Genomic DNA, 54,941 nt, shown 5'->3' on the forward strand with positions numbered 1-54,941 from the left:
CGATTGCGTTGCCTGGTGGACTCATATGACCAGCAAAGCCAAAGCGGCGGAAATTGATGGTCTCGTTAGTAGGTATCATGAAAATTGATATTTGTTAGCTAGCTAACTATTTTGCTTGCTGCTTGGCCCCGCCCGACGTCAGTCGACGCCGACGAAACCACCGGTCTGGTGCTGCCACAGGCGCGCATACAACCCGCCATGGGCAATCAGCTCGGCGTGGGTGCCGGTCTCGATCACCTGGCCCTTGTCGATCACCACCAGGCGATCCATGCGTGCGATGGTCGACAGGCGGTGGGCGATGGCGATCACCGTCTTGCCGTCCATCAGGCTGTCCAGGCTTTCCTGAATCGCCGCTTCGACTTCCGAATCCAGCGCCGAGGTGGCTTCGTCGAGTACCAGGATCGGTGCGTCCTTGAGCAGCACGCGGGCAATGGCGATGCGCTGGCGCTGGCCGCCTGAAAGCTTCACGCCGCGTTCGCCGACCTGGGCTTCGAAGCCCAGGCCGCCCTGGCTGTCGTCCAGGGTGGTGATGAAGCTGTCGGCGCGGGCCTTGCGGGCCGCTGCCCAGAGTTCTTCATCGCTGGCGTCGGGCTTGCCATAGCGCAGGTTGTCGCGGATCGAGCGGTGCAGCAGGGAGGTGTCCTGGGTGACCACGCCGATGTTGGCGCGCAGGGTTTCCTGGCTGACTTCAGCGATGTTCTGGCCGTCGACGAGAATCTGCCCGCTCTCCAGGTCGTAGAGGCGCAGCAGCAGGTTGACCAGGGTCGACTTGCCGGCGCCGGACGGGCCGACCAGGCCGATCTTCTCGCCGGGGCGGATTTCGAGATTCAGGCCGCTGATCACGCCGCCGCTCTTGCCGTAGTGAAAGTGCACGTCCTCGAAGCGCACGCCGCCTTGTTGCACCTGCAGCGGTTTGGCGTCCTCGCGGTCGAGTACATGGCGCGGCTGGACGATGGTCTGCATGCCGTCCTGCACGGTGCCGACGTTCTCGAAAATGCCGTTGACCACCCACATGATCCATTCGGCCATGTTGTTGATGCGGATCACCAGGCCCAGCGCCAGGGCGATGGCGCCGGTGCTGATCAGCGATTCGCTCCACAGCCACAGGGCCAGGGCGCCGGTGCCTACGATCAGCAGGCCGTTCAGGCAGGTGATCAGAAAGTCCAGAGTGGTGATGATGCGCGTCTGCTGGCGGAACTTGTCGAGCAGCTCCTGCATGGCATTGCGGGCGTAGCTTTCCTCTTCACGAGAGTGGGCGAACAGCTTGAGGGTGGCGACGTTGCTATAGCCGTCGACAACCCGGCCCATGACCTTGGAGCGCGCTGCCGAGGCCGCCGCCGAACGTTCCTTGATGCGTGGCACGAAGTACCAGAGCGCTGCGCTGTAGCCGATTATCCACAGCGTCAACGGCACGATCAGGCGTACGTCCGCCTCGGCGAACAGGTACAGCGCACTGCCGGCGTAGACCACCACGTGCCACAGCGCATCGATCACCTGCATGGCCGATTCGCGCAGCGACGGACCCGTCTGCATGACGCGCTGGGCGATACGCCCGGCGAAGTCGTTCTGGAAGAAATTCAGGCTCTGCTTGAGCACGTAGCGATGGTTCTGCCAGCGGATCAGGTTGGTCAGCCCCGGGTTGATGGTCTGGTGCACCAGCAGGTTGTGCAGACCGAATACCAGCGGGCGGATGACCAGCGCCACGACGGCCATCCACAGCAGCTCATTCTGGTGCTCGGCGAAGAAGGTGCGGGCATCGGCGGTGGCCTGGGCCATATCGATCAGCTGGCCGAGAAAGCTGAACAGCGCCACTTCGATCACCGCTGCGAAGAAGCCGACGACCAGCAGCACCAGCACCGGCGGCCAGACCTGCTTCAGGTAATGGGCGTAGAAGCGCAGCATGCCGGCAGGCGGCGCCACGTCCGGGCTGGGCTTGAAGACGTCGATCAGATTTTCGAAACGGCGAAACAACATGGCGTGCAGTCTGCTCTGGCGGAAAAGAAGGAATCAGGGCTGCTCGAGGCAGGCGCGCGGTGCGCCGGGGCGGACCCACGCGTGCTGGTGCGTGGGTTGCCTTAGAGGAGGAACGGTATTAGAGGCGCTTGGCGTCGAGAATCACCACCGGATCGACCGGCACGTTCTGCTGGCCGGCGCGGTTGGCGGTACGCACTTGGGCGATGCGGTCGACCACTTCCATACCGCGGGTGACCTTGCCGAACACCGCATAACCGAAGTCGCGCGAGCCGTGGTCGAGGAAGGCGTTGTCGGTGTGGTTGATGAAGAACTGGCTGGTGGCCGAGTCGCGGACTTGGGTACGGGCCATGGCCAGGGTGCCGCGCACGTTGTGCAGGCCGTTGTCGGCTTCGTTCTTGATCGGCGCCTGGGTCTGCTTCTGGCGCATGTTTTCATCGAAACCGCCGCCCTGCACCATGAAGCCCGGGATCACGCGGTGGAATACGGTGCCCTTGTAGAAGCCGCTGTCCACGTAGGCGAGGAAGTTCTGGGTGCTGATCGGCGCTTTCTGCTCATCGAGCTGCACTTCGATCTCGCCCAGGCTGGTGGTCAGCAGTACGGTGGGGTTCTCGGCCGCCATCAGGTGAGCGGTGAACAGCAGCGAGCAGGCGGTGAGGGCGAGTTTCTTCAGCATCGGGTCTAGTCCTTGATTGAGGTGGCGGCAGTGTTTTCGACTTCCTGCATAAAGGCAAGCAGGCTGCGGTTGAAGCGTTCGGGCTGGTCGAGCGGCGTGGCATGGCGTGAGTCGTCGATCACCAGCAGGCGTGCGTCGGGCAATTCGTCGACATAGGCCTGCTTCTGCGCGACCGGCGTGTAGTCACGGTCGGCGCTGATCACCAGAGTAGGACAGGTGATGCAGCTAAGACGTTCACGCACGCCCCAGCCGATGATGGCGTCGAGGCTGGCCAGGTAGGCGCGCTTGTCGTTGAGCGGCCAGCGTTCCTCGACCTTGCGGCGCAACTCGGCCTGCTCGGGTTTGGGAAACAGCAGGCGAGCCAGGGCCTTGGCAGTAATTTCCAGCGGCAGCAGGCGGGCCAACGTCCAGCGCTTGGCGATTTGCAGGTAGTCAGCCGGCTTTTTCGCCTTCACCTCCGGCGCGCTGTTGACGATCGTCAGGCTGCGCAGCAACTGCGGCTGATCCACGCCCAGCTGGAAGCCGATCATGCCGCCCATGGAAATGCCGACCAGGTGTACGGGGGGCAGCTGCAGATGCTCGATCAGCACCGCCACATCGCCGGCGAAGTCGGCGATACGGTAGCGCTGGCGCGGTTTGTCGGAGCGCCCGTGGCCGCGAACGTCAAGGGCGATCACCCGGTGGTGGGCGGCGAGCGCGGGAATCTGCAGCTCCCAGTCCAGGGTACTGGAGCCCAGGCCGTGCACCAGCAGCACTGGCGATCCTGCGCCGTGCTCCTCGAAGTACAGCCGGCAGCCGCGGTACTCGAAAAAGGCCATCGTCTCAGGCCGGGGTAACGGGCGCGGCGTCGAGCGGGGCGGCGTCGAAGCGCTGGATCAGGTCGGTGAGAATCTGCGTGGCCGGGCCCAGGGCCTTGTCCTTGCTGGCGTAGAGAAAGAACACCGGCTTGCGGTTACCGCCCTTGTCCAGCGGCAGTGGCTTGAGCAGGCCGTCCTTGAGTTCGCGCTCGATCATGTGCCGTGGCAGCCAGGCGAACCCCAGGCCGTTGCCCACGAAGGTCGCCGCGGTGGCCAGGCTGCCTACCGTCCAGCGCTGCTCGGCGCCCAGCCAGCCCACATCGCGAGGCTGGTGGCGCCCCGAGTCGCGGATCACCACCTGCATCTGGGTTTCCAGGTCTTGGAAGTTGAGGCCGCGCTGCAGGCGATGCAGCGGGTGATCCGGATGGGCCACGGCGATGAATTCCACCGGGCTCATCTCCGAGCCGAGAAAACCGGGAATGTTGTAGGCACTGATCGCGAGATCCGCAACGCCTTCCTTGAGTACTTCCTCGACGCCGGACAGCACCTCTTCGCGCAGGCGCACGCGGCAACCGCGGCTTTGCGGCATGAAGGCGGTCAACGCACGTACCAGGCGGGCGCTGGGGTAGGCGGCATCGACCACCAGGCGTACCTCGGCTTCCCAGCCCTGTTCCATGTGGTGGGCCAGGTCCTCGAGCTGGCTGGCCTGCTTGACCAACTGCCGGGAGCGGCGCAGCAACACGTCACCGGCCTCGGTGAGCACCGCCTTGCGGCCGTCGATACGTAGCAGCGGCACGCCCAGTTGCTCCTGCATACGCGCCACGGTGTAGCTCACCGAGGATTGCGAGCGGTGCAGCATCTCGGCGGCCTGGGCGAAGCCGCCGTTGTCGACCACCGCCTGCAAAGTGCGCCACTGATCGAGGGTTACGCGTGGAGCCTTCATTTCTTCTCCTTCACAGGCGGCTGTGCACGGGCAGGGCGCAGCCTCTAGACTGTCGGCTCACCTCGGAGGCTGGCCATGAAAAAATTCTGTTGCGCGCTGATCGTCTGCTTGCCGCTGGCAGCGCAGGCTTATCCCATCGAACTGGAAAAGCAGTTCAACGGCGCCGAAATCTCGGCGAGCACCCAGGAAATCGACCACAACATGGCGGCCGTTCTGGTGCAGAACTACGGCTCGCAGGCCGCCTCCTGCAAGGCGGTGTTTCGCAACGGCCCCGAGGCGCCGCGCACCCGCAGCACCAACCTGGCGGCGGGACAGAGCGGCAACCTCACGGTGAAGTTCGCCCGCAGCATCATTCGCCTGCGTGTGGATCTGACCTGCCAGCCTCAATAGGTCGATCAGACTAGGGTCAGCCAGCCGACAAATCAACTTCCTCGATAGATATGGGCGAATAGCCCTATCTTTTTATCGGATATCGATCACGCGCGCCTCGCTCTAGCCGCCCCGGATTGTTTGTCCATCGGTGAACCGTTATGGTGCGCCGCCCGTTCGACAGCGGCACTCGCGTATCCGCCTGCGCCGCCGCCACGGCAATCGCGCAGTTGCCTGATAGGCTAAGCGGCGCGGGCGACTTTTCCCTTCTCGAGGTGCGCGATGACGCTTTCCGGACCCGGCGTGCTGTTCTCTGTCAGCGCCTCGATCCTGTTCGCCCTGATCCCCGGCTATGTGCAGATGCTCACGCCGCTGGACGGCTTTCAGGTGTTCGCCCAGCGCGTGCTCTGGTCGATTCCGGCCGTTTTGCTGCTGCTTACGCTGCTGCGCCAGTGGCCGTTGCTGCTTACCGCCTTGCAGCGCCTGCGCTGCGAGCCGCTGCTGCTGGCCGCGCTGCCGGTGGGCGCCGCGCTGATCGGCCTGCAGTGGTTCATGTTCGTCTGGGCGCCGCTGACCGGACACATGCTTGATGTCTCCCTGGGTTACTTCCTGCTACCGCTGGCCATGGTGCTGGTCGGTCGGGTGTTTTACGGCGAGCGCCTGCGCCCGCTGCAGAAGATCGCCGTGGTCTGCGCCTTCGCCGGCGTGCTGCACGAGCTGTGGCAAGCTCAGGCATTTTCCTGGGTCACCCTGGTCACCGCCCTTGGCTATCCGCCTTACTTCATGCTGCGCCGCTGGATGCGCCTGGACGCGTTGCCGGGCCTGGTACTGGAGATGCTGGTGATGGCGCCCTTGGCCATCTGGCTGATCGTCCACTGGGCGCCGGCCGGCATGTTCGCCGAGTACCCGCGCCTGTGGTGGATGGTGCCGGGCATGGCGCTGCTCGGCACAATCGCCCTGGCGCTGATGATGGCCTCGTCGCGCCTGCTGCCGCTTGGGCTGTTCGGCATTCTCAGCTATGTGGAGCCAGTGCTGCTGTTCATGTTCAGCCTGCTGTTCTTGGGCGAGCAGTTCGACCCGGATCAGTTCATGACCTACCTGCCGATCTGGGTGGCGGTGGTGCTGGTGGGCTGGGACAGCGGCCGTTTGCTGCTCAAGCAGCGGCGCATGCAGACCGCAGCCTGAGTGCTTTGCGCTAACCATTCAGAGAAAGCATTCGGCCCCGCGGCGCGAACGCGGTAACCTATGCGGCTGATTTAGCATTTGCATCGAGGTTGCCCCGTGTTTGCCCAATTTGCCCTGCATGAACGTCTGCTCAAAGCCGTGGCCGAGCTCAACTTCACCGAGCCCACTGCGGTGCAGGCCGCTGCGATTCCTCCGGCGCTGGAAGGCAAAGACCTGCGGGTGATCGCCCAGACCGGCAGCGGCAAGACCGCTGCCTTCGTACTGCCGATGCTCAACCGCCTGCTTGGTGATGGCAGCTCCAAGGCGCGGGTCAGTGTGCGCGCACTGATCATGCTGCCGACCCGCGAGCTGGCCCAGCAGACCCTCAAGGAAGTAGAGCGCTTCGCCCAGTTCACCTTCCTCAAGGGCGGGCTGATCACCGGCGGTGAAGACTTCAAGGTGCAGGCCGCCATGCTGCGCAAGGTCGATATCGTCATCGGCACGCCAGGCCGCCTGATCGAGCATGCCAACGCCGGCAACCTGCTGTTCGATGACGTCGAGGTGCTGGTGCTCGATGAAGCCGACCGCATGCTCGACATGGGCTTCGCCGAAGACGTGCAGCGCCTGGCCGAAATGTGTAACCGCGAGCACCAGACCCTGCTGTTCTCCGCTACCAGCGGCGGCGCTGGCCTGCGCGAAGTGGTCGCCAAAGTGCTGCGCGAGCCCACGCACCTGCAGCTCAACCGCGTCAGCGAACTGGCCGAGGGCACCCGCCAGCAGATCATCACCGCCGACCACAATTACCACAAGGAACAGCTGGTCGAGTGGCTGCTGAGCAACGAGACCTACGACAAGGCGATCATCTTCACCAACACCCGGGTGCAGGCCGACCGCCTGTACGGCAAGTTGGTGGCCAAGGAATTCAAGACCTTCGTGCTGCACGGTGAGAAGGATCAGAAGGACCGCAAGCTGGCCATCGACCGCCTGCGTCAGGGCGCCGTCAAGGTGCTGGTCGCCACCGACGTGGCGGCGCGCGGCCTGGATGTCGAGGGCCTGGATCTGGTGATTAACTTCGACATGCCGCGCTCCGGTGACGAATATGTACACCGCGTCGGCCGTACCGGCCGTGCCGGCAGCGAAGGTCTGGCTATCTCGCTGATCACCCACAGCGACTGGAACCTGATGTCGAGCATCGAGCGTTACCTCAAGCAGCGCTTCGAGAAACGCACCGTCAAGGAGCTCAAGGGCAGCTACCAGGGGCCGAAGAACCTCAAGGCATCCGGCAAGGCCGCGGGCACCAAGAAGAAAAAGGTCGACCCGAAAACCGGTAAGAAGATCGCCAAGAAGCCCGCGGCAAAGACGCCAGCCAAGCGTAATACGGTGAACAAGCCGAAAAGCGATGCCGGCCTGGTAAGCCAGGACGGCCTGGCGCCTCTCAAGCGCAAGGCGCCGTCGACTGACGCTTGATGTTTTAGCGGGTCACCGGCAGCAACTGCCGGTGACCGTTATTGAACCTGTTCTTCAACCTCGCCGCCAATTTCTTCCAATTCCTGCAAGCGCTGATCGTAAGCATCGCAGTCGGTGGCGTGCTCGCCGCTGTTCTCCGGTTGCGCCTCTTTGAGTTCCTGGCGCAGCACCGCGGCGCGCTCTGGATCGCGTTGGGTGATTTCCTCGATCTTGGCCGCCAGTTCCTGCGCCTTGCCGGCTGCCTCTTCGGTGGTGCAAGCCTGCGCCTGCCCCATGCCATAAAGGGCCAGTGCCAGGCCGAAGAGTGGTGCTATGTGCTTGATCATGCTCGAATCCTCACGCCTTGGTATCCGAGCGGTTGAGTGCCTGCCAGCGCTGATGGTTCAGGGCTTCTGCCCGGCGCCTACTACTTGTTATCCAGGCTTCTGACGGTCAGATCCAGAGCCTTCTGCATGTCCAGCCGGGCGGAGCGGCCGATGTCCTTGTCATTGAGATCGAAGCCGCGCTCCGACGGCAGGATCGGTGCGGTCAGGTCATCGGCATCGGTAGGCTCGAAGTCGAATTCTTCGCCGATGGTCATGGCGCTGCGGCGCAGCAGCATGCGCAGCTGGTCCGGGTGCAGCTGCGGGTTGATCGACATTAGCGACGCCACCACGCCGGCCACCAGCGGCGTGGCGTAGGAGGTGCCGCAATGCACGCTGCCCTGCTGGTTTTCCGCGGCGGTGGAGGCGCGTACGCAGGCCGCGGCGGTGATGTCCACCCGGGTGTCGACGTTCGATGAGCTGCGCCGTTTTACGTAGGCCGGGTCGTCCACGGCGACGTCCCGGTCGCTGCGTTGGTGGCCGCCGACCACGAACAACTGCTCGGTGACGAACGAGGAGGGCAGGCGGTAGTCATCGGCGCCGGAGAACGAGGCACCGTTGCCGGCCGAGTTGACTACCACCACGTCCGGATGCTCGCGGCGCAGCCACAGAAAGAACTCCTCCAGCAGCTCTTCATAGCCGCTCATGGCAATACCGGAGCGCACCAGCGAGTCGATCTCGTCGCCGTTGATGTCCTTTGCGCCGATGCGGTGAATGCCCCAACTCCAGTTCAGCACACGTACGCCGTCTTCGACCAGATTGACCGAGGCGGCGACGTTGGCGGTGATGCCAGCGTCCGAGTTGCGGTCGACGATCACCTCGAAGCCCGGGCCGGCGCCATCCAGGCCGCGCAGGAAGCCGGTATTGCCACCGTCGTCCCAGCGCGCGGCCAGGATGCCGGCGACGGTGGAGCCGTGGCCGTCCGGCTTGTCGGCGTCGCGGCTGTACAGGCGGGTGTGAGGCGTGTTGCCCTGACGCTCGGCGGCGCCCAGGTAGTCCTTGAAATCCGGCGCGTCGAAGTCGACGTTGCGCTCGATCAGGCCGATGCGCACCGGCTTGGTGGCGATGGGCGAGCGCTTGGAGGGAATGCGCCGCTGGTAATAGTTGACCGCATCGACGAAGCGGTTGGCGGCCCATTCCTCCTCGTTCAACTGCTCGTCCTTGCTCTCGCCCGACGGCGCTTCCTGCTCCTCGGCGGAGGATTCCTCGATCACCACGGCATCGACGCTCAGCTCGCTGCCCAGGCGCAGCACCATGGCGTCACGCTGGACCAGGTCCTCGGCCGGCAGGCGCAGCTGGTAAGTGTTTAGCGGTGCGATGGCACCGACCACTTCGGCGCCGTATTTCCTGGCCAGCGCCTTGGCGGTATCCAAGCCGTTGGCATCTTCCTCGATCACCACGCTGACAAGATCGACGTAGGTGTTCAGGCCGTCCATGTTCTTTGCCACTTCACCCGGTTTGGCGGCCACGACGTGGCTGCCGGCCATCGACAGCCACACGGGGTTACTTTCCTGCTCGCCCTGTTTCAGCCACAGCGGGCCGCTCTGGTAGTCCTTGCTGTCGAGGGTGATGCGCAAGCCGTCCTGACGCTTCACCGCGCTTTGCGGCAGGGGCTTGCCATCGAGCAGCACCTGCAACTGGCCGTCGGACACGCCACGCGCATTCAGGCAGAAGGTCTGGCGCTGGGTATCGAGCACGTCCTCGCAACGATAGAGGTGCTTGAGCCGCAGCGGCTCGGCGGCCAATACCGAAGGCGCTATGCTCGCCACGAGCAGAGCGCTGAAGATGGGGCGCAGCAGGGGCTGGCGGAGCATGGCGAGGTCCTTTGTGCGGGGGCTTGGGCCTCAGACTGGCGGGCGCAGAGCTTGGTTCAGGCGACGTTCGGCGGATAACCCGAACCCTGCGCGCGGCACTGGCGTCACAGCTCTACAGGCGCACAGGCGCCGATAAGAACGGAGACCAAGCCATGACGATTCATCAGCACACCCACAACTGGGATCTAGTCGAACGCATGCTCCACGCGGTACAGAACGGCGCCGGCCAGCCATTCGTGCCGCGCCGCTGCGCCGAAGAACTGGCCGATGCCTTGCAGCAGGCCGGCAAGCCGGTCGACAACCTCGACTCGCTCAAGGCCCAGGCCGACGATTACGAGGCCATGCTGCTCGAAGGCGGTTTCATCTCCCCACGGCCAGAAAGCGATGGTGGCAATGGCGAGAATTTCGTGCTGACTCCGCGTGGCGCGCAATTGCTGAGCATGATCGACAGCACCTTTCCGGGCGAGCAGCACCCGCGCGAAGTGCTCGACCGCCACGGCCTGACGGCGCTGACTCCGTCGGTGTTCGACGGTCTGGCGCCGCGCGAGGCGCTGGTCTGATACCCAGCGCCGCCCTGGCCGCGTAAACTGTTCGCTCACGGTCTGGCCTGCCAGGCCAAGGGAAGAGTCGGCGCGGCGAGGGCGTTTCTGGGATGAAGTGGTGGGCAATCGGACTGCTGCTGTTGGCGATCGACGCCACGGCTGAAGAGCTAAGGATCGGCTTTGGTACGCATAAACCGCCGTATATCTTCCAGGGCGAGCAACGAGGGCTGGAGTACGACATCGTGGTCGCCGCTGCCCGTGCCGGTGGCATGCAGGTCATTCCCTCCTATGCACCGCCGGAACGCTTGCACCGTGCCTATAGTCGTGGCGACCTCGATGGCATCGCCAGCACGCGCCTGCAAGGCGGAGTGAACAGCTTCTACACCCAGCCTTACATCAGCTATCAGCATGTGGCCATCGCGCTAAGCGCGCGCAATTATCGAATCGAGCGTATCGCGGACTTGGGCGATTATTCGATTCGCGCCTTCCAGCGGGCACGCATCGTGCTGGGCGATGAATTTCAGCGCATGGCCGAGGCCAACCCGCGGTATTACGAGGAGGCTCAGGAGATCGCCCGCAATCGCCTGCTGTACAGTGGCCGGGTCGACGTGGTGATTGGCGACCGGCGGGTGCTGCATTACTTCAATCGCGAGGTGTATCGCCAGGTGGATGTCAGCCAGCCGATCACCGAGTACCGGCTGTTCCCACCGACTTCGTACCAGTTGGGCATGCGTGATCAGTCGGCACGTGATCGTTTCGATCAGGGCCTGGCCGAGATTATCGCCAGCGGCGAATACGCACAGATCGAGCGCCGCTATGCGATGTACTGAGCCGCCCCGTCACTGAGTCAGTTCTTCGCTTTCCTCGTCGACCTTGGCGGCTAGCATCTCGCTCTCTATGGGGCGCGTTTCGACGCTGAAGTCGGTGATTTCGATGGAGCCCTTGCCTTCGCCCACTAGGTGGAAGGAGAACGCCTTGCGGGTGTCCAGGTTGTCGAAGGCGAAGCTCACTTCTACCGGCTTGCCCTTTTTCAGGACGGGTATCTCCGGGACGTTGATCAGCACGTCGCGGTCGAACTCCTTGGTCTTCAGGCGCAGCGTGGCGCCTGCCGCGCTCATGTTCAGCGCATTGATCTTCAGGGTCACGCGGGTTTGGGTGCCCTTGGGTAGCTCCAGATACTGGGCTCCAATCAGGTTGTCGGCCCAGTCGTCGCCAGGCGTCGGGCTCAGACGAATGCGCGCGTTGCTGGCGAACTGCAGCACCTGATTGTCCTGGCCATCGGTCAGTGAGCGATCCAGCAGCTCGGCACGCAGGCTCACCTGGCGCGCCGGCTTGCCGCTCACGCGGCCCAGATATGCGGCATCGGCAGCGATAAAGCCCGGACTGGCGTAGCGCCGGCAAACCTGCTGGAAGTTGCATTCGGTCAGCGTGCCCTGGCCGTCGTGCTCACGCAGCAGGCCGTTGGTGTAGGAGATGATCTGGCGGCCCTGGTTGTAGTCGCGCAGCACCGAGCGCCCGGCGATGTTGGCCGGCAACGGCAGGGCCAGGTAGTCGAGCACCGAGGCGGTCAGGTCGATATGCCCGTACACACCGCGCTTGAGTGACGGCAGCTGCGCCTGCTCGGGCGCCAGCATCAGATTGAAGCCCCAGGCCGAGGCTAGGCGCACGTTTTCGATGCCGTGGGATTCGTCCGAGGTGACCACCACCAGGGTGTCGTCGAGCACGCCGCGTTTTTGCAGGCCATCGAGGAAGTCACCCGCTGCATCGTCCAGATAGGCGATAGCCGCCTGTTTGGCGCTGGCATGGCGTTCCAGATAGTCAGCAGGTGCGGAGTAGGGCTGGTGGGTGCCGACGGTCAGCAGGGTCAGCATCCACGGCGCTTTCTGCTTACGCAGGCCGTCGACGTAAGTCAGCGCGCCTTCGAAGTAGGCCTTGTCGTCCATGCCCCAGGCGAAGTCCAGGTACGGCGTGTTGCGGAACCAGTCGCGGCCCAGGGTCTTGTCGAAACCCATGCGCGGCATGATCTGGTCCTTGGCCATGAAGCGCAGCCCGGCACCCTGCAGAAAATGCGTGCTGAAACCATTGTCACGCAGCTGGGCCGGCAGGCACTGGGCGGCCCGCTCGGCATTGCCCAATAGCTCGATGCCCTTGGGTGTGCCCGAATTGAGCTTGTCATAGTCGCCGCAAAGCATTGCGTACAGACCGCGAATGGTCTGATGGGCGTGTAGCACGTAGTCGCTGGTCAGCATGCCGCGCTCGGCCCAGGCGCTCAGGCGTGGCATCAGATCTTCCTGATACGGGCTGCCGATGGCCCGACGGCTGGCGCCGATATAGGCACCGGGAATGCCTTCCAGGGTGATGATCAGCACGTTGCGCGCGCGGCCTGGCTCGCTGAGCAGCGGCGTGCCGTCCATGTCCAGGAGGGTCAGGCCGCTGGCATCCGGCGGGCTGTGGGGTTGGCCGCGGGTCATCCAGTCCTCGACGCCCAGCTGGGCCAGGCTGACGCCTTCGGCCAGCCATTTATGTGGCAGATTGAATTGCACCCACTGGTCCGCTTCGCTGGGGCTGCGATATTGGTAAACGGCATGGGCGGCGAACAACGCCACGGGTGCCAGCAGCCAGACAACTGACGGTTTGCACAGCGGCGGGCGCGCGGCGAGTAAGACAAAGAACGCAAGAACCGCAAGGATCAAAGCGCCAGCCAGCCAGGGATGGGTAAGGCCACCGCCCTGGGTCGAGTGGCTGAGAAATTGGGCGTCGGCCAGGTAATGCAGGTCCGCCAGCTCGGGCATGCGGCCAACGGCGCTGACCAGCTCGATGGTGCCCAAGTTGAAGACTACCCAGGCCACTGCTAGCGGAATGCCCAGGAGCAGCCGACGACGCAGCGCCAGCCACAGCAGCAGGCTGCAAATGGCCAGGTCGGAGAGGTAACCGAACGGGTGGGACCAGCCCAGCGAGTAGCGACCGAGCAGTGGCAACGCGATGAACAGGACAACCAGTACCAGCACGGTGCTGGCCGGTCGCTGCAGCCAGGGGCTGAGAAAACGCACGTATCTTCCTTAAAACGATGATCCACAGACGACAGCACTGCGTATCGGCTCAGACGAGCGATGACCTCAATGCTGGAAAAGACGGTCATCATTTTGAAACATGCGTGTGCTCATCGCCAGCGACAAGCGCCGAAGATGGGAATTAAGTCGTTCAAATCATTGCCCGGGCGGGCGAGAGGCGGGACTGCCGACCTGGCGCCTGGGTGAAGGCGCTGCAGGTCGATACAGACGAAAATTACTTCTTGGAAATGGTGATGTGTCGGCTGGCCGGGCCATTGGTCTGGCCGCTGACGCCCTTGGCGATCTCCTGGATCTTGCCGCCGGACTTGAGGAACGCCGCTACCTGAGCGTCGATCGACTCGCTGGTTTCTACGGCAGGGGCGGGCTTGGGCTTGCTGTGGGATGCTTTGACGCGCATGACGGTCATAGGTGCCTACTCGATTCATCAAGATGGCCGCCCATTGTATCACCGCTGAGTGCTTCGCTGTTCATTCGATGACCAGTGGACGAACCGCTGGTTGCCGGTCGGGCTTCGCGGCGACGACTCGGGTACACTGCCGGCCTGAAAATGAGGGTAGGTACCATGGCTGTTATCGGACGTATGAATTCCTTGCAGGTCGTCAAGCACACCGACTTCGGTCTGTATCTGGACGGCGGGGCGGACGGCGAGATTCTGTTGCCCAAGCGCTACATCCCCAAGGATTCGCCGAGCGAGGTGGACGACTGGCTCAACGTGTTCGTCTACCTGGACAGCGAAGACAAGCTGATCGCCACCACCGACAAGCCCAAGGTGCAGGTTGGCGAGTTCGCCAGCCTCAAGGTCGTCGACATCAACCGCGTCGGCCTGTTTCTCGACTGGGGCCTGCCCAAGGACCTGCTGCTGCCGCATTCGGAAGAAAAGCGCCCGCTGCAGACCGGCGATTACTGCGTGGTGCACGTATTCGTCGACAAGCGCAGCCGCCGCATCACCGCCACCGCGCGCCTGGACCGCTACCTGGACAAAGTGCCGGCCACCTACCAGGCCGGTGAAGAGGTCGACCTGCTGGTGGTCGAGTCCACCGACATGGGTTTCAAGGCGATCATCAACGGCAAGCACTGGGGCCTGATCCACAAGAACGAAGTGATCGGCTTCATGCGCAGCGGTATCCGCCAGCCCGGCTACATCAAGGAAATGCGCAGCGACGGCAAGATCAGCCTCAGCCTGCAGCCGGTCGGCCAGCAAGTCGCCGACACCCTTGGCGAACAGATCCTGCAGCGCCTGCGCGACAACGGCGGTGTGCTGGAGCTGAGCGACAAGAGCGCGCCGGAGCGCATCAGCGCCATGTTCCGGGTCAGCAAGGGCAACTTCAAGAAGGCCATCGGCGGCCTCTACAAGCAGGGCCTGATCCACATCCATGACGAGCGCATCGAACTGGTGAAATAGCCGTCACCGGCGCCCCAGCAAAAAGCACTTGAGCGCCGCGCAGTGCATGCCAATAATGCGAGCCCACGCCGGTGTAGCTCAGTCGGTAGAGCAGCGCACTCGTAACGCGAAGGTCGTAGGTTCGATTCCTATCTCCGGCACCAGAAAATGAAAAAGGCCCGCACTTTGATGCGGGCCTTTTTCGTTCTTGGAGGTCGTCTAAGCCGATTCGGATCAGGTTGCTGCTTCGCCAAGGCTCTGATGGTGGTCGGTGATATCAGGAGCGCACGCCCAGCCGGTACGAGGTCGCTGCCAACGGGCACCCATGTGTCTGATTGCTAGATGCTGGTGAACCTCAATTGCGAATACGCACTGACCGAGCAGCTGGTGCTATCAGGTTACCTGAAGAGCCTGTTCGAAAAGCAGTAGATCACCAACAATCGCAATGACGAGATCATCCATGTCGGCCCGTAGCGCAGACTCGGGCTGGTGTTCGACTACCGGCTGTAAGGCGAGCTGTGCCTGACTGGCCCGCGCCTTTGAGGCGCTCAGACCACGTCGCTGCCGAGCAAAGCGCGCAATTCATCCAGCAAAAAACTCGGCCCCTGGTACAGCGCTTTGGTCGACAGTAAGTGAGTACGCTTATCCACCCGTACCAGCAGTTGCGGCACGCCCTGGATGCCAAAGCGGCTCATCAGTACCTGGGCGCTCTGGACACGCACATCGGTTTGCTGGGCAAGCTGATGGTCCGATGTCAGCTGCCGGGCCAGTTCCTCGCTGTCGCGCAGGTGGCCAGCTTCTGCAAGGATCTGAGTCGTCAGGCACGCGACGACCTCGGCTCTGGCGGTGTTTTCACCACGCACGTATCTGGCCAGCTGCAAATGCCTGAGCAACCGCGGCTCCATTGTCGGGTGGATCTGCCGAGCTGCCGTCAGGGCGCGGTTGATGGCAGTCGAGTCGAACGCCGTGGTGGTATCGGCCAGTATCTTGTCACGGTAGGTCGTGCTGAACACCTCTCCGGTTGCCGCTTCGATGCGCTGATCATTGCTCCAGGCATGAGCTGCCCAACCAGCCGACATGGTGCGGGCTCCAGCACCGGAGAACAGGCCGCTGGGCAGCATATCCAGCTGGTCTGGCCAGCGCTCGGCCAGGGTAGCCAGCGCCTGGGAACTGGCATAGCACCAGCCGCACAGCGGATCGAAGATGTACTGGAAATTGAACGATGCCATGGTCAGCTGTCCCGAGAAGAGTCGTCGCGGCACTCTACGGCTTAGGAGGGGCGTGATATAGGCTCCACAGGTTGCAGCTATGTTGCACAATCCGAACAGATCGGAGCGTGGCGCCATCACATCAGGTGGCGAACCAGGGCTGCAACCAGAATCCCGGTGGCAATGGCCGCCAGCGGCTTCTTGACCAGCAGCATGACGATGGCGGTGGCGAGCAGGGAGAGGCGGGCGCCGGCATCGCCTTCCAGGGCCAGGGGCGCAAGCAGAGCTACCAGCACCGAGCCGGACATGGCGCTGATGAATTGCTGGGTTCGGGTGTTGATCGGCACGAAGGACATGACGAACACGCCGCCCCAACGGGTGGCCAGGGTGACCACCGCCATGACGATCACGACGATCAGCGCGCCGGAGCCGGCGGTTTCCATCATCATGCCTTTTTCTCCATCCACAGGGCGCCCAGCAGCCCGCCGGCAATGGCGCCGACCACTACGTGGCTGTTGCTGGGCAGATACCAGTAGGCCAGCAGCGAGGCTAGGGCCGCGACGGCCCAGATGATCAGGATGCGCAGGTTCTTCTGGCCGCCGACGACCATGGCTAGCAGGAAGCAGCCCATCACCATGTCGAGACCAAAGCTCACCGGGTCGTCGATGGCGCTGCCGAAATAGATGCCCAGCCAAGTACCCAGCAGCCAGGCCAGCCACAACGCCAGGCCACCCCCGAGCAGTAGCCCGAGCCCGGGTTTGCCGGCGCCGAAGGCCTGCATCGACATCGCCCAGTTGGCGTCCGAGGCCACCAGCATCACGCCATAACGCTTGGCCGGCGGCAGGCTGCTGAGCCAGGGATACAGCGTGGCGCCCATCAGCAGGTGGCGGGCATTGATGGCGAATACCGTCAGTGCCAGGGGCACCAGCGGTACCTGGGTGCCCCACAGGTCCAGCGCGGCGAATTGTGAGGCACCGGCGAACACCAGTGCGCTCATCACCAGGCTGGTTTCGGTGCCGAGCCCGGTTTGCGTGGCGGCCAGTCCGAATGCCAGCCCGAATAGCACCACGAACGCCGAGATCGGCAGGAACTGGCGAAAGCCGCTCCAGGTGAGGGCGGCAGTGAGGACGTGCAGCTGTTTTTCGTCGTGAACGGGCATAACGATCCTGGTTGTTGCGGTAACACCGCCGTACGACGGTGTTACCGGTCCATATTTTGCGTGCTGACGACGGTTGATTGCCGGCGGGACGGGATCGGCAGTTTACCAAGCCCGTCTTCGCATTCGTGCGTTTTAGAGCGGCGGCGTGCGTGGTGGGATCTGCCGCTTGCTGCCGGTCGCCTCGAAAGCCGAGCCCAGCTGCAGCAGCGCGTTGTCGTCGTAGGCGCGGCCGGCGAAGGTCAGGCCGACCGGCATGCCGATATCGGCCATCACGCCCATGGGCACGGTCACGGTCGGCACACCGAGATGGCGGATGGCGAGGTTGCCATTGGCGACCCAAATACCATTGCTCCAGGCGATGTCCGCCGACTCGAGATTCACGTCGGCATCGGCCGGGCCCACGTCGGCGACGGTGGGGAACAGCACGGCGTCCAGCCCCAGTTCGTCCATCCACTGTTCGAGGTCGAGCTGGCGGGTTTTTTCCAGGCCGCGCAGGCCGTCCGGCACGCTAGCGATCTCGTCCCAGGCCTTGAGGCCGCGCTGGGCCATGCGCACGTACTCGTCCATGCCGGCGGCCAGGTCATCTTCACGATTGGGCAGGGTGCCGGGATCATGGGGGAAGATCTGCGGTCCATCGACATCGGCCAGGCGGTTTAGCTTGGGGTCACCATTGGCGCGCAGGAAATCATCGAACGCCCAGCCGGACAGCTCCCAGAGCTCATCATGCAGAAACTCGCGGGACATCAGGCCGCGGTTGTAAACGGTCGGCGCGCCGGGGCGGTCGCCCTCGCAGTTGGACACCAGCGGGAAATCCACTTCGACCACCGTGGCGCCGGCGCTTTCCAACGCCGCGCGGGCCTGTTCCCAGAGGTCGATCACCGAGGCGCGGGTGTGGATACGCTGGCCGGTCGGGCCGCCGATGCCGGGCTTCTCGCTGGTGCCGGCCAGCTCGTCCTTGTTGATGTACATGCGTGGCACACCAAGGCGCTTGCCTTTCAAGGCTTCGGGCTTGGCTGCCAGATCGAGATAGGACGCCGGGCGAATGTCCGAGGCTTTCGGGATTGGTACCCAGGGCTGCAGGCGCCACAGGTCGCCGCGGGTATCTGCGTCATCGGCGACCACTACGTCGAGCACTTCGAGCAGGTCGCTCATGCTGCGGGCATAGGGCACTACCACGTCCATGGTCGGCGTCAGCGGCCAGTTGCCACGCACCGAAATCACCCCGCGCGACGGCGTGTAGGCGCACAGGCCGTTGTTCGAGGCCGGCCCACGACCGCTCGACCAGGTTTCCTCGGCCAGGCCGAACGCGGAGAAGCTTGCCGCCGTTGCGGTACCGGCACCGTTGGACGAACCGGAGGCGAACGGCGCGGTGAGGTACTTGACGTTGTAAGGGCTTTCCGCACGGCCATACACGCCGCGCTGCATACCGCCATTGGCCATTGGCGGCATGTTGGTCTTGCCCAGGCAGATGGCGCCCGCGGCACGCAGGCGCTCGATGGTGAAGGCGTCGCGCTGGGCGACCAGATCCTTGAAGGCCGGGCTGCCCGATGCAGCGGTCAGGCCCTTGACCAGGTAGCTATCCTTAGCTGTGTAGGGAATGCCATCCAGCGGGCTCAGCAGCTCGCCGCAAGCGCGGCGGGCATCGGAGGCTTCGGCTTCCTTCAGGGCATCGGGGTTGCGAACCACCACGGCGTTGAGCTTGGTGGGCGTAGCGGCGCCGTCATAGGCATCGATCCGCGCCAGATAAGCCTTTACCAGCTCGACCGCGGTGGTGCGGCCGGCCTCGAGCGCTGCGCGCAGCTCGGCGATGGAGACTTCGGTTACCTCGAACATGCTGTCACCCCTTATGGCTCGCGGGCCGGCGATGTTATTTGTGTGCCAGATGCCCGGTTGGATGGCGGCTTACTTGCAGCCGATCGGAGGCCGATTCTAGTGCCCGCCGTGCAGAAGGTGCAGCCCCTGGCGTTCAATTTTCTGCACAGTGCAAGGATGCTATAAAGTGTCACCTGGTTTTCAGCGAGGTGCCGCGATGTATATTTCGATCAAGCCCGTGAACCTGGACAAGGCCTACCGCCTGCTCAACCATGGTCCGACCGTGCTGGTGTCAGCTCGCCATAACGGCGTCGACGGGGTGATGGCGGCCGCCTGGGCCTGCGCGCTGGATTTCGACCCGCCCAAGCTCACCGTGGTGCTCGACAAGGCCACCGCGACTCGCGGTCTGGTCGAGGGTAGCGGTCAGTTCGTCATCCAGATACCGACCGCCGCGCAGCTGGAGCTTACCTACCAGGTCGGCTCGCGCAGCCTTAATGAGGAGCCCGGCAAGCTGGCCGCCAGCGGTGTCGAGTTGTTCCCCCTGGGTGACGTAGATCTGCCGTTCGTGGCTGGCTGCTCGGCGTGGCTGGCCTGTCGGCTGATTCCCGAGCCCCACAACCAGCAGGCGTATGACCTGTTTATTGGCGAGGTCACCGCGGCCTGGGCCGATGAGCGGGTATTTCGTGACGGACGCTGGCACTTCGAAGACGCAGATCCCGCTTGGCGCAGCCTTCACCATGTTGCCGGCGGTCACTTTTATGGCATCGGCGAGGCGCTGACCCGCAAATGATTCGGTGCGCGTGCTGTCTCAGGCAGACATGCATTGCAGGCGCGCTGGCGCCCGAATCGGAGTTCACAATGAAGGCACTGATCGGTCTTACCCTGGCGCTAGCCGTCATGGCCGGCGCCTCTGCCGCGCTGGCTGACGAGCGAGCGCCGCAAACCATCCGCGTGATTCCCAAGTCGTACGTCAGCCCCGGGGCGAGCGGTAGCGTCGATACCTACGAGCGCCAGGAGCAATACAACCTTTATGGCGGTCAGCGCCTGCCACAAGGCATCAACACCCGCCGTTATGAAAGCGGGCAAAGCAGCTCCACCTTCGAGACCCGCGGCGGCATCCGCCAGAGCACCGAGTATCCCAATGGCTATGAAGTGCAGGGGTATCCGGGGCAGGGCAGCCATCAGTACGAACAGCGGCGTTAAGCCGCATTAGACTTTGGTCTAAAAAGCGAGGGGTTTCGACTAAGGTCGTCTGTCAGAAGTTGAATGCTGACATACAGTTATCCGTACCAGCATCCTGCTGTGGAGGATAACAATAAAATGAACGACAGCATCTACCGGCGGATCGAGCAAAATCCGCGCTTCCAGGAACTAGTAGCCAAGCGCGAGCGATTCGCCTGGATACTCTCCGCCATCATGCTCGGCATCTACGTCGGCTTCATTCTGCTCATCGCCTTCGTGCCTGGCCTGCTCGGAACCCGCATCAGTGCGGACTCGCCGATCACCTGGGGCATTCCAATTGGTGTCGGGGTAATCCTGTCTGCGTTCGTGCTGACTGGTATCTACGTGCGCCGCGCCAACAGCGAGTTCGACAACCTGAACCAGGCGATCCTGGACGAGGTGGGCAAATGATCGGCCGTATCCTTAGCGCCCTGGCCCTGATGGCCATGGCACCGGCCCTGTGGGCCGACGCGCTGACCGGTGATGTGCAGCGCCAGGCGGTCAACACGCCTGCCATCGTGATGTTCCTGGCTTTCGTCGGTGGCACCCTGTGCATCACCTACTGGGCTTCGAAACGCAGCAAGTCGACGTCGGACTTCTATACCGCGGGGGGCGGTATCACCGGCTTCCAGAACGGTCTGGCCATCGCTGGCGACTACATGTCGGCGGCGTCCTTCCTGGGTATTTCCGCCCTGGTGTTCACCTCCGGCTACGATGGCCTGATCTACTCGATCGGCTTTCTGGTCGGCTGGCCGGTGATCCTGTTTCTGATCGCCGAGCGCTTGCGCAATCTGGGCAAATATACCTTCGCTGATGTGGCGTCCTATCGCCTCAAGCAGAAGGAAATCCGCACCCTGTCGGCCAGCGGCTCGCTGGTTGTAGTGGCCTTCTACCTGATCGCGCAAATGGTTGGTGCCGGCAAGCTGATTCAGCTGCTGTTTGGCCTCGACTACCACGTTGCGGTCGTGCTGGTCGGCATCCTGATGGTGATGTACGTGCTGTTCGGCGGCATGCTGGCCACTACCTGGGTACAGATCATCAAGGCGGTGCTGCTGCTCTCCGGCGCGTCGTTCATGGCGCTGATGGTGATGAAGCACGTCGGCTTCAACTTCGCGACCCTGTTCTCCGAAGCCATCAAGGTACACGCCAACGGTGAAGCGATCATGAGCCCCGGTGGCCTGGTCAAGGACCCGATCTCGGCGATCTCTCTCGGCCTGGCGCTGATGTTCGGTACTGCTGGCCTGCCGCACATCCTGATGCGCTTCTTCACCGTGAGCGACGCCAAGGAAGCCCGCAAGTCGGTGTTCTACGCCACCGGTTTCATCGGCTACTTCTACATCCTGACCTTCATCATCGGCTTCGGCGCGATCCTGCTGGTCAGCACCAACCCGGCCTTCAAGGACGCCACCGGCGCGCTGCTGGGCGGCAACAACATGGCGGCGGTGCACCTGGCCAACGCCGTGGGCGGCAGCATCTTCCTGGGCTTCATCTCGGCGGTAGCCTTCGCCACCATCCTCGCGGTGGTTGCCGGTCTGACCCTGGCGGGCGCTTCGGCGGTTTCCCACGACCTGTATGCCAGCGTGTTCAAGAAGGGCAACGTCAACGAGAAGGACGAGCTGCGCGTTTCCAAGATCACCACCGTGTGCCTGGGTGTCCTGGCCATCGGCCTGGGCATTCTCTTCGAGAAGCAGAACATCGCGTTCATGGTGGGCCTGGCCTTCTCCATCGCGGCGAGCTGTAACTTCCCGGTGCTGTTCCTTTCCATGTATTGGAAAAACCTGACCACCCGCGGCGCGATGATCGGCGGCTGGCTGGGCCTTATCACCGCCGTGGTGTTGATGGTGCTTGGCCCAACCATCTGGGTCTCGGTACTCGGCCACGCGAAGGCCATCTTCCCGTACGAATACCCGGCGCTGTTCTCGATCGCCGTCGCCTTCATCGGTATCTGGTTCTTCTCGATTACCGACAAGTCCAAGGCTGCCGACGAAGAGCGCGCGCTGTTCCTGCCACAGTTCGTGCGTTCGCACACCGGCCTGGGAGCCAGTGGCGCTTCGGCTCACTGATCCACTGCTGGTAAACAAAAGGGGCGGCCTTCGGGCCGCCCCTTTTTTGTTTGCGTGGCGGATCGGCTTGCGCACCGCGGGATTGTGCTGGTGGATGTGATCGGCAAGTTGGCTCTTGCTGGAGGCAGCCGCTGAGCCCTGGCGGCAGGTGAGGCTCGGCTGTAAGGTCAGCCATTTTGAGGCGCAGCAGAGGCGATTAGTGGTGCCGGCGACGGGAAGGTCTGGCTCATATGCCGCGAAAGCGACTGCTGAACCTGAGAGAATCACCGCGCAGTGACAGAAGGTGCGAGTACCGCTCGCCGATAGTGCCGTAGCCGGCCTAGCTACCGTCAGGCCATTTCCACAGTCGGGTAGGTATCGATATGGATGCGGTTGCGACCGGCGCGCTTGGCTTCGTAGAGCTGCTGGTCGGCGCGTTCCAGCCAGTCCCGCCAGCTTTCGTCGGCGTACAGCACGGCACCACCCATGGACACGGTCACCGGGCCATCGGGCGTTTTCAAATGCTGGGCGATCTGTGCCTGCAACTGCAGGGCAGCCGCACGCAAGCCCTTTTCGTTGGTGTTGCTGAGTAGCAGCAGGAATTCTTCGCCACCAAAGCGGAACAGCCGGTCTTCATGGCGGAAGCAGCGGTTGGTCAGCTCGACGAATTTGATCAGCACCTGGTCACCCATCGGATGACCGAAGCGGTCGTTGACCTGCTTGAAGTGGTCCATATCGATGACCAGCACAGCGCTGCTGATGCCGTGCCGGCGTTTATTGGCCACGGCGATCTTCAATTCCTGATCCATTATCCGGCGGTTGCGGGCGCCTGTCAGCGCGTCGCGAGTTGCCCAGGATTGTAGCTGCCTGCGCTGATAGGCGGCACGCTGGGCGAAAATGAAGCTCATGATGCCGGCGACCATCGCGGTGACGAGGAACGATAGCATTTGGTAGTGACTATCGAATACCGAGCCCGGCACCAGGGTCGCGTACGTTACCAGCACCGATAGCACCGCGCCCGTTGCCAGTAGCGCGATCAAGGGCACTACCATGAAGAAGTTCAGCAGGATCAGCGGATAGATCCAGAAAAGGCCGTTGACGCCCAGCTTGACTGCAATCAGCGTTGCGCAAAGGGAATCGACCGCTACCAGCCATAATCCGGCTTTGCGAGTATCGCCGGTTCGCCAGGCATAAGACATCGCCGCGATGGTCGACAGGACGATAACGGTGTCGGCGATGCCGACCGGGTAGTTGCCCTGGGAAAGGCGGTAGACCGCGTAGGGCGTAATGCCGAGCACACCGAAGAAGCCCATCAGGGTAATGATGCACAGCTGAAAATCCTTGCGCAGTCGCGCAAGGACACGGTTGAAACGTCTGCCCATGGCCTATTGTTCTCATAGATCGCGTGCTCGTCTGGCAGCCGATCTCGCACCTGTCTATAGCGCTTGGATCCATGGACAGCATCCATGGCGGGCAGTTGCGGCTATCGAGAAGCTTAGTGGCGGAAATGCCAGTGTCACGCTGGCTATGAGATATCAGAGTGCCATTGCGTTCAATATTTTTTTCAATCTGTAACGCTGCAGGCGTTCGGCCAGCGTTTCGGGCAGTGACGGGCAGGGTTCGAATCCCAGGCGGCTATAGAACGATTCGAGATCCGGGTGACAGAACAGCCACACCGGTGTGTCGACCTTTTGCAGGGCGCAGGTGATCAGTGCGCTGGCCACGCCTCGATGGCGTTGGTCGGCATCGACCAGCAGACTGGTCAGCCATTGCCCGTGGGCCATGGGCTGCAGGCACAGGGCGGCGATGATCTGCTTGTCTTCAGCCACCCACACCTGGTGGGCCGCCCGGGTGCGCATAGCCGAATGCTGGCTACGGTAGAACTTGTCGGCCAGGGGGCGCAGGTGGTCGGGCAGGCAGCGAAACGTTGGCATCGATCTGGCAGTTCATGAGAGTGCGCCAGTCTACGTTTCCGCTGCCCGGGCGACCAGTATCAGGCACTGCGTTTGAGAAGGCGCACGGCGCTGATTTCTGGTAGATCATCGCGGCGCAGGTAGACGCGCAGTGGTTCGCTGATAGCCAGGCGCTCGTCGATGCGCAGCTCGGCCAACAGGCGCAGGCGGTCGCGCTTGAGCGTCATCAGGTCGGCGCCGTCCGCGGCTTGCCAGACGAATTCGCTGGTTGGAGTGATGCTATCTTCGGCCACATCCAGACCGAAGGAATCTTCGCTGAAGCGCATGATGTGCTGGCCGGTCTTGAGGTTGAAACCCACGAACCCTTGCAACTGGTCGGCCGCGGCGCAGATGCCGGCAGAAGTGATAGCCATTGTGAGCCCTCGCGTAAGTGGATCGGCTCAGGCTAAGGGCTGGATGCGCGGGTGCCTTGTCGTGGATCAATGAATCGCCGGCCTGCATGCTGTGTCATTGCCGCAGCATGCAGGCCGATCAGCCTTCCGGCAGCGAGCGCGGCTGCGGGCCGATATCGCGGATGGAGTTCGACACGCGGTATTTGGGCGCCTGCAGGGCGCTGCGGATCTTCTCGTAATCCTCGTACGGCAGGCCGCTGCGGCTGAGCATTTCCAGGGCGAACTGCTTGATCTCGGCGTCGGTGTAGGGGCGTTCGGCAGCCGACTGCGGGGTGGCGCAGCCGGCAAGCGAGAGGGTAAGAAGGGTGAGCAGAATGAGCAGTGAACGTTGCATGGTGGGCACCTGTGAGCGAGATCTTTGATAGCGCGTAGGCTATTGGCTGGCTCGCTGGCGCAGAAATCATTCACCTCGATAGTGGCTATCGGCACCTGAGGGCCTGTTCATGATCTTTCAGCCCAGACTAGGTGAGTTTGGCAATAAAGTGCTGGTAGCAGCCATCGTCGAGCGGGCCATGCCCGCGATTTTTCGCGCGCATGGCGCGCTCCCACAGTGGATCGGCTAGCGGCCGCTTCTGCCTTGTACCTACCGCTTCAGGCACATAAAGATCGTAAACAGGTTCTAAGAGGCTAAGTTGCGATCAACCCTTGGGCCAGATCAGCGGCAGTACATGCAGGCGCAGCAGCGGTGCCAGGTCGTCGCCATGCGGATCGTCAGGATGCAGCCAGCGCAGCTCTTCGAGCTCGGCTGCCGGTGCGACAGGATGGGAGAGGGCGGCGCGAAAGATATCGGCTTCAACGCGGGTATCGGCTTCGTTGGCGGCCGCTTCATTGAAACGGCCCAGCGGCGTGAAGGCCGTTTCAGGTAGCGTCAGATTCAGCTCTTCGTCGAGCTCGCGGGCCAGGGTCCGCAGGGCGCTTTCACCGGCTTCACGTTTGCCGCCTGGCAGCATGAACATGCGTGTGCCGTGTTTGCGCACCAGTAGCAGCCGGCCTGCGTCGTCGAGCAGGCAGGCGGCTGCGATGTTCAGGGTGCGTGGTGGCATGCTCAGCGCAGGTGGCTGTGCGGGGTTTCCAGCAGGCCGACCTTCACCGCCATCAGCGGCGAGTTGTTGATCCACACGTCGTCGATGACGATGGTGCGGCCAACATCTTCCTTGTCGGCGGCGACCAGCAGGTAGTAGGTGCCATCTTCCGGCGCTTCACCATCCCAGCCCATGCTGGTCATGCCGATTACCGTGGAAGGACGGGCAGGCTTGTTGGGGATGACCGTGCCGTAGGCGTCCATCAGCACGGCGCGGGGCTTCAGGGCAAACTTGTTGATGCCCATGCAGGTGTGGTCGCAGAACGAGTTGACGTTCAGGCGATAGCGCTCGCCCTGCTTGAGCTTCAGCGAATAGACGCGGTAGTTGGACAGTGAGCTGCCGAACTGCATGCTGGCATCGCCGGCGATGCCGTGGGGCACGCTGCTCTGCGGATCCAGTGGCAGCGGCACGACCTGGGCGTTGTGAATCGCCTCCAGGTTGCTGCGTACGATGCTGTCCTGATCGGCCGAGGCGGGTGCCTGCGCCGAGTGAGGGACGCCGCTGCAAGCTCCGAGCATAAAGCAGGCGGCAAGAATGAGGGATTTGTGCACGATGAAGCTCCTGTAAGGCGTATTCCACTGCGCCCCTGATGGGCGCGGAAGGAAGCCGGACAGTATACCGGGTTATTGCGGCAAAACCGTGATGGATTGCCGCAATTTGCCGCTTCGGCTCAATTAGCCGGCCAGACCTACATAAACGTTCTGCACGTCGTCGTGGTTGTCGATGGCCTCCAGGAAGGCTTCGACTTCTTCGAGCTGCTCGGGTGTCAGGCTGGTGACCGGGTTCTTCGGGCGGTAGCCGAGCTTGGCCGAGTTGACGGTGAAACCTTGCTCCGGCAAGGCGCGGCTGACCAGATCCAGGTCGGTCGGCTCGGTGATGAACAGGGTGTTGCCTTCGTCGGCCTCGTCGAAATCCTGCGCGCCGGCTTCGATAGCGGCCAGCTCAGGGTCGGCGTCGCTGTCGCTGGAGGCCTCGATCAGCCCGACATGGTCGAAATCCCAGGTTACCGAGCCGCTGCTACCCATCTGACCCTTGCGGAACAGCACACGGATCTCGGCCACGGTGCGATTGACGTTGTCGGTCAGGCACTCGACGATCAGTGGCACCTGATGGGGGGCGAAACCTTCATAGGTGGTGCGCTCGAAGTTCACCGTCTCGCCGCTCAGACCAGCGCCTTTCTTGATCGCGCGGTCCAGGGTGTCCTTGGGCATCGAGGCTTTCTTGGCCTGGTGGATGGCTAGGCGCAGCTTGGGGTTCATATCCGGGTCGGCACCATTGCGCGCGGCGACCATGATTTCCTTGACCAGGCGGCCGAAGATCTTGCCCCTGGCGTTGGCGGCGGCTTCTTTAGGTTTGGCTTTCCACTGGGCGCCCATGTCTGTTCTCTCGACTATGCGGATAATGGCGTGGCGCAGCCTTCAGGTTACCGGACAGGCTGTGCGACGAATTGCGGTGGCAGATTTTAATCGCTTGGCGTCGGCCTGGCACCCGGCAAATCGCATTTAAGCGGCAGGCATCGCTGCGAATTGCCCGGAGGAACCGGGCAATCGGGCGTTGCGAAGGGGGATCAGGGCGACTGGGTCAGCTTGTCGACCAGTTCGAGCGCCTTCTCGAAGGAGGGGTAGCCGCTCTTGGCAACGTCCAGTTCGGCGTAGTCGGCGCGGTATTCTTCGGCGCGGATCGGGTCGGCTTCATCGACCAGGTATGGCTGCGACCAGATGCGATACAGCAGCGCCACGGCGTAGGGCTGCTGCTTCTCGGCAGCGGCTTCCAGCTTGGCCAGCACTTCGTCGGTCTGAGGGCCTTCGCGGATCATCAGAATCGCCTGGTAGAACTCCACTTCGCCGCGCTCGTCCTCGCTCGCCGCGCGGCGCAGCAGGGCATTGGCCAGCTCGTGGCTTTCCATATCGCCGGACATCACCAGCATCTTGGCCTGCAGCATGTCGTTCTGATAGAGCAGTTGACGATCGCGGCAGCTGTCGCCCGTCATCGGTTCATCGCAGGTGGTTGATGAAGTGGCGCAGCCCGCGAGCAGCAGGCTCAGCAGCAGGCAGGCAACGCCATGTCGGCGGTCAATCATAAAAAATCCCCAGGCAAATCTGATGTATCGACCCGCGCGCCGTCTTCAGGTTCGCCGCGTCGTTGTTTTCCAGGCATGTTTTGTTAGCTCAGCGCAGCGCTTCGACCGCCGCGCCAATAAAGGAATAGGTTTCCATCTCTCGTTCATCCATCTCCGGCTTCGGCCAGGTGCTCCAGATTACCGCCACGACCTTCTCTTTGGGATTGATATACAGGAACTGGCCAAAGATACCCTGAGCCTCGAAGACACCGCCGTCATGATTGGGCAGCGCTGCGGCTCCTGTCGGGAACAGCCACCACTGGTAGCCATAGCCCAGGGCGTAGTCGCCGTCGTACAGTTTGCCAGGCTCCAGATGCGAGCCGGTGGGCGCGCGCGTGGCGCGTTGCAGCCAGCCGGCCGGCAGGATGCGTTCGCCGTTGATCACCCCGTCATCGAGGATGAACTGGCCGAAGCGGCCATAATCACGCAGCGTCGCCGACAGGCCGCTGCTGCCGATTTCCTGGCCGGCACGGCTGTCGAGCTGCCAGAACGCATCGCGTTCCATGCCCAGGCGCGCCCAGATGCGCTCTGACAGATAATCGCTGGCCGTCATGCCGGTCGCCGCATGAACCAGTTCGCTCTGCAGGTGCGATTCACCCGTGCTGTAGTTGAAGGTGGTGCCGGGTGCCTGCGCCTTCTTCAGTGCGGACATCTGCTTGAGCAGCGCGCCGGGGTCGTTGGCCAGTTGCAGCTCGAACATGCGGCGCCGGTCCGATTGCGGGTCGCGATAGGTTTCGTCCCAGGCTACGCCGGAGCTCATCTGCAGTACCTGCTCGACGCTGACGCCGTCGTAGGCGCCGCCCTTGAGCTGTGGCAGATAGCGGGTGATCGGGTCGTTCACGCTGGCGATCTTGCCCTGCTGCACCGCAGCGCCTACCAGAGTCGAGGAAATCGACTTGACCACACTGAAGGACGTCCAGCGGGTGCTGGCGTCGTTGCCCATGGCGTAGCGCTCCAGGGCCACCTTGCCGTCCTTCAAAATCAGCAGGCCGCTGACCTGATTACGCTGCATGAACGCTTCTACACCCAGGCGCTGCCCATCTGCGGTGTATTGCACCGGCACCTCGCTACGCCTTGGCAGCGGCAGCACTTGGGCGCCGCGGTGCACGGTACGGGTGTAAAACAGCTCGTCCATGTTCCGGTAGGTTCCGGCCTGATACGCCGGCGGCAGCTCGTAGAGATCCTGGGCGCGGCCGATGCGCTCCGGCTTGTCGGCAGGCGTCGATGGGCTGGCACAGGCGCCTAGCAACAGGGCGATGGCGGCTGGGAGAAGGGCAGTGCTGCAACGCTGCAAAGTGGTCACGAGGCGTCCCCGGTGCGTGGTCGATGGCTCAACCATAGCCGATAACTGCGGCCGATAGCGCACTTGCAGCACAGCCGAGATGTTGAACTGTCGTTTGTGGGCGCGGCTCTACACAGCACCTAGCACGCTGAAGGAGAGCTTCATGGAACTGCCCAACAAAGACCTCGGTACCCTGTTCGAGCAACTGGGCCTGCCGTCCGACCCCGCCAGCATCGACGCCTTTATCGCCAAGCACTATCCGCTGCCCGATGACGTGAAAGTCTCCGAGGCGCCTTTCTGGAATCAGGCCCAGGCCGCTTTTCTCAAGGACGAATTGCTGGAGGACGCCGAATGGGCGCCGGTGGTCGATGAACTCAATGTGCGTCTGCACGAGAACAAACTGGCGTAAGGCCTTAGGCCTTTTATTCGGTTGAGCTCAGGCGCTGCAACTCGCGCCTGACCATCGCCGCATATTCCGGCGGCGAGAGCTGGTAAAGCTCGCTGGGCACCCAGGTCAGCCAGCCGGCGCCGCGGCTGGCGCGCTGCTCCAGCAGGCGCTGGGCATCGGCGATGGCTTGCTCGGCACGTTGCTGGTGGAAGTCGGCACGGCTCATGATGGTCTCCTGCCTCGCGGAGCAAAGCGCTTATTGTCCCTGCCGCCAGGTGCTTGGTAAACCGAGCGCTGCGCGTTAGGCTCGCGGCTTGTATGCCTGATCGAGAGCCCGAGGATGCCAGCAGCGGTGAACTTCAAACAGCGAATTTGCGCGTTGCGCCCTGGCGATCAGGCTGGCGGCGATGTCGATCTGCTCTATGCCTTCGAAAGCGACCGCGGGCGGATCATCAACTCCGCGGCCATTCGCCGTCTGCAGCAACGCACCCAGGTGTTTCCCCTCGAGCGCAACGCGGCGGTGCGCAGCCGCCTGACCCATTCCATGGAAGTCCAGCAGACCGGGCGCTTCATCGTCCGCACGCTGTACGCCCAGCTCGGCGAGCGGGCTGCGGACTACGGCCTGGACGACTTGCAAGGCGCCCTGGAAAGCCTGGTGGAAATGACCTGCCTGATGCACGACATCGGCAACCCGCCATTCGGGCATTTCGGTGAGTTCGCCATTGGCGAGTGGTTCGAGCGGGCTCTGGATGGGCTGTTCGCCGTGGCCGTGCCGCAGCACCAGGCCAATCCTGATCTGCAAGCCCGCATGCGCGCCGACCTGCGCAATTTCGAAGGCAACGCCCAGGCGGTGCGACTGGTGGTCAATCTGCAGCGCCTACGCCTGACCTACACCCAGACCGCCGGCTTGCTTAAATACTTGCGCCCGGCCTACCAGCCCAGGCCCGGCAAGGGCACGGCCGGTGCCTACCTGAACAAGAAGCCCGGCTTCTATCTGTCCGAAGAATATTTTGTCGCCGAACTGCAGCAGGCGTTGGGTCAGGCGCCGGGGACCCGTCATCCGGTGGCGTACATCATGGAGGCCGCCGACGACATCTCCTATTGCCTGGCCGATATCGAGGATTCGGTGGAGAAGGGCATCCTCACCGTGACCGAACTGGCGCCGCTGCTGGTGTCCACGTTCGAGAAGCTGAAATCCACGGACATTCCGATTCCCGGCTCCAAGCAGTCATTCCGGGGGCTGGTCGAGCAAGCTCTCGAGCGCTATCACCAGGAAGAGATCAACAAGGCCGGCGAATTCTTCGTCAAGTTGCGCGTCAGCATGATCCACCCGCTGGTGCAGCACGCGGCGCGGCAGTTCATCGACAATATCGACGCGGTTCACGCCGGCACCCTGGACCGCGCGCTGATCGAAGACGACAGCCTGCCTCACGCCATCGTGCAGACCTTCAAGGACGTGGCCATGGCGCGGGTGTTCTGTCACCGCGAGGTGGAAACCCTGCAGTTGCAGGGGCACCGGATCATTCAGGGCCTTCTGGACAGCTACGGCGCGCTGCTACGGGTGGATGCGCAGACCTTTGTCGAGCTGACCGAAGGCAACTGCCGCCGCGAGGCCTATCTGCAGATGCTGGTGCGCCGCCTGCCAAGCCAACTGATCAAGGCCTATCGCCAGGCAGTGCGTGAGTGCGGCGAAATGGATCGCGCCGCCTGGGAGTTCTACCACCGGTGCCGATTGGTGCAGGATTTCATCAGCGGCATGACCGATCAGCATGCCCATGATGAGTACCGCACGCTGTTCGCGCTTTAAGTGCGTCAGATGTTCTTCCAGACCAACTGCAGTCCGGCCAGCAGCATGCCCAGCCGGGCGATGCGGTAGAACCAGGTGTGGTTGATCCGCGACTGTAGCCACAGGCCCGTCCATACACCGAGCGGCACGATGGGGGCGAGCATCAGGCTGAGCAGCAGGTTCTCCCGGCTGAACTGGCCAAGCCAGGTGTAGGGGATCAGCTTCATGGCGTTGGTAAGCAGGAAGAACATATTGATGGTGGCCACGTAGCGCAGTTTTTCCAGCTGCTGGGGCAGCAGGTGCATCATCACTGGCGGTCCGCCGGCGTGGGCGACGAAGCTGGTGAAACCTGCCACCGAGGACAGCGCCAGGCCGCGCCTGGGTTGCAGCGGTCGCGGCGCCGGGTCGCTCTTGAGCAGCCCCAGCAGCACGAAGGAAATGGCGATCAGGCCGATCAACAGACCAATCAGACTCTCGTTGAGCAGCCCGAAGGTCAGCGAACCGATGATGATGCCGATCACCGCGCCGGGCAGCATGACCTTGAGGTTGGCCACGTCCCAATTGCCCCAGTAGGCCTTGAGCCCGACTACGTCGGCCAGGCAGAGGATCGGCAGCATCACTGCCACCGCCTGCATCGGCGAGGTGGCCAGGGCCAGCAGGGGCACGGCGATGCCGCCCAGCGCACCGCCGAAGCCGCCCTTGGACAGGCCGGTGAGAAAGACGGCAGGAATGGCGAACAACAACAGGTTAGCGAGGGTCATTGCACAGGGCTCTTTCAGCGAGTGCGCAGCGTAGAGGCTGTCGCCGCTGCCTCGCAAGCCAGCCGAGCATCATCAGCCTATTCAGGAGCGTCTGTCTCATGCCCGATTTCCAGCACCCCAGTCTCGATCTCGATGCCCGCTATACCTTCGCCAAACGGGTGGCGCTGGAAGCTGCCGAACGGGCCATGACCTTCTACGTGCGGCGCAGCGAGCTCACTGTAGAGCACAAGGACGGCGATCTGCAGGATGTGGTGAGCATCGCCGATCAGCAGGTCGAGGCATTTATTCGCGGCGAACTGGCCGAGCATTTTCCGGACGACGGCGTGGTCGGCGAAGAGGGCGGTAGCGCCGGCCTGCAAGCGCGCTGCATCTGGGTGATCGATCCCATCGACGGCACGGCGTGCTTTCTCAACGGCCTGCACAACTGGTGCGTGTCCATTGGCCTGCTGGTGGACGGCGAGCCGTTGCTTGGCGCCATTGCCGATCCCAATCACGGCGAGCTGTTTCATGGGTTCGTCGGACGCGGCGCCTTCGTCAACGAAACGCCGTTACTGGCCCATGGCGCCGGACATGTGCGCGAAGGGCTGGTCGGCGTCGGCACCACCCATCGCCCCGGCAAGGAACACTTTCTGCCATTTCTGCACGGCCTGCTCGATGCCGGCGGTATGTTCGTGCGCAACGGCTCCGGCGCACTGATGACCGCCTACGTCGCCGCCGGGCGGCTGATCGGCTACTACGAAACTCACCTGAAGAGCTGGGATTGCCTGGCCGGCCTGGTGTTGGTACGCGAGGCCGGCGGGCGCAGCAACGATTTTCTGCGCGGCGACGGTCTGCTCGCCGGCAATCCCTATCTGGTGGCGGCGCCCGGCGTTTACGAACAGCTGGCGGTACTGGTCGGGCCGTCTCTGGACGAGCCCTGAGTCAGTCCGGGTTGAACTCGGCGAACACCTGCTCGCCGGTCAGTTCGCGGGTCTGATTGGCGAAGCAGTAATAGGGTGGTCTGGATTCGACGAAGATCTGGCTGTCGAACTGCCAGTCACCGTGGTCATCGAGCAGGCCCACCGGCACTGCATGGTGGCCGTTGCTTTTCAGACGATAGAACAGGTGGCTGCCGCATTGGCCGCAGAAGCCCCGCTGGGCCCACTCCGATGAGTCGTGGATGCTCACCTGCTGCTCTCCACTGAGCTGCGCCAGTTCGCCTTCGGCCACCAGCAGCGGGCCGCCGCCCCATTTGCGGCAGGTCGCGCAGTGGCAGGCGCTGACGCTGGGGCTGGCGATACGCAAGGTCAGGGTGACGGCGCCACACAGGCAACTGCCATGTCGATCGAGATTAGCCATGGACTTGCTCCTTGAACGCGGCCGGTGCGCTTGCCAGCCTCAGGTGACAGGGGAGGCCGCCTCGACGACCTGGTGGATGAACTGCAGCTTGCCGACCACCGCTGCAGAAAGCACGAATGGATAGAGATCCTTGTGGCCCATGCTGCGCGCCAGCTCGTTGAGCATAGCGGCCAGTTCGATCCAGGCATTGATGAAGCGCAGGAACTCGTCGGCCTTCGGGGCGTGCGGGTCTGACAGCGCAGCGCCGGTGAACGGTCGGAACTCCAGTTCCACGTCGCCGGCGCGCATGCCGAAGCTCAGAGCGGTGTCCAGGGTGTCCATCATGTGCAGGTAATGGGCCCAGGTTTCCGCCCAGTCTTCCCAGGGATGCATGGTGGCGTAGGCACTGACGAACGATTCCTGCCAGTCGGCTGGCGCGCCCTGTTCGTAGTGGCGTTGCAGCGCGGCGCCGTAGTCAGCGCGCTCATCGCCGAACAGCCGGCGGTAGCCGTTCAGCCAGGGTGTACCGGCGACCAGCCGATCCCAGTAGTAGTGGCCGACTTCGTGGCGGAAGTGACCGAGCAGGGTGCGATAAGGCTCGTGCAGCTGAATGCGCGTCTGTTCGCGCACGTCGTCATCCGCCTCGGCGATGTTCAGGGTGATCAGGCCGCGGGCGTGGCCGGTCACCGGCGGTTGGCCGCTGAGGTCCGGGCCAAGAAAGTCGAAGGCCAGGCCGCGTTCGGTATCCTTGTGCTTGCTGATCAGCGGCAAACCCAGATTTAGTAGTTGCGCCACCAGGCGGCGCTTGGCGATCTCCAGGCGCGCCCAGCGCTGCTCGTTGCCGGATATCGACAGGTCGGGAATGGTACGGTTGAGCTGGCAGGCGATGCACAACTCGCCCGCGCTGTTGTGCGGCAGCAGCCAGTTGCAGCCGGCGGCGCTGTGCAGATTGGCGCAGCGCCTGTAGCGCCGGGTATCTCCGTCGATTCGCCAGCTGTGCGGGCCTTCACCGGCGTGCAGCGTGACCACCTGGCCGCGCTCGGGCTCGTAGCCCAGCGGCGACTGGCAGGCCAGGCACTGGCTGTTGCGAAAGAAGATGGGCTGGCCGCAGGTGCATTTGCCAAGGGCTTTCTGGCTGGGCGAGCGGGATTGGATGGCTGAGTCGCCAATGCGTAGGCCAAGGGCCTGGAAGAACCGGTTCATGCGAAGGCCTCACCCATGCTGACTACCGCAGCGATAGAGTGGCGTGCAGGGGCGGCGGTTCAGGGTTTTCGGCGAGAGGGGGCGGGGAGTGAAGAGAAGCCTGGCACCGGGCGGCACCAGGCGGGGGGTGTGAATCAGTCCTGGCGGCTGGTCACTTCAAGCAGGTGGTAGCCGAACTGGGTCTTCACCGGACCCTGCACCACGTTGACCGGGGCGCTGAATACCACGGTGTCGAATTCCTTGACCATCTGGCCCGGGCCGAACGAGCCCAGATTGCCGCCGTCACGGCTGGACGGGCAGCTGGAGTTGTCTTTGGCGACCTGGGCGAAATCGGCACCACCTTCGATGGCAGCTTTCAGTTCGTTGCACTTCGCTTCAGTGGCAACCAGGATGTGGCGGGCAGTGGCTTTAGCCATGGGAAAACACTCCGTTCAAATGAGTTGCCGAGCCTACCGGATTCGCCCCATGAGTCAAATCGAGTGCGTTGCCGTTCGAGGGTGCCAGTCTTCGCGCAGGCTTTGCACCACATGCTCGATGAAGGCGCGCACCTTGGGCGTCAGATCAACGCGGTCGCGCACGCACAGGTAATAGTCCAGCGGCTCGATCAGCGCCTGGCTGCCAGCGTCTTCGGGCACCCCGAACAGCGGTAACAACTGCCCGCTCGCCAGCAGCGGCTCGGCGACGAAGGCCGCTAGGCGGGTGATGCCGCCGCCATTGACCGCCACCCTGGCCAGCACGTCGATGTCGTCACTGACCAGCGCCACGCGAAGCGGCGCGTCGAAACGCACGCCGTCGCGCACGAAGCGCCAGGGCATTAACCGTCCATCCACCGCGACCTTGAAGGCCAGGCAATCGTGCTGGCTGAGTTGTTCGGGCGCGCGAGGCGTGCCGGCTTTCTGCAGATAAGCCGGCGAGGCGCAGTAGATCGACGGCACGCTGGCGATATGTCGGGCCACCAGGCCGTCTTCAAGCTGTTGGGGAATACGGATGCTGATATCCACCGATTCCTGAATGTGGTTGACGCTGCGGTCGGTGGTGCTGAGTTCACAGGCGATGCGCGGGTAGCGGGCGGCGAAGACCGGCAGCATTGCCGCCAGCACATACCGGCCAAAGGCGGCGCTAGAGGCGATGCGCAGGCGGCCCTGGGGCTGGTCGTGCTGCAGCGTGGCGTTGCTGCGCGCCAGCTCCAGATCACGCAGCACGTTGCGGACCTGGCTGAAATACAGCTCGCCACTTTCGGTCAGGGCCAGACTGCGGGTGGTGCGGGTCAGCAGGCGAATGCCCAGAGACGCTTCTAGTCGTGCGATGTTCTGGCTGGCTGCCGCCGCGCTGATGCCCAACAGACGCGCGCCCGCGGCAATGCTGCCGCTCTCCACCGCCTTCACGAAACTCTCGATGCCGCGCAGGGTATCCATAGTCGAGCTTTCTATTGGTAGCTGGATTGATAAGGTTTGCTTGGAACTGACCTTACCTGTGGGCGGCTACTCGGGGCAATGCGGCGCGTCGATAATCGCCGCCTCGCCACCCCTGGCTCTACACCGCTACCTGATAAGGATTTTTCCATTGCCCGATTCGACCCTGAATACCACCCGCACCAGCTGGAAGCTGCCGGCCAAGCTCTCGCCGATTGCCTTCGCCTTCTTTATGTCCGGGATTATGGCTTTTCTCATGTGCCTGGTGATCACCGCGACCAATCGCGGCTTGAGTGACGGTTACCTGAGTGCGGTGCTGGAAGCCTATCGGCTGGCCATGCCCGTAGCGTTCGTCTGCGTGATGGCCGTTCGGCCGGTAGTGGTGCACCTGGTCAAATTGACGGTGAAAAGCTGATACGCGGAGTGTGAGATGTATCCAAAAATGACGAAGCGTTACCAAATGATTCCGTGATGGATGGTAGGCTGTCACATCCGAATTCAGCCGATCCCATGGAGTTGCAGATGTACTACAAGGAGTTGTTATTGGCCGGCCTGCTGGCCACCGCCGTCCCGCTGAGCTGGGCCGACCAGGCACCGCAAGCCTCGGATGCCCAGGAAGGTGCCGCTCAGCAAAGCCCCGTCGAGGCAGACGAAAGCGAGTACATGAGCGAGGAGCAGTTTCTCGACAGCCTCAATTTCCGCAGCGGCAAGGTGGTGTTGGGCGGCAACCTGGCGACCCTCAATCTGCCGGACAACATGGTGTTCCTGGACGGCGACGACGCCGAGCGCGTGCTGGTCCAGGCCTGGGGCAACCCGCCGGACGAGAAGCCGCCGCTGGGCATGATCCTGCCCAAGGGCGTTTCGCCGCTGGCCGAGGAGTCCTGGGCGGTGACCGTCGAATACGAGGAAAGCGGCTATGTGTCCGATGAGGACGCCGCCGACATCGACTACAACGACATGCTCAAGGACCTGCAGGAAAGCGCCAAGGAAGACAACAAGTGGCGTGCGGAGAACGGTTACGAGCCGGTCTCCATCGTCGGCTGGGCCTCGGCACCGCACTACGATGCCGAGGGCAAGAAGCTGCACTGGGCCAAGGAAGTGAAGTTCGGCGACAGCGACGAGCACACCCTCAACTACAACATCCGCGTGCTGGGCCGTAAGGGCGTACTGGTGCTGAACTTCATCGCCGGCATGCACCAGCTGCCGCAGATCGAGCAGAACGTGCCCGCGGTCCTGGCGATGACCGATTTCAATGACGGTAACCGTTACGCCGACTTCAACCCGGACCTCGACAAGGTCGCCGCCTACGGCCTTGGCGCGCTGATCGCCGGCAAGGCTGCTGCCAAGGTCGGCCTGTTCGCCGCGGCCCTGGTGTTGCTGAAAAAGCTGTGGATCCTGCCCGTGCTGCTGATCGGCTGGGTATGGCGCCGCATCACCGGCAAGAAGTCCGAGGCGCAACCAGCGCCGGTCGAGCCCCAAGTGCAGCCGCAGGCCCCGGCCGAGCCGGCGCCGAACGAGGTGCCGCCGAAGGTGTCCAGCGTGATGGATCTGAACAACACGCCTGACGACAAGCACAAGTAACGCCGTCGTCAGAATGAAAAAGCCCCGGCATCGACCGGGGCTTTTTCATGTCATTCGGGCAGGAACATCGCGATGGCGATGAACAGCCAGAGCAGGATGCCGGGTAGCATGCACAGCCAGTTGGCCAGGCTGAAACGGCTGTTCTGCTCGCCGGCGCTGTCACCGCTAGCCAGGTTGGCCTGTTGCTGGATGGTTGCCAGCGGCCAGGCTGTGACCAAGGTCGCCGCGACCAGCAGTACGATGTCCAGTATCGGATGGCCGAAACTCTCGACGCGGGAAAGGCCGTTACCGACGAAGACCATTATGATGTACGTCCAGGCGACGGCGGCGTATTTCCACTCGCCAAGACCCTTGGCCTGCAGCTGGCCCTGGATCAGTCGGCATAGCGAATGGATGAAGAAGATATGAAAGATCGAGCGCGCGGCGGGGCTGATCTTCTTCGGCAACATGGTGGCCCGCTGGCGATCCCAGTGCTTGTACGCCCAGTAGATCGAGTAGAAACCGAGGGTGAAGAAGTACAGCAGGTACAGCTTGCGGGTAGAGGTTACGAAAAATGTGTCGCTGGCGCGCTCCTGGGGCAGGAGATCGGCGCTTGGGGTCTGATAGATATTGTCCATTCTGGTGTCTCGCAGGCACTTTCTGAGTGCTATGGCTAGGCGTTCGCCACGCGAACGACTCCTCCAGGAGCGCGAGAGATTTTACCGGGTATTTCCAGAATGTGGCGTGACACGAGCCTTGGAAGGTGGGCCATGGCGGCCCACCGGGTAAGCTGCTCAGCAGTAGGTGTCGAGCAGTTCCTGCTTCTGGGCGCGCGGGCGGGCCCAGTCGTGCTGCAGGGTGCGCAGCACGTTGCCGATGAAGTCCCGGTCAGCCGCGGCGCGGCGGCCGACGTAGCCCTGGCCGCGGCGGTAAGTGCGCAGGCGGGTGCGCATGTTGGGGCGCTGGTTGACGAATTCGTCCTCCGGCTGGTCTGCCGGTACACGGTCGATACGGACTTCGCCGGTTTCGCAGACCCACAGGATGTGGTTGTGCAGACTGTCCTTGTGCTGGGAGAACAGTTGAGCGAGTTCGTCGATAGTCGGTTGCTGATTCAGGTTCATGGCGCTTACCCCTTCATTCTCTGATCTGTCTAGGGCGACCGCTTGAGCGCGGCCGTCAATGCCCGTGGCGTTTGAGTGCTGCCGACCAGCGTGTAGTGATGTGTGAATATCGCTACGCCGTGGCGGCTAACCTAGGTCGAGGATGCGCGGGAGAGTGTGGCGAAGACGGGATCGGATGCGGGAGATCGACTGATCAGCCACAGGCATCATGACAACGTCTCGCTAACGCTCTCGTCCTTGCAGGACGCTCGACTTCATCAATCTGCCTTGTGGGCAGTACATATCGTGGAACGCTCGGCTGGTATTACCGAGCTCGCCCAAGTGCCCTTGTCAGGGCTCCCATCAGGGGAGGCGAGCTCATCATGCAAAAGCGCAAAGGGGCCGTCAATACTTTTGTAGTGATTTATTATTACCACTACAAGAAATCTTTAAAGCCTCTGCGAAGCGTCTGGTACGCCGAAAAATGACCTTCCGGTCATCCGGCGAAGAGGCGCCCGTCGCGCTCGCGCTGGGCATCACGCTGCATCGATTCGAGGTTCTTCTCGATGGTCTCGCACAGCGCGTCCATCTGGATCTGGTGCTCGCTGACCTGGAACGGGCTCTGCAGGTCGCTACCGACCCGCTCGATGGCCAGCAGCATGAAGCCGACCACGGTGGAGGCCAGCGGTGTGTACCACTCCAGAGTCTCGACCAGACCGATGGGCACGATCACGCAGAACAGGGTGATGAACAGCCGCGGGAAGTACACGTAGGGGTAGGGCAGCGGCGTATTGGCGATACGCTCCAGGCCGCCCTGGCAGTTGGAGACGTCGACCAGCGTCGACTCAAGACGGGTAAGGCGGATGCTGTCCAGGCGACCGGCCTTGTACTCGCTGGCGATGATGGCCGCTGAGCCGTTGAGGATGTCATTGGGGAAATTGTTGGTGGTGCCGCGCCGATCAAATTCCTCGGCGGACACGAAAGCGCGCACTTCGTCATCGCAGGGCTGGTTGCGCAGGCTGGCGGACAGGCAACGCACGTAGGCTACGTGGCGGCGCAAAAGAGCAGCCTTGACCGGATTGCCGTCATCCTTGTCGTCGATCAGGGTCAGCACCTGGCGGGCGAAGCTGCGCGAGCTGTTGATCAGTGCACCCCAGATGGTGCGCGCCTCCCACCAGCGGTTGTAGGCGCTGGTGTTACGAAAGCTGATCAGAACCACCAGCGCCGAACCGAGCAGGGTCAGCGGCATGGTTGGCAGGCTGATCTTGCGGTCGAGAAACAGCATGTAGTCGACCGTGACGATGATGTCCCAGATCAGCAGCCAGAACAGCGACCAGCCGACGTAGCCGAAGGTCTTGAGCAGGTAGCGATAACCCCGGTTGAAGGAATTCGTCACTTGGAGTTCTCCGCGGGCAAGGAATGCGAAAGCGCAGAGGTTCGGACGTGGGGCCGGTGGAAAGGTTCGCCAGGTGCCGCCAATCAGCCGTGCTGGCGCGCACTGGCCAGCGCACAGAAGAATTCGACGTACTGGCGCGGCCCGCCGGCGAAGAGGGTGTCCAGGCGCAGCGGGTCCTCGGCATCGGTGATGCCTGCCAGCGCCGGCCAGGGCTCGCTCGGGTGGGCTCGCAGATAGGCGGCATCCACGCCGGGGCGCTGCACTTCGCCCCGGCTGCTGTCGATGTACAGCACGCGGTTGTCCTGCCCGAATGCCTCGCCCAGTTGCTGCACCAGGGTAAGAAAGCCACGGTCGCTGCCGCCGCGCAGCCACTGGGTGCTGCCATCGTCAGCCGTGACGGCGGTGCTGGTCAGGGTATCGCCAACGCCGACCAGACGGGGTATGTGCTGCGGTTCGAAGCGTTCGACCGCCAACTGCAGCAGCGCCTCTAGGCTGGTCGGCGCCTGGCGCACGTTGAACGCTTCGCCCAGCGGATAGACGCCGGTGCGCTGGCCGTAATAGCGATTGAGGATCACCAGCACGCCGGCTTCCTTGATGGAGCCGCGCAGCATCAGTTGCAGATCGGTGGTGCCGGCTGCTGTGCCTTGCGCTGGGCGCAGGCGTTCGCGGCCGCTGGCATCACGGCCAAGGTTGGGTGCGTAGTGCACGAAGAATGACTGCGCCAAACCCTGGGCAGCGGCCTTGTCGAGCAATTGCTGCAGGAGCGCGGCGCTGTCGGTTTGCAGGCGCGCATAGAGATCCGGCCGCTCCTGCCAGTGATGATGGAAGGCGTTGAGGTTGAGCGTCGGCGATACCGGGTTGTCTATCACGCTGCTGGCCAATAGAGGCTCGATATCGCGATCCGCCAGCCTGTAGGGTGCCTGTCGCAGCAGGCTTTGCAGCGCTTCGCTGAGCCAGACGGGTACGGCGGCTAGAAACGCCAACTCCTGGTCGCTTACGCCCGGGTGGGAGAGGCGCCCATGGCGATCCTGCAGCTGTACGCCACCAGCTGCCAGCCCGGGCAGGTAGAGACCCTGTTCCTGGCAACGTTGCGCCGAGCCGAGGGCACGCTCGACCAGGCTGTTCACACCGCGGCTACCGATATGTTCGCCATTGGTCAGCACCTGGAAATGGCCATCCAGGTCGCGAGCGGCCTGCAGGTAGGCGGGGTTCAGCGTGCGGGTGAGGGGATCGCGCACCAGGTCCATGCACACACCATCCAGGTCCTGGATGATCAGCAGGTTTTCGGTGCCGGTGAGGCTGTCGAGCAGCGCAGAAGGGTCGAGCGAGTAAGCGGTTTCGGTCACAATCATGGCGCCCGAGTCTAACGCGGTTTTACCCGATGGGGCGATTGCCTGAAGCATTTGGCTCAAGCGATTGTCCATCATCAGATTGGCAGAGCGGATCGAGAGGATGCACGGATGAGTGATTCACCCAAGCGGGTTCGGCAAATCGTTACGGCAGCGCTGCTGCTTTGCGCGAGTGCCGCGGGGACTGCGAGGGGCGATGAAGCCGACCAACTGGCCAAATTGATCAACAGTTACCGCGAGGCGGGGCAGGGCTGTGGCGGGCAAGCCAGCCCGGCCGCCGGCCCGCTGGCGCCGGATCGGCGGCTGGCCGGGCAGCAGGTCAATTCTTCCGAGCAATTGCAGCAGGCGCTGCAGCAGGCCGGCTACCAGGCCGAAGCCGTGCAACTGATCCGCGTCACCGGCCCTAATACGCCGCAAGCGGCCATGGCCATGCTGCAGCAGTCTTACTGCAAGCAACTGCAGGATGCGCAGTTCGCCGATATCGGCGTGCGCCACGAGGGCAACAGTTGGCAGGTGGTGCTCGGCCGCGCGCTGTTGCCGGCGCGCCTTGGCGACTGGCAGGAGGAGGGCAAGGCCATTCTGGCGGCTGTCAACAAGGCCCGTGGTGCGGCACGGCAATGTGGCGACCAGCCCTTCGATGCCGCCGAGCCGCTGACCTGGAACGACGCCCTGGGCCAGGCAGCCCTGGCCCACAGCCGCGATATGGCGATGAACAGCCTGTTCAGTCACCAGGGCAGCGACCGCAGCCTGGTCGGTGCCCGCGCCACCGCTGCAGGCTACGACTGGACGGTAATTGGCGAGAACATCGCCGCTGGCCAAGGCCGCGCCCAGCAAGTGGTCGAAGGCTGGCTAGCCAGCCCCTCGCACTGCTACAACCTGATGAATCCGGACTTCCGGGAAATGGGCGCGGCTTATGCCAGTAACCCGCAGAGCCAGGCGACCATCTACTGGACTCAGGTGTTTGGTGCGTTGGGGCGTTCTGGGCTTTAGGTGGGTTTGGCGATCTGGCGGCGGTGGTTAGCGCGAATCTACGCCTGGCCATCACTTGTGGGAGCCGCTGCCAATCAATACCGGTTTCTTGTTGATCGTCAGATCTGACGATCGCTCAACAGCGGTGGCATCGGGCAATCCAGGGTGTCGGCCACGGCGCGCATCAGCTCCGCTTCACCGGCACTGATGCGCCCGTCGTGCTCGATGCAGCGGGCCATGGCCTTGAGCAGCTGCGGCTTCTGCAGTGGCCGCATCTGGTTAAGGCGGTTGAGCGCATCGTTCAGTTCGTTGATCCCCGCTTGGCGCTGTTCGGCAAAGGGCCGGTCGGTGAATGGCAGGGTGCTCCAGGCGGCCTGGAAGGCTTCGTCGGCGGCCTGCTCGCTGGTATTGCCGGCTCGCGCCAGGGCTGCCAGCAGTACGCAGCTTTCATTGCCCAGCGCGGCCAGCGGCAGACGACCCTGCACGGGGCGTTGCATGCCCAGGTTGCGCTCGACGATGCGTAGCAGCGCCCACTCCATGAAGCCCAGCTGCCCGGTGCTGATCAGCAGGGTGCCGATATCGCGCTTGAGACTGACGAAATCCTGTGGCTCGAGTTGCTTGAGCGCGGGGATGGCCAGCTCCAGCAGCGGCAGGCGACGCCCGGCGGGCAGCTGGTGCAATGGCTCGGCCAGCTCCTGCAGGCGGTCGGACAAGAGCGGCGCAAGGTTGGCCTGCATCCAGCCGAAGCGTTGCTGGCGTGTGGCCTGGTCCGGGCCGAGCAGCAGGCCGTAGAGAATCGTCAGTGCACCGTGGGGATCGTGGGCGGCGTCGCGCAGACGATCATCGATCTGCGCAAGGCTTTCACGCGCTTCTTCCAGGTGCAGGGGTTGGGGGGCGCCGATGCTGGCGATGGCCGCGCTCGCCGCGGCGGCGCTGAAGTTTGCGGTAGCCGGTTGTTGAGGCACGGCGGGCTGGCTAGGTGCTTCGAACACTTCATCGCCCAGCACCACGCCGTTCCAGTGAGGGTCGATACGGCGAATGCGCTCTTCCAGCGGTGGGTGGGTGGCCATCATCTTGCTCAATGCCAGGCCCTGGCCGAAGTACATATGGCTGTACTCGGCGGCATGGCTGGCTTCCAGGCGCGAACCGCGGCCGAGCTTCTTGAGAGCACCGGCGATGCCGCTGGGGTTGCGGGTGTACTGCACGGCCGAGGCGTCGGCGAGAAACTCGCGCTGGCGGCTGACCGCGGCCTTGATCAGGTTGCCGAAAAAGGTGCCGGCGTAGCCGATCACCAGCAATGCCAGGCCTACCACCATGACCAGCGCCACGACGTTGCCGCGGCCCTTGTCATCGGAGCGGCTGGAGGTGCGAGTGGCGCCACTGTTGCCGACGCCGCGCATCAGCAGCTCGCCGATCAAACCCAGTAGCAGAATGCCATGCAGCACCGCCACCAGGCGAGTATTGAGGCGCATGTCGCCGTGCAGGATGTGGCTGAATTCGTGGGCGATCACGCCCTGCAGCTCATCGCGGTTGAGCCGTTCGATGGCACCACGGGTGATGCCGATCACTGCGTTCTCAGGTCGCAAGCCGGCGGCGAAGGCGTTGATGGCAGGCTCTTCAAGCAGGTAGACGGGCGGCACCGGAACACCGGCGGCCAGGGCCATTTCCTCCACCACGTTGAGCACCCGTTGCTCGCGCATACCTTCGGGCTTGAGGTTGAGCAGGCGCCCGCCGAGGCGCTCGGCCACCACCTTGCCGCCGGCACTGAGCTGCGACGCCTTGAATGCCCAGCCCAGCAGCACCACGCCGACCACCACCGCAGCCACGCTGAGCAGAAGTTCCCTGCTCATCGCCTGTAGGCCGTAGTTGCCGTATTGGTAGACCTGCCAGGCGATGGCGATCACTAGGGTGGTACTGACCACCAGAGTCACCACCGCCAGAATCAGCAGGATCACCAGGCGTGAGGTATTACGCCGGGCCCGATCCTGATGCTCGAAGAAATCCATCCGCTAGGCCCCTGTACTCAGAAGGAGACTTTTGGTGCGTCCTGAATCGCCGCGCTGTCGGCGAACTCCAGCAGGGCAGCATCGCTGCCATGGCCGAAGGCGCCGGCCAGCACCACTGGCGGGAAGCTCTGGCGGTAGGCGTTATAAGCGGTGACCGCATCGTTGTAGGCCTGGCGGGCAAAGGCCACCTTGTTCTCGGTGCTGGACAGCTCTTCGCTGAGCTGCTGCATGTTCTGCGAGGCTTTGAGGTCCGGGTAGGCCTCGACCGTCACATTGAGGCGGCCCATGGCGTTCTTCAGCGCGCCTTCGGCATTGGCCAGCAGATTCATGCTCCGGGCATCGCCCGGGTTCTGCGAGGCCTGCTTGAGGCCGTCAACCGCGCCGTTGCGCGCCGCGATCACCGCTTCCAGGGTTTCGCGCTCATGGGACAGATAGGCCTTGGCGGTTTCCACCAAGTTGGGGATCAGGTCGTAGCGGCGCTTGAGCTGCACTTCGATCTGCGCGAAGCCGTTCTGGTAGCGATTGCGCAGGGCGACGAGGCGGTTGTAGACGCTGATCACGTAGAAAACCACCACGACCAGTACGGCGATGATGATAAGGGTGGAGATATCCATGAGATGTCCCTATCGGTTGGTAAACGTTGCCGCATGGTAACGGAAAGTGCATCGTGTCGGGCGTGCCATGGCTGCCGGGCCTGCGTGGATGTGCGGTGGTTCCGGTTACTGTCCGTCGCCCTTGTTCGGGGCGAGCGCCAGCATCTGCACGGTCAGGCGCGGCGTGGCCAGGCTCAAGCCGGACTCGTCCAGATGGCGCTTGAGCGCCAGGTTGAAGGCCCGCGACACCTCCCACTGGCGTATCGGCGCGGTCTTGAAGCGCGCGCGCAGCACCGCGTTGCCGGACTCGAAGCTCTCCACGCCCTGGATTTCCAGGGGCGACCAGATGTTGCGACGCATCAACGTGTCGTTGCGCAGTTCGGTGGCCACTTCGCGCAACAGCTTGATGGCGTCGTCGATGTTCATGTCGTGGGGCACCGCGACGCGGAAGATGGCGTAGCCGAACTCGCGCGAGTAGTTCTTGATGCTCTTGATCTCGCTGAACGGGATGGTGTGCACGATGCCGTCGATGTCGCGCAGGCGCACGGTGCGGATGGTCAGGCCCTCGACGGTGCCCAGATGGCCGCCGACGTCGACATAGTCGTCGATGGCCAGGGAGTCTTCGATGATGATGAACAGGCCGGTGATCAGGTCGGCCACCAGCGACTGCGCACCGAAGCCGATGGCCAGGCCGATCACCCCGGCACCGGCCAGCAGCGGGGTGACGTTCACGCCCATGTTGGCCAGGGCGACGATGGCCGCGATGATGAAGATGCTGACGAACAGTACGTTGCGGATCAGCGGCATCATGGTCTGCGCGCGGGCGTTGGTCTGCCCCTTGCGCGAGCGGGTCAGGGCGTGATGCACCGCGGTGTCGGCAAGAATCCACACCAGCCAGCCACAGGCCAGGGTAGCGCCCAGGCCGACCAGCTTGAGACTGATTTCGTGCCCGCCGCCCTCGGCGAAACCGATCAGCGATAGCCCCCACACACGCAGGCCCAGTTCGAAAAACACCAGCCACACAGCCAGGCTGAGCATGGTGTGGAAGAAGTTGCGAAAGCGCTCGAAGTAGGCTGCATGCCGGCGGTGGCGCGAGCGGGGCTTGAACAGCCGCCGGCGGATCAGACCGTTGATGACCATGCAGGTGACCAGCAGCACGGTGCACATCAGCGACTGGCGAAACGCCGTGCTGGTGTCGCCGGCCGATACGAAGGTTGCTGCCAGGGAAATCGCTACCAGGGCCAGGGCCGGCAGGTACCAGAAGCTGCCGAGCAGTTCCACGGTCTCGCTGATGCCACGCTGGCGCAGGCGTCGCGCCAGGGGCTGGTTGCGCATCAGGTGGGCGATGGGGCGGCGGAAGCGGATGATGAACAGGCCGGTGCACAAGGCCGCCAGCACGTTGGTCAGCGTCGCCGTGGTGTGTGCCAGATTGCCGCCGAGGCTGGCGACCAGGCGCGGATCGTTGAGCGCCTCGCCAAAGGCGGCGAAGCTGCCGATCAGCCACAACGGGCGAAAGGCGCGGCGGCGCAGGATGTTCAGGGCGGTGCGCCGGTGCGGGCCGTCGAGCAATGAGAAGGCGATCACGCAGATCGCCGAGAAGCAGGTGCCGACCACCAGCGCATAGGCCAGCACCATGGCCAGATCGCGGCCCAGGGAAGCCGGTAGCACGTAGCTCAGGTAGCCGGTGATCAATAGCGCAGCGAACCAGGGGCCGAGTTTGCGCAGGGCGAAGCGCAAGAGATCTGTGGGGCGCGGGTTCTGCGGCAGCTCCTCGGCCAGGCCGAAGCGCAGGCGTACCTGGTGGCTGAGCGCCCGTAGCCCGAAGGCCAGCAGGCTCCACACGCCGATGATCAAGGCGAAATTGCTGATCAGCGCCAGGCGCTCGCCGGCTTCGGGCAGTAGCGCCGCCAGCTCGCTGCGGCTGCGCGACAGCTCCAGCTGCCAGCGCGCTAGCGGGCTTTGTTCGCCCGAGAACTGGCTTTCGATGTCCGTCAGTGCGTTGCCGATCAGCCCCAGTACGCCGTCGCGGCTTTCGGGTTGGGCCTTCTGGGTGGTGTCGCGCAGGGTTTTCAGGTCATTGAGCAGCTGCGCACGCTGCTTGTCGTTTTCCAGGGACTGGATCACTTCATCCAGTGAGCGATCCAGCGGCTGATCCGCCTGGGGCTGCGTATTGCTGGCGTTGCCGGTGTTGCCGAACAGCGTGGGGATGCCCGCCGCCTGGGCAGAGGAGCAGGCCAGCATCATCAGGAACAGCAAAAGCAAGGGATGCAGCAGGGCGTGGAAGCGGATCACGCGCGAATTCTCCGTCACGCGGGTGAGTGCCGGGGCGGCGCCGAGCGACGCCGCCCCAGGCTCAGGCGTAGTTTTCCGGGCTGAGACGGCGCTCGACCAGCTCGATGAGGATATGGATGACCTTGATGTGCAGCTCCTGGGTGCGGTCGGCGAAATCGCCGCCCGGCGCACAGATGCACACGTCAGCCAGGCTTTCCAGCAGCGAACCAGGCTTGCCGGTCAGGGCGATGACCTTGATGCCCAGTGACTTGGCCGCTTCGGCGGCCTTGACCACGTTGGGACTCTTGCCACTGGTGCTGATGGCCAGCAGCACATCGCCCTCGCGGCCGTGGGATTCCACGTAGCGCGAGAAGATATGGTCGTAACCGAAGTCGTTGGCCACGCAACTGATATGGCTGGCGTCGCTGATCGACACCGCGGCGATGCCCGGGCGGTTCTTGCGATAGCGTCCGGTGAGTTCCTCGGCGAAGTGCATGGCATCGCACATCGAGCCACCGTTGCCGCAGGAAAACACCTTGCCCTTGGCCTCGAAACTGCTCACCAGCAGGTCGCCGGCGCGCTCGATATTGGCCAGCGTCTGCTCGTTGCCGATGAAGGCGTTGAGGGCGCGCTGGGCTTCGATCAGGCTATTGCGGATATGTTCGATCATGGTCGCCTCAGGGCAGGTCATGGCTGTTGTAGAAGGCGCCCAGGACTTTCACCAGGTGTGCCAGGTCCTGGCTGCCGGCCAGTTCGCGAATCGAGTGCATGGCGAAGGTCGGCAGACCGATATCCACGGTACGCACACCGAGCTGGCTGGCGGTGATCGGGCCGATGGTCGAGCCGCAACCCATGTCGCTGCGGGTCACGAAGCTCTGTACCGGCACTTCGTTTTCCAGGCACAGGTGGCGGAAGAAACCGGCGGTTTCGCTATTGGTGGCGTAGCGCTGGTTGCTGTTGATCTTGATCACCGGGCCAGCATTGAGCTTGGGCCCATGATTGCCGTCGTGCTTGGCTTCGTAGTTGGGGTGCACGCCATGGGCGTTGTCGGCCGACACCAGCAGCGAACGCTGGATGGTACGCACGAAGTCGTCACCCTGGGGCAGCACGCGGCGCAGCACCTGCTCGAGCATCGGGCCATCGGCGCCGCACGCCGAGCTGGAGCCGACCTCTTCGTGGTCGGTGCAGACCAGCACGCAGGTTTCCTCGTCACCGGCGTCGAGCAACGCCTGCAGGCCGGCGTAGCAGGACAGCAGGTTATCGAGGCGCGCACTGGCGATGAAATCCTGGTTCAAGCCCACCACGGCGGCGCTCTGGGTATCGTAGAAACTCAGCTCGTAGTCGAGCACCGCATCGGCGTTGAAATCGTGCTCCATGGCCAACTGCTCGCTGAGCAGGGCACGGAAGTCGGCACCCTCGGCACCGGCCAGTTGGGCGAGGATCGGCGGCAGCTCGTTCTGCGCATTGATCGCCCAGCCTTGGTTGGCTTCACGGTTGAGGTGGATGGCCAGGCTGGGGATCACGGCAATCGGCTGGTAGAAGTCGATCAGCGCGCTTTCCACCTTGCCGTCGCGGCGGTAGGTGACGCGGCCGGCCAGGGACAGGTCGCGGTCGAACCAGGGGGCCAGCAGCGCGCCGCCGTAAACCTCGACGCCGAGCTGGAGGTAACCCTGACGCTCCAGCTCCGGGTTGGGCTTGACGCGCAGGCAGGGGCTGTCGGTATGGGCGCCGACCAGGCGCACGCCGCCTTCGACCGGCGAGCGGGTGCCGAGCTTGAAGGCGATGATCGAGGAATCGTTGCGGGTCACGTAATAACGGCCACCGGCTTCTGTGTACCAGGGCGCGCGCTCGTCGAGCTGGCGGTAACCGGCGGCTTCGAGGCGCATGGCCAGGCTGCTGGTGGCGTGAAACGGTGTAGGGGAGGCGTTGAGAAAGTCGAGCAGGCCTTGATTCAATTCTTCGCGCATGGGGCACTCCGGACGGCAATGTGCCGAGTTTATCGGATTTGCCCGCGGCGCTGTTGGCGTTTCAGAGTAGTGGCCCGGTGTTGAGCGCAGCGATACCCGGGGATCGGTCTTCAGAGCGATGCTGTATTCAAGTTGATCCTGGGCATCGCTGCGCTCAACCGCAGGCTACGGGTGTGCGATGGCCACCAGGCTCAGGATCTGCCCGTCCAGCTCCGCGTAGTAACCCTCTAGCTCGCTACCTGTCGGCCATTCTTCGCCAAGGTCGATAATCAGGCGCAACTGCGCGGTTTGCTGAGCTGTGTCGAGGCTGAGAAGCTCGGCATCCTGAAAATAGAAGCGCGTGAGCACCAGCGGATAGAGCGCCTTGAACAGGCTCTCCTTGAGCGAGAAGGTCAGGCTGATCCGCCAGGCGCGCTGCTCTGGGCTCAAATCGGCTATCCGCACCAGCTCATCCGCGGTGAGAATCTCGCCCACCAGCCGCTCGGCGCGCTCGCTAGACAGCAGCCGCTCGACGTCCAGGCCCAGCCCTCGCCAATGCCGTGCGGGCGCGACGATGGCGGCGGCCCAGCCCTGGCCATGGGTGATTGACCCACTGACCTGTGCCGGCCATTGCGGCGCCCGGTCATCGCCGACCGCCGGCACGCTGGCCACGCCGGTGACTCGATACAGCGCTTCGCGCGCGCATACACGCCCGGCCAGATGCTCGGCCTGGCGCTTGGCAACGCCGCGCACCAGCGGCACACCAGCGGCGGTGTAATCACCTTCGTCGAGTCGGCCGGGATCGAAATGGGTGCTGATCAACTGTACGCCGGCCAGTGGCTGCGTGAACGGCCAATGATCGTCTAAAGGGCTGCAGCAGCGGGGCAGGTGAGTCTCAATCATGGCCGGCATTCTGCCGCGCCGGCCGGCTGCTTACCAGCCGGATAGGTAGCACTGCTGGGCTGGTCATCTGGCTGCTGCAAATGAACGTGTACAAGGCAGTAGTCGGATCAGACCCATCGTTCAGGTGAGGTTCAGCGAGGGTTCAGGAAGGGTTCAGTGGCTGGCAGGCAGGATGATTCTCGAGTTTTTCATTAACCCACTGCCATTCGAGAGGCATCTCCATGAAAGCGACTCTGACCAAACTGGCTCTGGCAACTTCCCTGGTATTCGGCGCTGCAGCCACCGCTCATGCCGACAACAACTTCGCCGGATTCACCTGGGGCCAGACCAGCAACAACATCCAGAAGTCCGACGCGCTCAATGCCAACCTGGGCAACCCGAACTTCGACAGCGTCATCAACAACGAAAGCACCTGGGGTATCCGCGCCGGTCAGCAAAATGATGCCGGCCGTTATTACGGCACCTACGAATACATCTCCGGCAGCAACAATGGCCTCAAACTGCGCCAGCAGAACCTGCTCGGCAGCTACGATGCCTTCCTGCCGCTGAACGAGAACGGCACCAAGCTGTTCGGCGGTGGCACCCTGGGCCTCATCAAACTGGAGCAGAACAGCTCCGGTGTCTCGCGTGACAGCAATGTCGGGTATGCTGCCGGCTTGCAGGCGGGCCTGCTGCAGGAAGTCAACGAAAACGCCTCCATCGAAGGTGGCTACCGTTACCTGCGCACCAACGCCAGCACCGAATTCGCACCGCACGGCGAAGGCAAGGTCGGCTCGCTCGATCTGCATAGCAGTGGTCAGTGGTATCTGGGTGCCAACTACAAGTTCTAAGTCTTGTCTGTAGAGAGTTCGGGTCGTCCGATGGGCGACCCGACTTCATTCATGATGAAGAGGACATGCAACGATGAAATTGCTGGTCGTGGAGGATGAGGCGCTGCTGCGCCACTATCTGTATACCCGACTCGGCGAACAAGGCCACGTGGTGGACGCGGTCGCTAACGCCGAGGAAGCGCTGTATCGCGTCGATGAATACCATCATGATCTGGCGGTGATCGATCTTGGTCTGCCAGGCATCAGCGGGCTGGACCTGATCCGTCAGTTGCGCAGCCGCGACAAGACCTTTCCCATTCTGATTCTCACCGCCCGCGGCAACTGGCAGGACAAGGTCGAAGGCCTGGCCTCGGGCGCCGACGATTACGTGGTCAAGCCCTTTCAGTTCGAGGAACTCGAGGCGCGCCTCAATGCGTTGCTGCGCCGCTCCTCCGGCTTCATTCAGTCGACCATCGAAGCAGGCCCGCTGCTGCTCGACATGAACCGCAAGCAGGCGCTGATCGAGGGGAGTGGCATGGGCCTGACCGCTTACGAGTACCGCATCCTTGAATACCTGATGCGCCACCACCAGCAGGTGGTGCCCAAGGAACGCCTGATCGAACAGCTGTATCCCGATGATGAGGAGCGCGATCCCAACGTGATCGAAGTGCTGGTCGGTCGCCTGCGTCGCAAGCTGGAAAGCTGCAACGGCTTCAAACCGATCGAAACGGTGCGCGGCCAGGGCTATCTGTTCACCGAGAGATGCCGGTGACCCGAGGTTTCGCGCAACTCAAGGCGCGTTGGATTTCCTCGCTACGCCTGCGCCTGATGCTCGGCAGTACGGTTATCGCCGTGCTGTTCATGGCGGCGTTGCTACCAACCTTGCAGGGCGCCTTTCTGATCGCCCTGGAAAAATCCGTCGAGAAACGCCTGGCCGCCGACACCGGCGCGCTGATATCCGCTGCCCGCACCGACGATGGCAAGCTGCGCATGCCCATCAAGCTGCCCGACGAGGAGTTCGACCTGCCGGATGCTCAATTACTGGGCTTCATCTACGACCGGGACGGCACGCTGCTGTGGCAGTCGCCTTCTACCCGCGATATTTCCCTGTCCTACCTGCCCAGCTACGACGGCCGTGGCGACGAGCTGCTGCGTGTAGAGGACCGTCAGGGCCGCGAGTTCTACCTCTATGATGTGGAGATCAAGCTGCTACGCGGGCAGAGTGCGGCGTTCAGTATCGTCACCCTGCAGCCGGCCAGCGACACCCTGGCGCTGTACCGGGATTTCACCAAACAACTCTACCTGTGGCTCGGCGGTGCGCTGCTGCTGCTTCTGGGGCTGCTGTGGTTCGGCCTGACCTGGGGCTTTCGCAGCCTGCGCGGGTTGCGTGAAGAGTTGGACGAAGTGGAGGGTGGCCTGCGCGAACGCCTGAGCGATGAGCATCCGCGCGAGCTGCTGCGCCTGACCGGCTCGCTGAACCGCCTGCTGGACAGTGAACGCCAGCAGCGCGAGCGCTACCGCCATTCTCTAGATGACCTGGCGCACAGCCTGAAGACCCCTTTGTCGGTGCTGCAGGGCGCAGCCGAGGTGATCGCCACCCGGCCGCAGAACCGCGAGCAGTCGCAGATCCTGCAGGGGCAGATCGAGCGCATGAGCCAGCAGATCGGCTATCAGCTGCAGCGCGCCAGCCTGCGCAAGAGCGGCCTGGTGCGCCACCGGGTGCCGCTTGCCGGGGTGGTGGACAACCTCTGCGACGCCCTCGACAAGGTCTATCGCGGCAAACAGGTCAGTGTGCAGCGCCAGTTCGATGCCTGGCTTGAAATTCCCATGGAGCGTGCAGCACTGCTCGAACTGCTCGGCAACCTGCTGGAAAACGCCTACCGCCTGTGCCTGGGGCAGGTGCGCATCGGCGCTCTTATCGAAGGCGGCACCTGCGAGCTGTGCGTCGAGGACGATGGCCCAGGCGTTCCGGTCGATCAACGCGAGCGCATCCTGCGCCGCGGCGAGCGTCTGGACACCCAGCATCCAGGGCAGGGCATCGGTACCGCTGTGGTCAAGGACATCATCGAAAGCTACGAAGGTGAGCTATTTCTCGAAGAGTCCGAGCTCGGTGGGGCGGCGTTTCGGGTACGGATCTGAGCGCCAGTCCACCGTTTTGGTGGGAATCCGCCACGCTCGCCTGAGTGCCTGTGCGGAAAACCGCCATCGGCCGCGCCAGGGCGGCCGAAATCTTTGCTAAAACCCACGCCAGTCAAAGGTTTATCCGGATATTTCCTGTGTGGCATGGCGCTTGCTTTTGCAGCGTCAAGGTCGCGAGAGCGCCCTATAACAAATCCCTCCAGGTCAGGAGGGTTGGCGCCTAAACAAGAAAGGTGGTGCGGACGTCGCAGGATGTCATTGCCGCACCCGAGAGGATTCACCATGACTGCCACAACGCATGAAGTTGTCCGTCAACCGTTCTACAAAATGCTCTATGTCCAAGTGCTGGCTGCTATCACCATCGGCATTCTCCTCGGTCACTTCTATCCTGAAACGGGCGTCGCCCTCAAGCCGCTAGGCGATGGCTTCGTCAAGCTCATCAAGATGGTCATCGCACCCATCATCTTCTGCACCGTCGTCAGCGGCATCGCCGGCATGCAGGACATGAAGGCAGTCGGCAAGACCGGCGGCTACGCGCTGCTGTATTTCGAAATCGTCTCCACCATTGCCCTGATCATCGGTCTGGTCGTGGTCAACGTCGTGCAGCCGGGCGTCGGCATGCACGTCGATCCGAGCACGCTGGATGCCAGCAAAATCGCCGCCTATGCCCAGGCTGGTGAAGCGCAGACCACCATCGGCTTCATCCTTAACGTGATTCCGGCAACCGTGGTCGGCGCGTTCGCCAACGGCGACATCCTGCAGGTGCTGTTCTTCTCGGTGATCTTTGCCTTCGCTCTGCAGCGCATGGGTGAGTTCGGTCGCCCGGTGCTCGAGTTCATCGATCGCATCGCCCACGTCATGTTCGGCATCATCAACATGATCATGAAGCTCGCGCCCATCGGTGCCTTCGGTGCCATGGCCTTCACCATCGGTCAGTACGGTGTCGGCTCGCTGGTGCAGTTGGGCCAACTGATGCTGTGCTTCTACATCACCTGCTTCTTCTTCGTGCTCGTGGTACTGGGCGGTATCTGCCGTGCTCACGGTTTCAGCGTTCTGCGCCTGATTCGCTACATCCGCGAAGAGCTGATGATCGTGCTGGGTACTTCGTCGTCGGAGTCGGCCCTGCCACGCATGCTGACCAAGATGGAAAAGCTCGGTGCCAAGAAGTCGGTCGTTGGTCTGGTAATCCCGACTGGCTACTCCTTCAACCTCGACGGTACCTCGATCTACCTGACCATGGCCGCGGTGTTCATCGCCCAGGCTACCGATACCCCGATGGACATCACCCACCAGATCACTCTGCTGCTGGTGCTGCTGGTTGCTTCCAAGGGTGCTGCTGGCGTGACCGGTAGCGGCTTCATCGTTCTGGCCGCCACCCTGTCTGCCGTCGGCCACCTGCCGGTTGCCGGCCTGGCGCTGATCCTGGGTATCGACCGTTTCATGTCCGAAGCCCGCGCGCTGACCAACCTAGTCGGTAACGGCGTCGCCACCATCGTGGTCGCCAAGTGGTGCAAGGAGCTGGACGAAGACACCCTGCAGCGCGAGCTGGCTTCCGGTGGTCGTCCGGACGTGGTGGCCGTACCTGCCGACAACGCTGGCAAGGTGTCCTGATAGCAATGTCGTCGACCTTCCCGGCAGGGAAGGTCACCTGGCCCGCCCTTGTGGCGGGCTTTTTTATGGGTGCATGAAACTGGGCTGGCACGTCGCCTTTAGGTCACCTGTTCTATTGAGCGGGGCAGGGTTCGGCAGGAGCATTACCAGGCGGGTAGCGCTTCGCGTGATCGACAGTTGTAACGCGTGGCGCCGCTCATCAATCCTGGATGAATGGTGAGGTTTCCATGAAACGCATGAAGAACACGCGCTCACGTAGCCTGACGCTGGCCGCGGCGCTGGTAGCTGGAATAGCATTTAGCGGCACCGCCAGTGCCTGGACGTTCGAGCATGGCTGGAGTTGCCAGAACAAATGGTACCAGATGGGCCTGATCGAACTCATCGCCTGTGGTGGGGGTGGTGAGGGCTGAGCTCTGAGAGTTAAATGCCAGAAACGAAAAAACCGGCCATCAAGGCCGGTTTTTTTGGGATTTGGTCGGAGAGACAGGATTCGAACCTGCGACCTTCTCGTCCCGAACGAGACGCGCTACCAAGCTGCGCTACACTCCGAATGCGCTAAATTCTACTCAAAAACT

The 54,941-nt window shown here is 63.2% G+C and carries 58 protein-coding genes and 2 tRNA genes; 22 read left to right on the forward strand and 38 right to left on the reverse strand.

The window, feature by feature from the left end; genetic code table 11:
* Positions 1–138: 138 nt before the first annotated feature.
* From FB481_RS04600 to FB481_RS04615, 4 genes are all read right to left on the reverse strand, one after another.
* On the reverse strand, positions 139–1,974 hold the full coding sequence (locus FB481_RS04600; protein ID WP_147175211.1) for an ABC transporter ATP-binding protein: 1,836 nt from the start codon (positions 1,972–1,974) through the stop codon (positions 139–141).
* Positions 1,975–2,092: 118 nt separating this feature from the next.
* The gene (locus tag FB481_RS04605) at positions 2,093–2,647 is read right to left on the reverse strand and encodes a peptidylprolyl isomerase (protein WP_027910300.1); all 555 of its coding nucleotides are present in this window, start codon (positions 2,645–2,647) and stop codon (positions 2,093–2,095) included.
* A 5-nt stretch (positions 2,648–2,652) separates the two neighbouring features.
* Positions 2,653–3,465: an alpha/beta fold hydrolase gene (locus tag FB481_RS04610; protein WP_147175212.1), complete on the reverse strand. Its 813-nt coding sequence runs from the start codon at positions 3,463–3,465 to the stop codon at positions 2,653–2,655.
* A 4-nt stretch (positions 3,466–3,469) separates the two neighbouring features.
* Positions 3,470–4,387: a LysR family transcriptional regulator gene (locus FB481_RS04615; RefSeq protein WP_093501931.1), complete on the reverse strand. Its 918-nt coding sequence runs from the start codon at positions 4,385–4,387 to the stop codon at positions 3,470–3,472.
* Between the two features lie 75 nt (positions 4,388–4,462).
* On the opposite strand from FB481_RS04615, the gene FB481_RS04620 reads away from it, so the two are divergent.
* From FB481_RS04620 to FB481_RS04630, 3 genes are all read left to right on the forward strand, one after another.
* Positions 4,463–4,777 carry a 3-phosphoglycerate kinase gene (locus tag FB481_RS04620; RefSeq protein ID WP_093501929.1) on the forward strand — a complete coding sequence of 105 codons (315 nt, stop codon included), beginning with the start codon at positions 4,463–4,465 and terminating at the stop codon, positions 4,775–4,777.
* A gap of 261 nt (positions 4,778–5,038) precedes the next feature.
* Complete coding sequence (rarD, locus tag FB481_RS04625) at positions 5,039–5,941, forward strand: EamA family transporter RarD (protein ID WP_093501927.1); 903 nt, start codon at positions 5,039–5,041, stop codon at positions 5,939–5,941.
* A 96-nt stretch (positions 5,942–6,037) separates the two neighbouring features.
* Entirely contained in the window at positions 6,038–7,387 is a 1,350-nt protein-coding gene (locus FB481_RS04630) for a DEAD/DEAH box helicase (protein ID WP_093501925.1), read from the forward strand.
* 38 nt (positions 7,388–7,425) lie between these two features.
* Here the strand turns inward: FB481_RS04630 and FB481_RS04635 are convergent, their stop codons facing one another.
* Together FB481_RS04635 and FB481_RS04640 are read right to left on the reverse strand one after the other, a co-directional pair.
* Positions 7,426–7,713, reverse strand: coding sequence for a hypothetical protein (locus tag FB481_RS04635; RefSeq protein WP_147175213.1), 288 nt, complete (start codon positions 7,711–7,713; stop codon positions 7,426–7,428).
* 80 nt (positions 7,714–7,793) lie between these two features.
* Positions 7,794–9,563, reverse strand: a complete 1,770-nt coding sequence (locus FB481_RS04640) for a S8/S53 family peptidase (protein WP_093501921.1) — start codon at positions 9,561–9,563, stop codon at positions 7,794–7,796.
* Positions 9,564–9,715: 152 nt separating this feature from the next.
* Between FB481_RS04640 and FB481_RS04645 the strand changes: the two genes are divergently transcribed.
* A complete protein-coding gene (locus FB481_RS04645) occupies positions 9,716–10,123 on the forward strand; it encodes a hypothetical protein (RefSeq protein WP_027906255.1) in 408 nt (135 codons plus the stop codon).
* 92 nt (positions 10,124–10,215) lie between these two features.
* Entirely contained in the window at positions 10,216–10,935 is a 720-nt protein-coding gene (locus FB481_RS04650) for an ABC transporter substrate-binding protein (RefSeq protein ID WP_147175214.1), read from the forward strand.
* Between the two features lie 9 nt (positions 10,936–10,944).
* Here FB481_RS04650 and FB481_RS04655 read toward each other — a convergent pair whose 3' ends face one another.
* Together FB481_RS04655 and FB481_RS04660 are read right to left on the reverse strand one after the other, a co-directional pair.
* Positions 10,945–13,155 (reverse strand): LTA synthase family protein, encoded by a 2,211-nt coding sequence (locus tag FB481_RS04655; protein WP_147175215.1) that lies wholly within the window; start codon positions 13,153–13,155, stop codon positions 10,945–10,947.
* Positions 13,156–13,390: 235 nt separating this feature from the next.
* The gene (locus tag FB481_RS04660) at positions 13,391–13,582 is read right to left on the reverse strand and encodes a hypothetical protein (protein ID WP_013792078.1); all 192 of its coding nucleotides are present in this window, start codon (positions 13,580–13,582) and stop codon (positions 13,391–13,393) included.
* Positions 13,583–13,738: 156 nt separating this feature from the next.
* Here FB481_RS04660 and FB481_RS04665 point away from each other — a divergent pair, with 156 nt between their 5' ends.
* Positions 13,739–14,578, forward strand: coding sequence for a S1 RNA-binding domain-containing protein (locus FB481_RS04665; protein WP_147175216.1), 840 nt, complete (start codon positions 13,739–13,741; stop codon positions 14,576–14,578).
* Positions 14,579–14,645: 67 nt separating this feature from the next.
* Positions 14,646–14,721 (forward strand) — tRNA-Thr (locus FB481_RS04670).
* A gap of 384 nt (positions 14,722–15,105) precedes the next feature.
* On the opposite strand, the gene FB481_RS04675 is transcribed toward FB481_RS04670, so the two are convergent.
* From FB481_RS04675 to FB481_RS04690, 4 genes are all read right to left on the reverse strand, one after another.
* Positions 15,106–15,786: a DsbA family protein gene (locus FB481_RS04675; RefSeq protein ID WP_093501910.1), complete on the reverse strand. Its 681-nt coding sequence runs from the start codon at positions 15,784–15,786 to the stop codon at positions 15,106–15,108.
* Positions 15,787–15,902: 116 nt separating this feature from the next.
* The gene (locus FB481_RS04680; protein WP_147175217.1) at positions 15,903–16,214 is read right to left on the reverse strand and encodes an AzlD family protein; all 312 of its coding nucleotides are present in this window, start codon (positions 16,212–16,214) and stop codon (positions 15,903–15,905) included.
* Positions 16,211–16,924, reverse strand: coding sequence for an AzlC family ABC transporter permease (locus tag FB481_RS04685; protein ID WP_093501906.1), 714 nt, complete (start codon positions 16,922–16,924; stop codon positions 16,211–16,213). The genes FB481_RS04680 and FB481_RS04685 overlap by 4 nt, the downstream gene beginning before the upstream one ends.
* A 132-nt stretch (positions 16,925–17,056) precedes the next feature.
* The gene (locus FB481_RS04690; RefSeq protein WP_147175218.1) at positions 17,057–18,757 is read right to left on the reverse strand and encodes an amidase; all 1,701 of its coding nucleotides are present in this window, start codon (positions 18,755–18,757) and stop codon (positions 17,057–17,059) included.
* Between the two features lie 196 nt (positions 18,758–18,953).
* On the opposite strand from FB481_RS04690, the gene FB481_RS04695 reads away from it, so the two are divergent.
* The 4 genes from FB481_RS04695 (at position 18,954) to FB481_RS04710 (ending at position 22,020) form a co-directional block, all read left to right on the forward strand.
* Positions 18,954–19,526 carry a flavin reductase family protein gene (locus FB481_RS04695; RefSeq protein WP_147175219.1) on the forward strand — a complete coding sequence of 191 codons (573 nt, stop codon included), beginning with the start codon at positions 18,954–18,956 and terminating at the stop codon, positions 19,524–19,526.
* Positions 19,527–19,594: 68 nt separating this feature from the next.
* The gene (locus FB481_RS04700; protein WP_147175220.1) at positions 19,595–19,939 is read left to right on the forward strand and encodes a hypothetical protein; all 345 of its coding nucleotides are present in this window, start codon (positions 19,595–19,597) and stop codon (positions 19,937–19,939) included.
* 117 nt (positions 19,940–20,056) lie between these two features.
* On the forward strand, positions 20,057–20,368 hold the full coding sequence (locus tag FB481_RS04705; protein ID WP_070886806.1) for a DUF485 domain-containing protein: 312 nt from the start codon (positions 20,057–20,059) through the stop codon (positions 20,366–20,368).
* On the forward strand, positions 20,365–22,020 hold the full coding sequence (locus tag FB481_RS04710; protein WP_147175221.1) for a cation acetate symporter: 1,656 nt from the start codon (positions 20,365–20,367) through the stop codon (positions 22,018–22,020). The genes FB481_RS04705 and FB481_RS04710 overlap by 4 nt, the downstream gene beginning before the upstream one ends.
* Positions 22,021–22,349: 329 nt before the next feature.
* Here the strand turns inward: FB481_RS04710 and FB481_RS04715 are convergent, their stop codons facing one another.
* The 9 genes from FB481_RS04715 to FB481_RS04755 all read right to left on the reverse strand — a co-directional run bounded on the left by FB481_RS04715 (position 22,350) and on the right by FB481_RS04755 (position 28,859).
* Positions 22,350–23,381, reverse strand: coding sequence for a GGDEF domain-containing protein (locus FB481_RS04715; RefSeq protein ID WP_147175222.1), 1,032 nt, complete (start codon positions 23,379–23,381; stop codon positions 22,350–22,352).
* A 153-nt stretch (positions 23,382–23,534) separates the two neighbouring features.
* A complete protein-coding gene (locus tag FB481_RS04720; RefSeq protein ID WP_147175223.1) occupies positions 23,535–23,933 on the reverse strand; it encodes a GNAT family N-acetyltransferase in 399 nt (132 codons plus the stop codon).
* Between the two features lie 59 nt (positions 23,934–23,992).
* Positions 23,993–24,325 (reverse strand): DUF2025 family protein, encoded by a 333-nt coding sequence (locus FB481_RS04725; protein ID WP_093501894.1) that lies wholly within the window; start codon positions 24,323–24,325, stop codon positions 23,993–23,995.
* A 118-nt stretch (positions 24,326–24,443) separates the two neighbouring features.
* The gene (locus tag FB481_RS04730; RefSeq protein ID WP_147175224.1) at positions 24,444–24,698 is read right to left on the reverse strand and encodes a hypothetical protein; all 255 of its coding nucleotides are present in this window, start codon (positions 24,696–24,698) and stop codon (positions 24,444–24,446) included.
* 304 nt (positions 24,699–25,002) lie between these two features.
* Positions 25,003–25,407 carry an NUDIX domain-containing protein gene (locus FB481_RS04735; protein WP_147175225.1) on the reverse strand — a complete coding sequence of 135 codons (405 nt, stop codon included), beginning with the start codon at positions 25,405–25,407 and terminating at the stop codon, positions 25,003–25,005.
* A 2-nt stretch (positions 25,408–25,409) separates the two neighbouring features.
* Positions 25,410–25,997, reverse strand: a complete 588-nt coding sequence (locus FB481_RS04740) for a hypothetical protein (RefSeq protein ID WP_093501888.1) — start codon at positions 25,995–25,997, stop codon at positions 25,410–25,412.
* Between the two features lie 123 nt (positions 25,998–26,120).
* Positions 26,121–26,822 (reverse strand): YebC/PmpR family DNA-binding transcriptional regulator, encoded by a 702-nt coding sequence (locus FB481_RS04745; protein ID WP_147175226.1) that lies wholly within the window; start codon positions 26,820–26,822, stop codon positions 26,121–26,123.
* Positions 26,823–27,013: 191 nt separating this feature from the next.
* Positions 27,014–27,526, reverse strand: a complete 513-nt coding sequence (locus tag FB481_RS04750; protein WP_147175227.1) for a hypothetical protein — start codon at positions 27,524–27,526, stop codon at positions 27,014–27,016.
* A gap of 88 nt (positions 27,527–27,614) precedes the next feature.
* Positions 27,615–28,859 carry a serine hydrolase domain-containing protein gene (locus FB481_RS04755; RefSeq protein WP_372239543.1) on the reverse strand — a complete coding sequence of 415 codons (1,245 nt, stop codon included), beginning with the start codon at positions 28,857–28,859 and terminating at the stop codon, positions 27,615–27,617.
* 151 nt (positions 28,860–29,010) lie between these two features.
* Between FB481_RS04755 and FB481_RS04760 the strand changes: the two genes are divergently transcribed.
* Positions 29,011–29,256, forward strand: a complete 246-nt coding sequence (locus FB481_RS04760; RefSeq protein WP_013792056.1) for a DUF2789 domain-containing protein — start codon at positions 29,011–29,013, stop codon at positions 29,254–29,256.
* Between the two features lie 13 nt (positions 29,257–29,269).
* Here FB481_RS04760 and FB481_RS04765 read toward each other — a convergent pair whose 3' ends face one another.
* The gene (locus FB481_RS04765) at positions 29,270–29,461 is read right to left on the reverse strand and encodes a hypothetical protein (RefSeq protein WP_147175229.1); all 192 of its coding nucleotides are present in this window, start codon (positions 29,459–29,461) and stop codon (positions 29,270–29,272) included.
* Between the two features lie 114 nt (positions 29,462–29,575).
* Between FB481_RS04765 and dgt the strand changes: the two genes are divergently transcribed.
* Complete coding sequence (gene dgt / locus FB481_RS04770; protein WP_147175230.1) at positions 29,576–31,042, forward strand: dGTPase; 1,467 nt, start codon at positions 29,576–29,578, stop codon at positions 31,040–31,042.
* A gap of 5 nt (positions 31,043–31,047) precedes the next feature.
* Here the strand turns inward: dgt and FB481_RS04775 are convergent, their stop codons facing one another.
* Positions 31,048–31,782: a sulfite exporter TauE/SafE family protein gene (locus tag FB481_RS04775; protein ID WP_147175231.1), complete on the reverse strand. Its 735-nt coding sequence runs from the start codon at positions 31,780–31,782 to the stop codon at positions 31,048–31,050.
* A 98-nt stretch (positions 31,783–31,880) separates the two neighbouring features.
* On the opposite strand from FB481_RS04775, the gene FB481_RS04780 reads away from it, so the two are divergent.
* Positions 31,881–32,702 (forward strand): inositol monophosphatase family protein, encoded by an 822-nt coding sequence (locus FB481_RS04780; protein ID WP_147175232.1) that lies wholly within the window; start codon positions 31,881–31,883, stop codon positions 32,700–32,702.
* A gap of 1 nt (position 32,703) precedes the next feature.
* Here the strand turns inward: FB481_RS04780 and FB481_RS04785 are convergent, their stop codons facing one another.
* The 4 genes from FB481_RS04785 to FB481_RS04800 form a co-directional block, all read right to left on the reverse strand.
* Entirely contained in the window at positions 32,704–33,120 is a 417-nt protein-coding gene (locus FB481_RS04785; protein ID WP_147175233.1) for a GFA family protein, read from the reverse strand.
* Positions 33,121–33,159: 39 nt separating this feature from the next.
* Positions 33,160–34,302 (reverse strand): putative zinc-binding metallopeptidase, encoded by a 1,143-nt coding sequence (locus tag FB481_RS04790; RefSeq protein WP_147175234.1) that lies wholly within the window; start codon positions 34,300–34,302, stop codon positions 33,160–33,162.
* Positions 34,303–34,436: 134 nt separating this feature from the next.
* On the reverse strand, positions 34,437–34,718 hold the full coding sequence (locus FB481_RS04795) for a peptidylprolyl isomerase (protein WP_013792047.1): 282 nt from the start codon (positions 34,716–34,718) through the stop codon (positions 34,437–34,439).
* A gap of 54 nt (positions 34,719–34,772) precedes the next feature.
* The gene (locus FB481_RS04800) at positions 34,773–35,717 is read right to left on the reverse strand and encodes a LysR family transcriptional regulator (protein WP_147175235.1); all 945 of its coding nucleotides are present in this window, start codon (positions 35,715–35,717) and stop codon (positions 34,773–34,775) included.
* A gap of 148 nt (positions 35,718–35,865) precedes the next feature.
* Here FB481_RS04800 and FB481_RS04805 point away from each other — a divergent pair, with 148 nt between their 5' ends.
* A complete protein-coding gene (locus FB481_RS04805) occupies positions 35,866–36,129 on the forward strand; it encodes a DUF2798 domain-containing protein (RefSeq protein ID WP_178109834.1) in 264 nt (87 codons plus the stop codon).
* A 107-nt stretch (positions 36,130–36,236) separates the two neighbouring features.
* The gene (locus FB481_RS04810) at positions 36,237–37,295 is read left to right on the forward strand and encodes a DUF2167 domain-containing protein (RefSeq protein WP_147175236.1); all 1,059 of its coding nucleotides are present in this window, start codon (positions 36,237–36,239) and stop codon (positions 37,293–37,295) included.
* Positions 37,296–37,345: 50 nt separating this feature from the next.
* Here FB481_RS04810 and FB481_RS04815 read toward each other — a convergent pair whose 3' ends face one another.
* The 4 genes from FB481_RS04815 to stpA all read right to left on the reverse strand — a co-directional run bounded on the left by FB481_RS04815 (position 37,346) and on the right by stpA (position 41,122).
* Entirely contained in the window at positions 37,346–37,912 is a 567-nt protein-coding gene (locus FB481_RS04815) for an MFS transporter permease (protein ID WP_147175237.1), read from the reverse strand.
* 156 nt (positions 37,913–38,068) lie between these two features.
* Complete coding sequence (locus FB481_RS04820; RefSeq protein ID WP_093501860.1) at positions 38,069–38,395, reverse strand: hypothetical protein; 327 nt, start codon at positions 38,393–38,395, stop codon at positions 38,069–38,071.
* A 475-nt stretch (positions 38,396–38,870) separates the two neighbouring features.
* Positions 38,871–39,770, reverse strand: a complete 900-nt coding sequence (locus FB481_RS04825) for a bestrophin family protein (RefSeq protein ID WP_147175238.1) — start codon at positions 39,768–39,770, stop codon at positions 38,871–38,873.
* A gap of 83 nt (positions 39,771–39,853) precedes the next feature.
* Positions 39,854–41,122 (reverse strand): glucosylglycerol 3-phosphatase, encoded by a 1,269-nt coding sequence (gene stpA / locus FB481_RS04830; protein ID WP_256662705.1) that lies wholly within the window; start codon positions 41,120–41,122, stop codon positions 39,854–39,856.
* A gap of 108 nt (positions 41,123–41,230) precedes the next feature.
* Between stpA and FB481_RS04835 the strand changes: the two genes are divergently transcribed.
* Entirely contained in the window at positions 41,231–42,109 is an 879-nt protein-coding gene (locus FB481_RS04835; protein ID WP_147175239.1) for a CAP domain-containing protein, read from the forward strand.
* Positions 42,110–42,207: 98 nt separating this feature from the next.
* Here FB481_RS04835 and FB481_RS04840 read toward each other — a convergent pair whose 3' ends face one another.
* The 6 genes from FB481_RS04840 to FB481_RS04865 form a co-directional block, all read right to left on the reverse strand.
* A complete protein-coding gene (locus tag FB481_RS04840) occupies positions 42,208–44,094 on the reverse strand; it encodes a M48 family metallopeptidase (RefSeq protein WP_147175240.1) in 1,887 nt (628 codons plus the stop codon).
* Between the two features lie 17 nt (positions 44,095–44,111).
* On the reverse strand, positions 44,112–44,708 hold the full coding sequence (locus FB481_RS04845; protein ID WP_093501852.1) for a LemA family protein: 597 nt from the start codon (positions 44,706–44,708) through the stop codon (positions 44,112–44,114).
* 105 nt (positions 44,709–44,813) lie between these two features.
* Positions 44,814–46,931: a mechanosensitive ion channel family protein gene (locus tag FB481_RS04850; protein ID WP_093502518.1), complete on the reverse strand. Its 2,118-nt coding sequence runs from the start codon at positions 46,929–46,931 to the stop codon at positions 44,814–44,816.
* Positions 46,932–47,040: 109 nt separating this feature from the next.
* Positions 47,041–47,628 (reverse strand): D-sedoheptulose 7-phosphate isomerase, encoded by a 588-nt coding sequence (lpcA, locus tag FB481_RS04855; protein ID WP_147175241.1) that lies wholly within the window; start codon positions 47,626–47,628, stop codon positions 47,041–47,043.
* A gap of 7 nt (positions 47,629–47,635) precedes the next feature.
* Entirely contained in the window at positions 47,636–48,925 is a 1,290-nt protein-coding gene (locus tag FB481_RS04860) for a M18 family aminopeptidase (RefSeq protein ID WP_147175242.1), read from the reverse strand.
* A 165-nt stretch (positions 48,926–49,090) separates the two neighbouring features.
* Entirely contained in the window at positions 49,091–49,816 is a 726-nt protein-coding gene (locus tag FB481_RS04865) for a 4'-phosphopantetheinyl transferase (RefSeq protein ID WP_372239534.1), read from the reverse strand.
* A 212-nt stretch (positions 49,817–50,028) separates the two neighbouring features.
* On the opposite strand from FB481_RS04865, the gene FB481_RS04870 reads away from it, so the two are divergent.
* From FB481_RS04870 to FB481_RS04890, 5 genes are all read left to right on the forward strand, one after another.
* Complete coding sequence (locus FB481_RS04870; protein ID WP_147175244.1) at positions 50,029–50,637, forward strand: outer membrane protein; 609 nt, start codon at positions 50,029–50,031, stop codon at positions 50,635–50,637.
* A gap of 73 nt (positions 50,638–50,710) precedes the next feature.
* Positions 50,711–51,388 carry a response regulator gene (locus FB481_RS04875; protein ID WP_147175245.1) on the forward strand — a complete coding sequence of 226 codons (678 nt, stop codon included), beginning with the start codon at positions 50,711–50,713 and terminating at the stop codon, positions 51,386–51,388.
* Positions 51,379–52,755, forward strand: a complete 1,377-nt coding sequence (locus FB481_RS04880; RefSeq protein WP_093501840.1) for an ATP-binding protein — start codon at positions 51,379–51,381, stop codon at positions 52,753–52,755. The genes FB481_RS04875 and FB481_RS04880 overlap by 10 nt, the downstream gene beginning before the upstream one ends.
* Positions 52,756–53,037: 282 nt before the next feature.
* Entirely contained in the window at positions 53,038–54,366 is a 1,329-nt protein-coding gene (locus FB481_RS04885) for a dicarboxylate/amino acid:cation symporter (RefSeq protein ID WP_147175246.1), read from the forward strand.
* A 227-nt stretch (positions 54,367–54,593) separates the two neighbouring features.
* The gene (locus tag FB481_RS04890) at positions 54,594–54,776 is read left to right on the forward strand and encodes a hypothetical protein (protein ID WP_093501836.1); all 183 of its coding nucleotides are present in this window, start codon (positions 54,594–54,596) and stop codon (positions 54,774–54,776) included.
* A 62-nt stretch (positions 54,777–54,838) separates the two neighbouring features.
* Here FB481_RS04890 and FB481_RS04895 read toward each other — a convergent pair.
* A tRNA-Pro gene (locus tag FB481_RS04895) sits at positions 54,839–54,915 on the reverse strand.
* Positions 54,916–54,941 lie beyond the last annotated feature (26 nt).

Origin of the sequence: Pseudomonas sp. AG1028, from assembly GCF_007993955.1 — a bacterium.
In the GTDB taxonomy this organism is placed as follows: Bacteria; Pseudomonadota; Gammaproteobacteria; order Pseudomonadales; family Pseudomonadaceae; genus Aquipseudomonas; species Aquipseudomonas straminea.

Coding starts and splice junctions, on each gene's coding strand:
- FB481_RS04745 (WP_147175226.1), bottom strand. CDS start 26,822: ATGGGCGCCCAGTGGAAAGCCAAACCTAAAGAAGCCGCCGCCAACGCC.
- FB481_RS04815 (WP_147175237.1), bottom strand. CDS start 37,912: ATGGACAATATCTATCAGACCCCAAGCGCCGATCTCCTGCCCCAGGAG.
- FB481_RS04695 (WP_147175219.1), top strand. CDS start 18,954: ATGTATATTTCGATCAAGCCCGTGAACCTGGACAAGGCCTACCGCCTG.
- FB481_RS04785 (WP_147175233.1), bottom strand. CDS start 33,120: ATGGCTAATCTCGATCGACATGGCAGTTGCCTGTGTGGCGCCGTCACC.
- FB481_RS04890 (WP_093501836.1), top strand. CDS start 54,594: ATGAAACGCATGAAGAACACGCGCTCACGTAGCCTGACGCTGGCCGCG.
- FB481_RS04710 (WP_147175221.1), top strand. CDS start 20,365: ATGATCGGCCGTATCCTTAGCGCCCTGGCCCTGATGGCCATGGCACCG.
- FB481_RS04715 (WP_147175222.1), bottom strand. CDS start 23,381: ATGGGCAGACGTTTCAACCGTGTCCTTGCGCGACTGCGCAAGGATTTT.
- FB481_RS04875 (WP_147175245.1), top strand. CDS start 50,711: ATGAAATTGCTGGTCGTGGAGGATGAGGCGCTGCTGCGCCACTATCTG.
- FB481_RS04705 (WP_070886806.1), top strand. CDS start 20,057: ATGAACGACAGCATCTACCGGCGGATCGAGCAAAATCCGCGCTTCCAG.
- FB481_RS04790 (WP_147175234.1), bottom strand. CDS start 34,302: ATGAACCGGTTCTTCCAGGCCCTTGGCCTACGCATTGGCGACTCAGCC.
- FB481_RS04665 (WP_147175216.1), top strand. CDS start 13,739: ATGGCTGTTATCGGACGTATGAATTCCTTGCAGGTCGTCAAGCACACC.
- FB481_RS04660 (WP_013792078.1), bottom strand. CDS start 13,582: ATGACCGTCATGCGCGTCAAAGCATCCCACAGCAAGCCCAAGCCCGCC.
- FB481_RS04620 (WP_093501929.1), top strand. CDS start 4,463: ATGAAAAAATTCTGTTGCGCGCTGATCGTCTGCTTGCCGCTGGCAGCG.
- lpcA (WP_147175241.1), bottom strand. CDS start 47,628: ATGATCGAACATATCCGCAATAGCCTGATCGAAGCCCAGCGCGCCCTC.
- FB481_RS04880 (WP_093501840.1), top strand. CDS start 51,379: ATGCCGGTGACCCGAGGTTTCGCGCAACTCAAGGCGCGTTGGATTTCC.
- FB481_RS04635 (WP_147175213.1), bottom strand. CDS start 7,713: ATGATCAAGCACATAGCACCACTCTTCGGCCTGGCACTGGCCCTTTAT.
- FB481_RS04610 (WP_147175212.1), bottom strand. CDS start 3,465: ATGGCCTTTTTCGAGTACCGCGGCTGCCGGCTGTACTTCGAGGAGCAC.
- FB481_RS04600 (WP_147175211.1), bottom strand. CDS start 1,974: ATGTTGTTTCGCCGTTTCGAAAATCTGATCGACGTCTTCAAGCCCAGC.
- FB481_RS04725 (WP_093501894.1), bottom strand. CDS start 24,325: ATGGCTATCACTTCTGCCGGCATCTGCGCCGCGGCCGACCAGTTGCAA.
- rarD (WP_093501927.1), top strand. CDS start 5,039: ATGACGCTTTCCGGACCCGGCGTGCTGTTCTCTGTCAGCGCCTCGATC.
- stpA (WP_256662705.1), bottom strand. CDS start 41,122: ATGATTGTGACCGAAACCGCTTACTCGCTCGACCCTTCTGCGCTGCTC.
- FB481_RS04885 (WP_147175246.1), top strand. CDS start 53,038: ATGACTGCCACAACGCATGAAGTTGTCCGTCAACCGTTCTACAAAATG.
- FB481_RS04750 (WP_147175227.1), bottom strand. CDS start 27,526: ATGATTGACCGCCGACATGGCGTTGCCTGCCTGCTGCTGAGCCTGCTG.
- FB481_RS04675 (WP_093501910.1), bottom strand. CDS start 15,786: ATGGCATCGTTCAATTTCCAGTACATCTTCGATCCGCTGTGCGGCTGG.
- FB481_RS04870 (WP_147175244.1), top strand. CDS start 50,029: ATGAAAGCGACTCTGACCAAACTGGCTCTGGCAACTTCCCTGGTATTC.
- FB481_RS04690 (WP_147175218.1), bottom strand. CDS start 18,757: ATGTTCGAGGTAACCGAAGTCTCCATCGCCGAGCTGCGCGCAGCGCTC.
- FB481_RS04850 (WP_093502518.1), bottom strand. CDS start 46,931: ATGATGCTGGCCTGCTCCTCTGCCCAGGCGGCGGGCATCCCCACGCTG.
- FB481_RS04720 (WP_147175223.1), bottom strand. CDS start 23,933: ATGCCAACGTTTCGCTGCCTGCCCGACCACCTGCGCCCCCTGGCCGAC.
- FB481_RS04800 (WP_147175235.1), bottom strand. CDS start 35,717: ATGGATACCCTGCGCGGCATCGAGAGTTTCGTGAAGGCGGTGGAGAGC.
- FB481_RS04775 (WP_147175231.1), bottom strand. CDS start 31,782: ATGACCCTCGCTAACCTGTTGTTGTTCGCCATTCCTGCCGTCTTTCTC.
- FB481_RS04730 (WP_147175224.1), bottom strand. CDS start 24,698: ATGCAACGTTCACTGCTCATTCTGCTCACCCTTCTTACCCTCTCGCTT.
- FB481_RS04640 (WP_093501921.1), bottom strand. CDS start 9,563: ATGCTCCGCCAGCCCCTGCTGCGCCCCATCTTCAGCGCTCTGCTCGTG.
- FB481_RS04795 (WP_013792047.1), bottom strand. CDS start 34,718: ATGGCTAAAGCCACTGCCCGCCACATCCTGGTTGCCACTGAAGCGAAG.
- FB481_RS04780 (WP_147175232.1), top strand. CDS start 31,881: ATGCCCGATTTCCAGCACCCCAGTCTCGATCTCGATGCCCGCTATACC.
- FB481_RS04645 (WP_027906255.1), top strand. CDS start 9,716: ATGACGATTCATCAGCACACCCACAACTGGGATCTAGTCGAACGCATG.
- FB481_RS04605 (WP_027910300.1), bottom strand. CDS start 2,647: ATGCTGAAGAAACTCGCCCTCACCGCCTGCTCGCTGCTGTTCACCGCT.
- FB481_RS04735 (WP_147175225.1), bottom strand. CDS start 25,407: ATGCCACCACGCACCCTGAACATCGCAGCCGCCTGCCTGCTCGACGAC.
- FB481_RS04650 (WP_147175214.1), top strand. CDS start 10,216: ATGAAGTGGTGGGCAATCGGACTGCTGCTGTTGGCGATCGACGCCACG.
- FB481_RS04820 (WP_093501860.1), bottom strand. CDS start 38,395: ATGAACCTGAATCAGCAACCGACTATCGACGAACTCGCTCAACTGTTC.
- FB481_RS04845 (WP_093501852.1), bottom strand. CDS start 44,708: ATGGATATCTCCACCCTTATCATCATCGCCGTACTGGTCGTGGTGGTT.
- FB481_RS04860 (WP_147175242.1), bottom strand. CDS start 48,925: ATGCGCGAAGAATTGAATCAAGGCCTGCTCGACTTTCTCAACGCCTCC.
- FB481_RS04685 (WP_093501906.1), bottom strand. CDS start 16,924: ATGCCCGTTCACGACGAAAAACAGCTGCACGTCCTCACTGCCGCCCTC.
- FB481_RS04835 (WP_147175239.1), top strand. CDS start 41,231: ATGAGTGATTCACCCAAGCGGGTTCGGCAAATCGTTACGGCAGCGCTG.
- FB481_RS04680 (WP_147175217.1), bottom strand. CDS start 16,214: ATGATGATGGAAACCGCCGGCTCCGGCGCGCTGATCGTCGTGATCGTC.
- FB481_RS04765 (WP_147175229.1), bottom strand. CDS start 29,461: ATGAGCCGTGCCGACTTCCACCAGCAACGTGCCGAGCAAGCCATCGCC.
- dgt (WP_147175230.1), top strand. CDS start 29,576: ATGCCAGCAGCGGTGAACTTCAAACAGCGAATTTGCGCGTTGCGCCCT.
- FB481_RS04760 (WP_013792056.1), top strand. CDS start 29,011: ATGGAACTGCCCAACAAAGACCTCGGTACCCTGTTCGAGCAACTGGGC.
- FB481_RS04615 (WP_093501931.1), bottom strand. CDS start 4,387: ATGAAGGCTCCACGCGTAACCCTCGATCAGTGGCGCACTTTGCAGGCG.
- FB481_RS04700 (WP_147175220.1), top strand. CDS start 19,595: ATGAAGGCACTGATCGGTCTTACCCTGGCGCTAGCCGTCATGGCCGGC.
- FB481_RS04865 (WP_372239534.1), bottom strand. CDS start 49,816: ATGCCGGCCATGATTGAGACTCACCTGCCCCGCTGCTGCAGCCCTTTA.
- FB481_RS04840 (WP_147175240.1), bottom strand. CDS start 44,094: ATGGATTTCTTCGAGCATCAGGATCGGGCCCGGCGTAATACCTCACGC.
- FB481_RS04810 (WP_147175236.1), top strand. CDS start 36,237: ATGTACTACAAGGAGTTGTTATTGGCCGGCCTGCTGGCCACCGCCGTC.